Source organism: Nitrosomonas ureae, assembly GCF_001455205.1.
Taxonomy (GTDB): domain Bacteria; phylum Pseudomonadota; class Gammaproteobacteria; order Burkholderiales; family Nitrosomonadaceae; genus Nitrosomonas; species Nitrosomonas ureae.
This window is the reverse complement of record NZ_CP013341.1, coordinates 1,036,392-1,094,062: the sequence shown is the minus strand read 5'-3', so window position 1 is coordinate 1,094,062 and position 57,671 is coordinate 1,036,392. Positions and strand designations below refer to the sequence as shown.

Genomic DNA, 57,671 nt, shown 5'->3' with positions numbered 1-57,671 from the left:
TGACCATGATGTATTTATCTCTGGATAACTGGATCTGTTCATCCAGTTCAGCAATGGTTTTTACCCGCTGAAACGGCAAGGTTGCATAACCCGCGGGTACAGTTTCTCCAAAGCCAGGGTTTGTCGCATCCGCTAGGTTGAGTTTTGAGAGTGGCTGCAAAACATCCCGGCTACCGGACAAAACACCGATCAACAATGCAACACCCACCAGCAAAGCGATAACCCCCACGCCTTTGAGAAATTTCTGTAAACCCGGAGCTCTTTGCGGCAACGGGTCTATCGCTTGCAGATAAATTGCGGAGATGATCAGCAGCACAGCCCATAGCAACATGTACACAACCTCGTTAATCACCGGAGAGATAATCCAGATTGCAACCGCAAGTAGCAGCACACCAAAGAATCGCTTGATCGACTCCATCCATGCACCAGCTTTCGGCAGTAAAGCACCGGCCGAAGTCCCCAACAGCAACAGCGGCACGCCCATGCCCAGAGCCATGACAAATAATGCCGAACCGCCCAGAACCACGTCCCGGGTCTGGCTAATATATAGCAAAGCACCTGCCAACGGCGCAGCAACACAGGGACCAACAATCAAAGCAGACAATGCCCCCATACCGAATACACTGGTTAAATGTCCTCCTTTCAGCTGGCCGGCTTCCTCGGATAACTTGGTTTGTAACGTCCCGGGCAGTTGCAGCTCATAAAAACCAAACATGGAAAAGGACAGTAATACAAATATCACTGCAAATGTGCCAAGTACCCAAGCATTTTGCAAAGCCGCGGACAACATCGCGCCTGATAATCCGGCCGCCACACCGGCAATCGCATACGTAATCGCCATACCCAGTACATAAGCCAGCGCCAGGATAAACCCATGACGCTTTGTTACATTCTTACCGTGATTGGCAATAATCCCTGATAAAATCGGAAACATCGGAAATACGCAAGGTGTGAATGAGAGAAACAAACCAACCACGAAGAATCCTGAGAGAATCAGCCAATAATCGCCCGTTTCAAACATACGCTCAATTTTGTACGATTCGGTTTCAATCGCAGGTGATCCGGATGGCATCTGAAACAATTCAGCAGTGGTGTCGATTCCCGCTGCCGTAGCTTGGCTACTCACTGCTCCGGCAATCGCTCCAATCGCTACTTTTACCGCCGGCAATGTCAAATCGATCACTTTGTGTATCGGTGCGTAGCATACTCCAACCGGTTCATTACAACCCTGATAAGTCGCCTCCAGTGTCAATGGTTGCTCGCTTGCAGGATTCGTACGCGTTAATGAAATAACCGCCTGAATGGGGCTGTAATATACTTCCGTATTGCCAAAAGTCATATCCTCTTTCATTTTTCCCGATGGCAGCATAACTTTTTCAATCACCATACCTTCTTGCTTCGGCTCAAAAACAATTTTATCGCGATACAGGTAATAATCCTTTGCCGGCGTCAAATTCGCAATGAGTGTATTTCCATCCCGGACTTCCACTGAAATCTTGAACGCCTCATCCGGTGGCAAAAGCTCTTGTGGATTGCTTTGACCCAGATTAATACCCAATCCTTGCAATTTTTGGAATAAACTAAAGGATCCACCTTCCTGAGCAAAAGCTTGTGGACAGGACAAACATACTATCAGTAACAAAAATTGGATTAATCGCATTGGTATTCAGTATTATTTAATTAAGGTTGTTTCGTCGGCAATCCACTGCAAATAAGCAGGTAATCCGCTCAATATAGGAACCATAATCACTTCAGGAAGTTCATAAGGATGCATCATCTTGATCAACTGTTCAACCCGTTCATAATGTTGCCGTTGGGTTTTGATCAACACCGGAGTCTCTTCTGCCGAATCCATAGCACCTTGCCAGCGGTAAATTGATGTACACGGACTCAAGGCATTAACGCAAGCAGCCAAATGCTGATCAATCAAAGTTTCTGCCAGCGCAAGCGCACTTTTCTTATCGGGAAAATTAGTAATAATGAGCACTGGTTCCATGTGTATTATTGATTGATGCTAAAAGACTGATTTTACCCTGCTTAGCGTCAATTGACAGATGGGATTTTGAACTTTGGCGCTCTGGGCATACCCTGTCAATAGGCATATACTTAAAAAAAACAATTTATCGAAAGGAATTGAAAAAATGAAAGGATTATTTAATTTAGTGATAGCGCTTTCAATAATTGCTCCTGTTACCATATTTTTTGGCTACATTATCATGGACGAAGGTGATCAATTCACTGCCGAGCACTATATGGTGACTGGACTTAGTGCAATTCCATTTGTTTTCGCGTTACTGATTAAATTTTTAATGATGGGCGCTGAAAAAAATAACGGGTAATGATTTCAAGATGTTATCAAGGTACCTTGTGACTGCTCACACGCACATTGGTAAGCTAATCCGGATACAGCCAAATCTCCAAGCGCCAACCCTCTAAATACAAAAGCAGTTCGCTCATCTACACTTTGACGTCCCGCTGTTTTGCCTGTTACTAAGTCTGTCAAATCCCCATGAACCAAAGCTGGATCAACCAACGGTTCTGGCATACCGGCTTCCTGTTCCAAATCATCGATAATAATCCGTTCCAATCCCGACATACTCTCACTTAACCACGGCGCAGCCAGATCGGTCATGGTGACGAATGCGCCAGGTTTTAGCCAGCGTGTGTCCAGAAATGGCACCAGTTGAGGCGACAAAGTCACGGACGTAACGATCAAATCCGCATCTTGAATAGCTTCTTGTGCTGTTTGTGCTGTAATTACTGACAAATCCATTTTTTCTGCGTTACGGCAAAATGCATTGCGGCTTGCTGCACCTCGTCCAAACACATTAATTCTCTTCAGTTGAAAAATCTCGGTCAATGCCCGCAAATGGCTCAGGGCTTGCACCCCGCACCCGATAAATGCAGCGATAGAAGCATCTGGTCGTGCAAGTCGCTTGGCAGCAACCGCGCTTAATCCGGCAGTACGTACCGCAGTGACCCAATTGCCATCGATGATCGCCAATGGCAGCCCGCTTCGGCTATCGAGCAAGGTCACCAGCGCGTTAATGCTTGCCAATTCGTATTTGGGGTTTTCTGGATTGAGTATTAGCCCTTTGACCGCAAGAAATGGGGGGTCGTCAGCTGCAGCCAGCGTCGCCATCATGTATCTTCCATCCGACGGAGTGATTACTGCTTTGGGCGCATTCCAGGCCTGCTGCTGGGTTTTCGCAAACAGTAAATGCTCAATGCTGGCAATGACATCGTGCGTAGTCAGTTGCAAGTTCTGCAAGGAACTTTGTGATAAATAACGAATCACTGACAATATTCGAACTCCCGTTTTTTGAAAAACTTAGCTAAAGGTTACATTAGCCATATTAACAATCGGCTGCTATAATGTCGCCCCCACCGCAAGGACTAATCGCTTATTTTTGAGGAATTATTTATGTCTCGCCCGATCCGCAATATCGCCATCATCGCTCACGTTGACCATGGTAAAACCACTATGGTCGATAAACTCCTGCACCAAGCGGGCACCTTTGCCGCACATCAGCAAATTTCCGAGCGCGTGATGGACTCCAATGATATTGAGCGCGAGCGCGGTATTACTATTTTAGCCAAGAATTGCGCTATCGACTACGAAGGAATTCATATCAATATCGTCGATACCCCCGGACATGCGGATTTTGGCGGTGAAGTGGAGCGTGTGCTGTCGATGGTCGATGGCGTATTGCTGTTGGTCGATGCCGTGGAAGGTCCAATGCCGCAAACGCGTTTTGTCACCAAAAAAGCGCTCGCGTTAGGACTGCGTCCGATTGTCGTGATCAACAAAATTGACAGGCCCGGTGCTCGTGCCGAATGGGTCGTTGATCAAACGTTTGATTTGTTCGATAAACTGGGCGCCAATGATGAACAACTTGATTTTCCCGTCGTCTATGCTTCCGCACTGAATGGTTTTGCCACATTGGAGCTGGAAAAATCGAGCACGGATATGCGTCCGTTATTTGATACCATCGTCAAACATGTTCCTGCCCCTGAAGGTAATCCAGACGAGCCATTACAATTGCAAATCAGTGCATTGGACTACTCCAGCTTTGTCGGACGTATCGGTATCGGACGTATTCGTCGCGGCAAACTGAAACCAGGTCAGGAAGTCATGATATTACTGGGCGATAAACCGCCTAAAAAAGCAAAAGTCAATCAGGTGCTTGGTTTTCAGGGTCTGGAACGTATTCAAATGAAAGAAGCCTTGGCCGGTGATATCGTGCTGATCAACGGCGTGGAAGAGCTCAGCATTGGCACCACGCTGGCTGATGTCGATAAGCCCGAAGCATTACCCATTCATGCGGTGGATGAACCGACACTGACCATGACTTTTCAGGTCAATACTTCGCCATTTGCCGGTCAGGAAGGCAAATTTGTTACCAGCCGCCAGTTACGCGAACGCCTGGAAAAAGAATTGTTAACCAATGTCGCGATGCGGCTGGAAGAAACTAACGAAACCGATTCATTTCTGATTTCAGGACGCGGCGAATTGCACCTCACCATTCTGCTGGAAAATATGCGCCGTGAAGGCTACGAACTCGCCGTCTCGCGTCCGCATGTGGTAATTCGTGAGATTGACGGCGTTAAATGCGAACCGTTCGAAATGCTGACGGTCGACGTGGATGAAGCCAATCAGGGCGCGGTGATGGAAGCCTTGGGCGCACGCCGCGGTGATTTGCTGGATATGGTATCGGACGCCAAAGGACGTGTGCGCCTGGACTATCGTATCCCTGCGCGTGGCTTGATCGGTTTCCAATCCGAATTCATGACCATGACACGCGGCACCGGTTTAATGAGCCACGTATTTGATGAATTTGCACCGATGCGCCAGGAAATCCCGCCGCGCAGAAACGGCGTGTTGATTTCCGCCGAAAAAGGCGAAGCCGTTGCTTATGCATTATGGAAATTACAGGAACGCGGCCGCATGTTTGTCAGCCCCGGCGACCGCCTGTACGAAGGCATGGTGATTGGCATACACACCCGTGATAATGATCTGGTAGTCAACCCGATCAAAGGCAAGCAATTAACTAATATCCGCGCATCCGGAACCGACGAAGCAGTCACTTTAGTCCCACCAATTCAGCTCACCTTGGAATCCGCGATTGAATTTATCGCGGACGATGAGCTGGTGGAAATTACGCCTAAAACGATCCGTATTCGTAAGCGTTTCTTGCTGGAACACGAGCGTAAACGTGCATCACGGGTAGCGGCTTAATAACTGATTTTCAATATAATTGCGCCGGTATCGAACGAATCATACCGGCGCACTAAAACTTACGGCTGCAACGGCTTGTCAGTTTTGGCTTTGCTGTTGATCAGCAAATTGGGCGGCGGACCGATTGGCTCAAAGTCTTTCAGCAACGGCACATCATCCTTGTTCACCCAGCGCAGATCCATGTCATAAGTGCTATGCGGCCCCCAACTGCCGGTGAATTTCTTGCCATCCGGGGTAAACGTCCAGCACATATCCTCCCCGCCGGTATTGACCGCATCGCCGAGATTCAGCGGCTCCTGCCATTCGCCCTCGGTATTTTGATGCGAAATCCACTCATCATGCCCGCCGCGCGAACCCAAATCAGTCCGCGTGCTGGTGATGATCAAGCTCTTGCCGTCCTTGGACAACCCGGTCCAGTGCATATGGTCGCGCTGCGGTGAATTGATCTTCAGCCCCAGGCTCTCCGGCTTCTGCCACACGCCATCCTTCTTCTCGACCTTCCAGATATCGCTGTCCTGCGTCACGCCCGGCTGGTGATAACTGAAGTAAATCAGGCTGTCGGAAGCAATGATCGGACAATGCTCTTCACCGGTCGAGGTATTGATGTTCGGCCCCACCTTGGGGTAGATGCCCGGCCCCAGATGAATCGGCTCCTGCCATTCACCGTCGGCCTGATGCGACATCCAGATATCGAAACTGTAAGTATCGCCGGGCGACTGGATACTGCCTTCACGGGTCGACACAAAAATCGCCGTCTTGCCGTCAGCGCTGTAAGTAATCTCCATCTCCGATCCGGTCGAATTGATTTTCCCGCCGAGACTGTTCGATACCCGTGGATGTTCCGTAGCCACTCCACTGCTGGAACCGTGCATACCGGGCATAGCATAGGAAACGCCCTGCGCCAGAATGAACGTCAGCGATATGGAACAGAGTTTTGGAATAAAAAGGTTCTTTTTCATTGATTGATCTCCGATTTAGGATAGCTTTGGCTTTTTATAAAGAATAGGCTGGTGTTGTCTGGTATTGCAATACGATTTATTGCCAGAAGTATGGAAGTTCGCCGTTCGGGGACTCGTGCTAAAGTCATCAGACAGCTCTATCGGTATGGCAAGTTTTTATGGCGCGATAAAAATTATTGCGCCATAAAATCAACTTTATTAGCGCGACTTGTCAAAGTTAGCACCAATTAGAGATAGGAATAGACAAGATATCTTCAGCAAGGCGAACTTCAGCACTTTACTTCAAAGCGCAAGAAGTCATTCAGACGTTTTGATTCGGCAATCTCGTCGTGCGGCACAAGCAGATACTTCCATGTCTTGGTGCCAATGGCTGCTGCGTAATCCGATGCGTGCTTGCACCAACGAGCTGCCGAACTCGCTTTGGCCTGCACCTCTTGAGTATTGACGTCCGTGCGCGCCTTGGTTTCAACCATGTAAATGGTTGTATCCGTCTCAACGACAAAGTCAGGGATGTACTCCGGCTGCTCCGTGCCCAGCTTGTAATAGATTTGGAACTGCCCCTTGGCGGGTTTAAACCACTTCAAGGCATCGCGCTCCAGGATGACGGAAAAGCGGCGCTCGGTATCCGAATCGAACTTTTGCAGCGGATACAGGCAACGCGAAAAACCGCCGAATAGCATCTGCTTGATACGCCCGGTCTCGGTCAGCGTTTCACGGAAATGGTGCGCCGTCTGTCCTGCCGTAGCCGTGTAGTTGCAGGGCTTCAGTTCAGTAAAACCACGACTGACCTGCACTTCATACCCGGTTGCTTCTTCCCAAAAGTGCTCCATCATCTCAGCACGAATTAAGCGAGCAAGCTCACTGCCAAAAGTATCGAGGATTTCGTGCAGTTCATTTTCAGAGTAATTCTGCTCCTGATAATGAGCAACGGCTTGGCCCGCCAAGTCGTATAGCAACTCAGCTTGAGTGAAGTAATCTATGTTGTCATAGTCGATAAGCTTTTTAACAATGTAATCCTCGAAGCGCTTTTCGCGAATTCCTCTTTCGCTGCTTAACGTAAACTGCTCATTGGTACGTAGTTCTTGCCCCACAATTTCGCGTTGTCCTGGTTGAAAATTGGGTAATAGACTCAGTTTGAACGGATGAAAGCCCGTGGTGACTTCGCCAGTAGGCACCACGGCGATACGGGGGATGTCGATGGTCTGCTGAGCGACAATCTCCGTCGTTTTTGCCACTACGGCTGACAGATCAAGTTTCGGCTGCCCATCATCGACGCCAGCCAGCAAGTTGCCTTGCATCGGCCGATTTAATAAAGCCAGGCGCTCGGTGACCTCAGTCAAGATTGCTGATTGAACCTCAGGGGTAAGCAGTGCGCTGCTGGTGGGCACCAGATCGCGTCTGACTTCGTACTTTCCAATCACATCCATCACGACGCGAGCCGCCTGTCGCTCTGCTTCAGTGGTGAAGACGGAGGCAGGTGCCGAGGCCGTTGGAGCCGTCCCGGCGTTCGACGGAGCACCGGCTACCACGGGCGCATCCGTCAGGCCCAGACGTGTCATTGCGCCCGAACCAACTTGTACGCTGACTTTTTTATCGTCAGCGCTTGGCGCATCGAGGATGATTTGCTTCAAACGAATTGGCGAGTCGCCGCGGTTCGCCTCGTCGATAATCTCCTGGAATTTATCGTGCGCCACGATGTTCAGGCGATCCACCGCCGCCACACCTGTTCGCTTGCCATAAGGCAGACGCAAACCGCGGCCGATGGATTGTTCAATCAGCGTGCGGGCATTGGCGGCGCGTAGCGGAACGATGGTATAGAGATTGGTCACATCCCAGCCTTCCTTCAGCATGTTGACGTGAATCACGATCTCGGTCGGTTCGTCCACGCTCTCGACCGCGAGCAAACGGGAAATCATTTCCTCCTCTTCGCTGCCTGAGCGGCTGGAGTCAACCTGAATCACCTTGCTCCGATAGCGTGCGTCAAAGAAAGCCTCCGACTGCAGAAGCACCAAAAGTTGCCCGGCGTGCGTGGTATCCCGTGCGATCACGAGTATGAAGGGTTTGACCGGCGCAACACCGTTTTCCCGGGCATAGGTCAGCAGCTCAACTTTTGTAGTTTCGTGCAAGCGCACGCCGTCTTCCAGCTTGATCTTCTCGATTTCCTCGGGCGTGTGTGCTTTCGCATCAAAATTACGCTGCGTGACAACGGCTGGCTCCTTGACGAAACCGTCCTCCATTGCCCGTGCCAGCGGGTAGTCCACAACTACATTCTTGAACGGGATCGGCTTTGGGTTTGCTTCTACGAAAGGTGTGGCTGTCAGCTCCAGTCCGAACAAAGGCTGTAATTCATTGATGGCCCGCATGCCAGCCTGCGCGCGATAGCGGTGCGATTCATCCATCAGCAGCACCAGATCCGGCAAATTAGCCAGATGGTTGAAGTAGCTATCGCCCAGCACTTCTTTCATGCGCTTGATACGTGGTTCTTTCCCGCCACGCACCTCCGAGGCGATCTTAGCGATGTTGAAAATATTGATGCGAACTTCACCCAATAACTCGCCGCCGAAGATGTTTTGCTGATCGTAGTTGTCCCCAGTAATGACGCGAGGCGCATTGAGGGCAAATTCACCGATGCCTTTAAACACATATTTCGGTGTATTTGGCGTGAAATCCGTAATCAGCTTGTTGTAGATCGTGAGATTGGGCGCGAGCACAAAGAAGTTGTTGATACCGTGCGCCAGATGCAGGTAGGCGATAAAAGCTCCCATCAACCGCGTTTTGCCCACACCGGTCGCCAGCGCAAAGCATAGCGAGGGAAATTCGCGCTCGAAGTCTGCCAGCGCCGGGAACTCGGCTTTCAGCGTAGCGAGAATCGCTGCCACATCGCGTTCGTCATGGCTCAACAGTTCCGGCGCGGCATCCAATGCCTGTTTCAGTCTTTCCAACGATTCGGCTTGCGGGGAGCGCAGCGACAAGCGTCCTATAATATGGTTCTGGATGCGGACACTCATGCTTCATTCTCCTTGTTGTCCAGCAGCTTCAGCATGGGTGCGTGCGATTTCCGCCGTGACCTTACCGGCATCCTGTAATACCTCACGATCGGTCATTTCAATGAATCGGTTTAATCGAATTTCCCAATCCTGCATGGTCATGGGCATCTTGTTCTGCGCCATCAGCTCGGCCATATCCAGGTAGGCGTTCACCAGCCGGGAAAGCTGAGCCATTTCGCTTTTGCTCAGGTAATTTTTGGCAATAACCACGTCAAACTTCTGAATTTTTCCACGTGGCGCATCCTGCCAAGTGGTCAACCCCATATTGGGCTTTTCCGCATCCGCACGTGCGACGATGACTTCCGCCGCCGTCTGTCCATGAATGGCCCAATGCAGTTTATTCTGTACGGTGGCGAAAAATCGCTTGGTGGCCTGTGCAGTCACATCGTAATCAATCGACGTGGCATAAAGATCGGTGATTTTTTGATAGAACTTGCGCTCCGAAAGGCGAATCTCACGGACGCGCTGAAGCTGCTCCTCAAAGTATTGATCTGTCAGGACAGAGCCGCCATTTTTCAGTCGCTCATCGTCCATCGTGTAGCCCTTGATGGTGAACTCCTCGACGATGGCCGTAGCCCACTTGCGAAACTGCACTGCCCGCTCGGAATTGACCTTGTAGCCCACGGCAATGATGGCCGCCAAGTTATAATGCTTGGTGTCATAGTTTTTTCCGTCGGCGGCAGTTATTCGAAAACTTCGAATAACTGAATCCTCTTGCAACTCACTGTCGGAAAAAACCTTTTTCAAGTGGTAGTTGATCGTATGGGTTTCCACATTGTAGAGGGTTGCCATCATTTTTTGAGTCAGCCAGACATTCGCATCGGCATACACTGCCTCCACACCGTCTTTGCCACTGGCCGCCACAAAGATGAGATATTCCGCTGCAGAAGAACGGACGATGGAAACTTCGCGCTTCTTGGTATCAGGTTTCTTTGCCATAAGCAGTCTCCTTGGTCTGCTGCCCGATTGCAGCATCACAAAATTGTCCAGCAGCTTGCTGGACAAAATAAGCGCCTTTGTTCCAGTTCATGCCTCGCCTTCCCCATCGCCAAACAGATCGGCGGTGCGCCGGTCCGTCTTGGCTTTCCTCCCTTTGCTTACGGCAGGCTCGATCGGTTCAGGCTGCGCCATCGGCAGATTCGCGACATTCAGGCTGTAATCGTCATGCCCCCACTCGCAACGCGCCAGCACCATCTTGGGGATTTTTTTCAAGGTCAGGTTTGGCCAGCGCTCTGCGGCTTGAGCCGCACTCACGCCACGGAATGCCGAACAGCACACCAGCAGGCTTTGTTCACTGCCGATCTCATCGCACAGCGCCTGCAACTGCGCGGCGGAAAGATTTTGCGTGGTCACATAAATGAAATCGCGCTCGCTGGAATGGCCGTGCTGCCACCAATGAACTTCCGACGGTGCGTAGGTGAAACCTTCCAGTTTCGCCAGTGCTTCGGCCAGCATCGCCGCGTTGTATTCCGGGTTGATCACCGGATTGCCCCAACGGTCGTTGACGATCAGGCTGGGTGCCAGTTTGTAGTAGCGGAACCCGCCGCCACCTTGCCAGTTCACCGCTTTGGATATGCCACCTTGATCGTCGCCATCGATGACTTTTTTCAGGCGCGGAATGATGTGCGTGTGGCAGTGTTCACCCAACTCAACCATGATCCAGCGGCGGCCCATTTTGTGCGCCACCGCGCCGGTGGTGCCGGAACCGGCGAAGGAGTCGAGGACGAGATCGCCGGGACTTGTAGTCAGCGTCAAGATCCGCGACAAAAGGCGTTCCGGTTTTGGTGTAGAAAACAGTTCAGGCTGATCGGAAAGTAGCATCGAGTTTTCCGCCTTTGCCTCTTGGTTATGACCAACTTCTTCGGATAACCAAAGAGTAATCGGAACAACGCCTTCCTTGCTTTGCTCCAAAAAGCGTTTCAGACGCGGTTGATTTTTCCCATCTTTTCCCCACCAAATCAAATCATTTTTCTCAAAGCTGGCTATTGTCTCCGGTGAATATGCCCAGCAACGCCCTTTAGGTGGCAAAATTTCTTCCCCATGAGGACTCACAATGGGGAACAATCCAGAACTCTTTCCTGTTTGTGCATACTGTTTTCCCCGCTGCCCAGAAGTCAAACTAACGTGCAACGGGCTTGATGCCCAAGGACCACGTGGATCATTGTCTGTATTGCTGTAATCGCCAACATTCCGATCACTGCGAGGAAGTCGCCCCATCTTAAAAAACGAAATTTCCTTGGAGTAGGCTAAAAGCATATCTGTGGCGGAAGAGAAATAAACAGCGTTGTTGTGGACGCTGGTTGTCTTCTGCCAAGTAACCGTACCCAAAAAATTAGGGCGGCCATAAATTTCATCACACACCACCTTAAGATAATGCCCCTCTGCATCATCAATTGTAATCCACAACGATCCATCCTCGGATAGCAGCCGCCGGATGATCTCCAGCCGGTCGCGCATCAATCCCAGCCAGATCGAATGTTCCAGTCCGTCGTCGTAATGCGTGAACGCACTGCCGGTGTTGTACGGCGGATCGATGAACACGCACTTCACCTTGCCGGAGAACTCCTGCTCCAGCGCCTTCAACGCCAGCAGGTTGTCGCCGAAGATCAGCCGGTTGTCGAAGCTATCGTTATCCGAAATCCGATGCCTGGCGTGATACGACAGCGACGGATCTTCCAGCAGAATGCGCGGCTCCAGCTTGGGCCGCTTGTCCTTCCCGATCCAGGTGAGTTCGAGTTTTTGTTTGCCGCTCATTCTTGTGCCTCTTGTCGCTGCGCCAGCATTTGCAGGGCGCGTTCGCGCTCGCGTTCCAGTTCGTGTTTGAGCTCTGCTTCGCTCGGCAGATAAGGCAGGTATTTGGCGGCAAACAATTGCTGTTGTTCCGCCAGTACGGAATAGCGCACTACGGCTTCACTTTTTTCGCTGCACAACACCAGGCCGATGGTGGGATTGTCGTCCGCGCCTTTGATTTGCTCGTCGTACAGGCGCACATAGGTGTCCATCTGCCCCATGTCCTGATGGGTGAGCCTGCCCAGTTTCAAGTCCACCAGTAAAAAACATTTGAGCTTGTAGTTGTAGAACACGAGGTCGAGATAAAAATCTTCATCGGCAAAACTCACACGCTGCTGGCGGGCGACAAAGGCAAAGCCTTTGCCCAGCTCCAGGAGAAAGTTTTGCAGGTTGTCCATAATGGCCTGCTCCAGATCGCCTTCCAGAAAGCGGCCGGTGTTGAGGTTGAGAAAATCCAGCACATAGGGATCACGCAGGGAATCCTTGCGGGTCACCGCCGGGGATTCCGTGTACTGCGCAGCTTCGGCCTGTACCAGCGCCTTGTCCCTGCTGCTCAACAGGCGTTCGTAATAGAGCACGCCGATTTGCCTGTCCAGCGCCCGGCTGCTCCAGTTCTGGCTGATGGCTTCGCGCAGGTACCACTCGCGGACAGAGGGATTTTCCACGCGCAGCAGAACGCGATAGTGCGTCCAGCTCAATTCGGTACGCACTGCGTTCCGAATTGGAAAGAACTGAAAAAACAGTCTCATATTCCTCAAATTGCGCTCATCGAAGCCGCGCCCGAACTGAGCCGTCAGTCGTTCGGAAAGCGCTGCCAGTTGCCGTGTGCCATAGGCGGCGCGGGTCTGCCCTTGTTGCTCATGCTCGACGATCAGACGGCCAATTTCCCAGTAGCTGGCTACCATGGCCTGATTGACGCTTTGGCGTACCTGACTGCGCGCTTGCTGAACGATCTCGGCAATCTGACTGGCCAGGGATTCCAAGATGTCGTGTTGCGGAGGTGGGGTGCGCTTCATTTCAACGCCCATTCGACGGTGAATAGCGTCTGTCCTTCACGCAGGATGCGCGATTCCGGATTTTGACGTTTATCCTTGCCGATCCTGGTGAGTTCGAGTTTTTGTTTGATACTCATTTTTTATCGTTTTATTGGTCTGGTTGATGCAGTCGATCACCCAGATAGAACAACCCCCAGAAACTAGTAACCAGCATCTGCCAAAAAACAAACAAAAAAACCAGCATGTATGCCACAGAAACCCATAGATGATATTGCACGCTAATAATTTCTTTAACAGGTAGATAGATTGTTTGCCCAAAGATAGCAAGAACAATAAGAATAAGGCTTTCAGCGGTTAAAAAAGCAAACATTGAGCAAAGAAACCGCCTTCGTGTCAGTTCTATCACAACACTTTGACCAAGCACCATAATATCCAATTTTGGAGCTGGTGCAGGCATTGTTTTGTCTATGTCTGTCTTATTGAAAGTAGCAATTGCTGCCAACGCTGCAATATAAAATCCTGGAAGACCTTGAACGAAACCTAATATTTTGGCAACTAGTGCTCCATCTGCATATAGTGGAATGTTTCCAATCGTTTTTAGACAAAACAAAAAAACCGTTGATAAAACGGCTAGAATCACAGGGTAAACCCAATCCACTACCCATTTTTGCTTATGCTTAATGGATAAATAGGAAAGTGGTCTCAGCAAATGCCTAAACATTACTCTCTCGACCGTAGAAGGTCTTTCATTCTCTCAAGGAGAGCATCACAAAACTTATCATAAGAAGATTTCAAATCAAACTCAAAGTCATCCAATTTTTCTTTCTTTACATATCCTTGTGCTGAAACATCATTTGTGTCCATTACTACTGTTCTATCGACACCTGTCGGTGTCTTGAATTTGATTCGGGCACGGCTGTAGTCATCTTTCTTCTTGATGAAAACGTTCTTTATCTTATTGAATTTGCCTTTAACTCCTTCATCCTTTAGAGTCAAAACCAATGTTTTGCATTTCTCTTGGATGTAACCATCCTCATCAATATTTGTGTATTTCTCTTTCTCTGTAATAAGCTCAATAGACTGAATTTTTCCATTATCAAGATCGTACTTTAGATCATCAGAGATATGCCCTTCAAACTCACATTTAAAGTCCACATTGTATTTTTTGGATTTGCCTTTATCATCGACGGCACCGTCCGGGTGAAACTGCTCATAATCTAGCGGCTTAAGTTGCTTAGCATCATGAAGAATCTGATTTAACAACCTTTGGACTGCATAAACTCCAAGTCCCACACAGTTTTCAATCAACACAAGTGCCGCTTGTTGGTCATCTTGAGGGAGTTGAACTACTATATGCACCGAAAAATCCTGTCCTTCCTCTTCTTGTTTTTCTGCTGTACGACGCTGCTTTTTTTGGGGAATAGTGAATACCGGATCCGATATCCCTTTATCTGATTTGTTTACAAGGATGCTGATGATATCACCCTCCCATTTCCAATCAGATATATAGAATTGCTCTCGTCCTTTGGATGCTTCCTTAAGACGTTTTTCCATTGGCACAAGCTCCATCAGCTGAAATGCCTTTTTCACATAAATTGGTTTTGGAGCCTTAAAAGTTCGGGATTCGGCATGAATAGACAGATCATAGTAGTACACTAGCCGCTCAGTTTTCTTCATTTCATCTATCCGGATAAGAAAAGTTCATTATATTTTAAATATATACAGACAAAGATGCACCACATCTGAGAAAGCCGAACCACATAAGTTTGACCCAAAATTCTTCAAATTTCATATCAACTCCCATTCGACGGTAAACAACGTGCGCTCTTCGACCTGCTGTTGAAGTTGTATTTCCAATTGATCGATGAGCGCGTTATGCTGGGCTTCGATTTCGTCCTGCCGGGCGAACAGCTCACGGCGCAGCGAGCTGCGCTTGCTTTCCAGTTCACGTTGGCGCTTCTGCCATGACAGCTTCTCTTCCAGCACTGGTGAGGAGGCCGCGGTGCGGCGCACTTCCTTGATCTCGCGGTCGATTTCCTTGATTTCCTGTTCCAGCCCCAGTTTCAGATCGTCCGCCCAGGCATCGAGCTTCTGGACTTCCTGCTCGAAGTAGCCGAGGTTTCGTTGATTGATGTCGCGCAGCAGCGCGGTCTGACGGGCTTCCATGTCGGCCTGTAGAGTCATTTCACCATCGTTGAACAAGCCGGCATCCTGTACGGTTGCGGGCAGGCGCAGCAGCTTTTCCGGATCGTCTTCTGCCAGTGCAATACCATCTGCTGTACAGGCCGCAACCACCAAGTGCTGTTCCTGGTTGCCCAGCGCTTCGACGGAAATCAACTTCAGTATCAGCCAGCCCGTTTTGCCACGGTATGGTTCCAGCGTGCTTTGCTTCCTGCCATAGGCTTCGTAGTCGAACACCAGCCGCGCGGCGGGTAGATTACGGGTCTTCGCTTGGCTGATTACCCATTCAGCCAGCGGGTGTCCGATCCGGTACAGATGAGCGTCACCGGAACGGCGGGGCAGCTCGTAGCGCCCAGGCTCGATTCCCGCGAGGCCGCTGTTTTCAATTCCAGCTGGTGGATTACCAAGCACGAACCCGTCATCGTCGAACGCGGCGTAGCCATTCAGTTCCGTCCGGGTCAAGTCCATCAGCATGCGCTCGTATTTGCTACGCGCGGCGCGGCTGTCCTCGGCGCGCACGCGCAGTTTATCCTGAACTTCCTCATCGAAGTTTTCCAGCAAGATTTGGCGGGTCTTGACCATTGCCTCGCTGATCTCACCGGAAAGGTCAAGTTGCAACTGTTCAAAACTGGCCTTGATTTCCCCATGTTCCCGGCAGTTCCGATAAATTTCGGCGATACGCCGCTCGAAATCCACCCCGGAACCAATCGCGCCTAATACTTCGTCGCTGGCGCCGAATACGCCCTCGAAAAGCTGGAATTTCTGCGCCAGCAGTTCGTACACCCGCGCATCCGCTTCATTGCTGCGGTCAACGAAATTCACCACCACCACGTCGAACTTTTGCCCGTAGCGATGACAGCGCCCGATGCGCTGTTCAATACGCTGCGGATTCCACGGCAGGTCGTAGTTGATGACCAGCGAGCAGAACTGGAGGTTAATGCCTTCGGCCCCGGCCTCGGTGGCGATCATCACCGTGCCGCGCTCCTTGAAGTACTCGACCAGACCCGCGCGGGTATCAGCGGTCTTGGAACCGGTAATACGGTCGGTGCCTTCGTGCTGCTTCAGCCATTCCTTGTAGATGGTTTGTGCGCGTGCATCGCTGTTGGTGCCGTTGAACAAGACGATCCCTTCACCGTACGAGGTATTTTCCAAAAGGGACAGCAGATATTCCTGCGTCCGCTTCGATTCGGTAAAAATGATCGCCTTTTTGGCCGCGCCGAGGCGCTCCAGTTCAGCGAAAGCACGATCCAGTGCGGTCAGCAGGGCCATGCCTTTGGCGTTGTCACGGATATTGGCCGCCAGTGTCTTGAAATGCCGCAGATCTGCAATTTCATTGGAAATGGCATCGTGTTCGTTACGTGCAGACGATGATGCATCAAGGGCTTGATCGTTCCATTCGTCGGCGGTTTCATCCAATGATTCATAGTCTTCATCCAGCTCCTCGGCCAGATCGGGAAGATTGGCTGCATCATCCAGCACGCCTTGAAGACGATTTGCCATAGTATCCAGCGCACCGGCTATCGCGTACGTGGACGACGCCAGCAGTTTCCACAACACCAGGGAGATCAGTTGCCGCTGCCCATCGGGCAGCGCCTTAAGGTTTGGACGCCGCAGGTAGTCCGCAACAAGCCCGGATAATTCCCGCTCTTCAAAGGATGGCGTGAATTCCTCGACGATGGCTTTACGGGCGGTGTATGAAACATAGGGCTGCACTTCCTTACGCAAAGTACGCTTGCAAACCGGAGCCAGGCGATCACGCAAATTGGCGAAGTTTTGATTTTTACCTGAGGCAGTAAATTGGGCGCGAAAGCTGTCGAGATCGCCAAAAACACGATCATCAATCATGCTGACGAGGCCATAGAGCTCCAGCAAGGAGTTCTGAAGCGGGGTTGCTGTCAGCAGTGCCTTGGAATGGACGTGCGCCAGCGCTTCCTTCAGCGTTTTGGCAATGACATTGCTGGTTTTGTAGACGTTGCGCATGCGGTGGGCTTCGTCGAGTACAACCAGATTCCATTGAATATTCTTGATATCGTTCGCTTTAGCTTTTGCAAACTGATAGGAGCATATCACCGGGCCGAGTTGACTCTCGAACGGGTTTTGACTCGTCTGCTTGCGGATTGCGTTATAGCTTTTCGTCTCGAGGATCAGACTTTGCAAACTGAATTTATCTTGTAATTCCTGATGCCATTGCTTGCGCAAATTGGCGGAACGATGATTAAAATACGGCGGCGGCGCTCGGCCCAGCGCTGCGAAATGACCAGCCCGGCTTCAATGGTCTTACCCAGACCAACCTCATCCGCCAGGATCACGCCACGTGAAAGGGGATTACGGCATGCGAAGAGTGCTGCATCAACTTGGTGGGGATTGAGATCGACTTGCGAATCGACCAGCGTTGAAGCCAGCGATTCGACTGAGCCGCCTGCTGCGCGACGGGTCAGCAGCCAGGCAAAGTATAGACTTTGATACGGTGTTAATAGCGGTTGCTTAATCAACAGCGGCTCTCTTTGCATTTGGGTTCAAGCGTAAGTCAATCGCTGATTTCGTTAACTTTTGATAAGGGTTTTTGCAAAAGCCTTGTGTAATCAGCAACCAGTTAAATTACCTCCGGCATAGCCGGAGGCTTATCGCTGGAGCCCCTCAAAGGGGCTGTTTGCGAGCCGCTAAAACGGCACCTACATACCCAGTTTCAACTGATCATAACGTTCATCTTCCTTTTCCTGATCTCGGATATATGCTCTGACCATCTCTTCATCCAGACCTACCGTTGATACGAAATACCCACGAGCCCAAAAACTTTCTCCCGTTAAATTCCTTCCTCTGCCCAATTGACGCGCAATTGCTATCGCACTTTTACCTTTGATAAAACCTACTACATGCGACACCGAGTTCTTGGATGGAATACTTATACACATGTGAATGTGATCCAGCATCAAATGGCCTTCCACAATCGCGCTTTCCTTCTGATTTGCCAGATCGCGCAACACTTCCCCTATATGCTTCCTGACCTTGCCAAATAGCAGTTTCTTTCGCCGCTTCGGAATAAATACCACATGATATTTACAATCCCAGCGCGTATCGCTCAAACTTCGGTACTCCTTCATCTTTGACTCATAGTCTCGTGGTTGAGACGAGAACGTTACGACGACTGCCGTAACGGTCAAACCTTGGGGAGTCCCCCGAAAAAGTCGGGGGTTTACCTGGTATTAATTATAACCTCATGGCAAAATCACGGAAAATCGCAAGCTAATGTTCAAAATCACAGCCAAATCATCAATTCTTCTATTATGGTAACGTCACTGAAACAAATACACCGGCATGATCCGATACACTGGTCTGACCGGGATCAACAAGGGTGTTAAATACCACCCGACTCTCACGTAAACTCTTTTCCGGATTCATAAAAATGTAATCAATGCGCCTGGCAGATCCCCCTGCATCCAATGTTGAGACCCCGACGGTACAATGCGCATCAGCTTGCCCAGGGTTGGCGCATAAATTATCCAGCGATCTATTCTGCGCATAAGCATCGATAAAGCCCGCACTGACAATTCTGTCGTAGAAAGGACGCTCCACAAAGGGGTCCTTCCGGAAGCGGTCGATATTGAAATCACCGCCAAGAATTGTAAAATTACCACTCGGAAAGGATGCCTCCAATTCACTAATGAACGGCAACATAACATCTAATTGAGCATCCAATTGATCCGCTGTACATGCGGCACAAAGATGGGTATTGTAAATATTCAACTTACTGGAATGAGGAATATTGATGCGTGTCATCATCACATTTCTTGGCAGTTTGATATCATGTCCGCGAAAATTCAATTCCGTCGCATGTGGCAAACGCTTGGTGGTTCTGAAATCAATTTCGCAACGACTCAATATCGCATTAGCCACGCCTATCACGCCTGGCAATCCGATTTCAAAAGCCGTGTACAAATCATAATCACGCTTGCGGCTATGAAGTTCCTTTTGCAAATCTTCCGCGCTATTTTCAGTATGAACCAATGCGCCTCCAACCACCTCTTGGAGTAGAATAACATCCACCGGTGTTTTCTCCGCAAACTCGGCAACAGCTTTCAGACGCTGCTCGCGCGTTTCAATTTCTTTGAACAGAAGATTGACGGATAGAACGTTAAGGTAACCACGACTGGCCACATCATCACATTGAACCCGTGGTTCTTCACCATTATTACCGCTTTTAGCACAACCGGATAATAGAAAAATACTAAAAATAGCGATAAAAAATAGGCTTCTCATAAATTAACCTCTTGATAAAACTTTTGTAAACAGGATTCCTGCTCACTCATTAATCTAGAGTCCGATCTAAATATCAATATTTGTCGCCCGTAGTGCATTCTTCTCGATGAATGCCCGCCGTGGTTCGACCACATCGCCCATTAGCGTGGTGAAGATTTCGTCGGTCAGAATACTGTCTTCGATCTGCGCGCGTAGCAGGCGGCGGTTTTCCGGATCCATCGTAGTTTCCCACAATTGACTTGGATTCATTTCCCCCAGGCCTTTGTAGCGTTGTACGTTCAGACCTTTTTTCGCTTCTTCCAACAACCATTCGAGCGCATGTTTGAATTCGTTAATAGCCTGCTTGCGTTCACCGCGTCGAATGTAAGCACCTTGACCCAGCAAACCTTCAAATACCTGTGCAGTTTTCTGGATCTGCACATAGTCGCCACTCTCTACAAAATCATTATCCAGGTAGCTGGTCAGCACATTACCATGCGACATGCGCATGATTTTCAATCGATAACGCTCGTGCACGTCATCGTATTCCGCAACGATTTCCACATCCTTGATACGTGCGGCCAGACGGGTCGCGCTATCAATCGCCGCTTGTTCGTTGTGCAAGTCGACGTCCGGCTGGCGCAACAACGCGTACATTACGTTACTATCGATCATCTGACTCATGCGCTCGATAACCGCCTCCGCCAAAATGTATTCGTTGGCAATTTTTTCCAGTGTTTCACCGCTCAAGGAGGGCCTTTCTTCCCCGATATACAGCTCGGCATCGGTTAACGCGAGGCTGAGCAGATGTTGTTTTAATTCATGATCATCCTTGACGTAGCGTTCTTTTTTACCGTGTTTGATTTTATACAAAGGCGGTTGCGCGATATAAATATGACCGCGCTCGATCAGTTCGGGCATTTGCCGGTAAAAGAAGGTTAACAGCAAAGTGCGGATATGCGAACCATCCACGTCTGCGTCAGTCATGATGATAATACGGTGATAACGCAGCTTATCCGGGTTGTATTCATCCTTACCGAAACCGGTTCCCAACGCGGTGATCAAAGAAATGATCTCCTGCGACGAAATCAGCTTGTCAAAACGCGCTTTTTCGACATTCAGGATTTTCCCCTTGAGTGGCATGATCGCCTGGAATTTACGATCGCGCCCCTGTTTGGCGGAACCACCGGCGGAATCACCCTCGACCAAATAGAGTTCGCACAATGCCGGATTTTTTTCCTGGCAATCAGCCAGTTTTCCTGGTAATCCCATACTATCGAGCACACCTTTGCGGCGTGTCAGTTCACGCGCCTTACGGGCAGCTTCGCGGGCTCGGGCGGAATCAATAATTTTATTGCAAATGGTTTTGGCATCCAGTGGATTTTCAAGCAAGTACTCAGACAGCTTTTGCGTTACGACTTCTTCCACTACGGGGCGCACTTCCGAAGATACCAATTTTTCTTTGGTTTGCGACGAAAATTTGGGTTCAAACAGCTTCACCGATAATACGCACGACAAGCCTTCACGCATATCATCACCGGAAGTTTCAACCTTGGCTTTTTTGGCCAGCTCATTTTTTTCAATGTAATTGTTAAGTGTACGTGTCATTGCAGCGCGCAAGCCCGTCAAGTGAGTACCACCGTCTTTTTGCGGAATATTGTTGGTAAAGCACAGTACTTGCTCGGTGTAACTGTCATTCCATTGCATCGATACCTCGACGGCAATATTGTCCTTTACACCCGTTGAGTAGAAAATACTCGGGTGCAGCACCGTCTTACTGCGATTGATGTATTCAACAAAGTTTCTAATACCGCCGGTAAAGGCGAATTTTTCATCCTTACCAGTACGTTGATCGATCAGATGAATTTTTACTCCGTTATTGAGAAACGAAAGTTCACGCAAACGTTTGGCGAAAATATCATAATGATATTCAATGTTGCCGAAAATTTCCTTACTGGCAAGAAAATGTACTTCCGTACCGTGCCTTTCACTTTCTCCTGTAATTTCCAATGGTTTGACTGGGACACCCATACGAAATTCTATCTGGTGCGTCTTGCTATCACGCCTGATCGTGAGTTTCAACCATTCTGATAATGCATTGACTACTGATACGCCAACACCATGTAAACCACCGGAAACTTTGTATGAATTGTCGTCGAACTTTCCCCCGGCGTGTAATTCCGTCATGACGATTTCCGCCGCTGAGCGTTTCATTTCATCGTCCTGTTTGATCCCGGTGGGAATGCCTCGACCGTTGTCCAGCACGCTGACCGAATTATCCGGATGGATAGTAACGGTTATTTCATCGCAATGGCCGGCTAGTGCTTCGTCAATGGCGTTATCGACAACTTCGAATACCATGTGGTGCAAACCTGTACCATCGCTGGTATCGCCAATATACATGCCAGGCCGTTTACGTACGGCATCCAGACCTTTGAGTATTTTGATGCTTTCAGAATCGTAATTGGCTGGATTTTCTTTGGGTACTTGGGGATTTTGATCACTCATTAGTCTAGGTACTTTATGGAGAAAGTTGTGGAAACGATTTAACGGTCGCGGTTAAGGTTGGAGCGGTTATGATTAAATCCTCATAGGCATTACAATGTATTTGAATATTTCATTTCCAGGCACCGTCATCAGAACACTGCTGTTAGCATTTTCAAACGCGCATTGCACGGTTTCACTCGTAACATTGTTTAATAAATCCATTAAATAGGTAATGTTCAGGCTGATATCCACTGGATCATCCTGATAATTGATTTCCAGTTCTTCTTCAGCCTCTTCCTGCTCGTTGTTCTTGCAGATAATGCGCAGATTATCTTTATTGACGATTAGACGTACACCGCGAAATTTATCGCTTTGGTTGGATAGAATGGAAACACGCTGCAAGGCTTGCAGAAAAACAAGCCGATTAATTTCAAACAATTTATTGTTTCTCGTCGGAATAACCCGATTGTAGTCGGGAAACTTCCCGTCGATGATTTTCGATATCAGCGTTATATCCGAGAAAGAAAACCGGACTTTATTTTGGAAATATTCTATTTTTATCGGGTCTTCACTATCATGTAGTAGTTTAGATAGCTCAAACACGGCCTTACGTGGCAGGATCACTTCTTGTTTTTTCTGTGCCTTATCCAAACCGGTTGATACATAAGCAAGACGATGACCATCCGTACCTACGCTGATCAGTTGTTTGCCATCAATCAATAACAAGAGTCCGTTCAAATAATAGCGGATATCCTGCTGAGCTACCGCAAATTGAACAAGATGCAAAAGATCCTTGAATTCTTTTTGCTTAAGTGTAACAGCATTATCAGATTCCGACTCTTCAGTGACTTCAGGAAAATCTTCCGCTGGAAGAATTTGCAGATTAAATGCGCTTTTATGGGATTTGACCAGCAAATGATCGTCTTTCCGCGTTAAAGTTATCTCGATATCGGATGGCAGTGAACGTAAAATATCCTGAAGTTTTTTAGCGGAAACTGTGAAAGCGAAATCTTTTTGAAGTGAAAGGTTTTCAGCAGCTTCCGTTTTAATTTGTATCTCCAGATCAGTGGTTAAAAAAGAGGTCTTTTCTTGATTTTGTCTGATCAGAACATTTGATAGGATGGGTAACGTTTGTCGGCGCTCTACAATTCCGGTTACAGTTTGTAGAGGTTTTAACAGGATATCTCGGTTTGTTTTAATTAAAAGCATTGATTATGAAAATAGTAGTAATTAGATAATGTCTTTAATACTTCTGTATAGTTTATATCTTTATCTTAATTTCAATAAGATACAATAATTTTTTTGTTGGTATGATCCGGGTATAGGCATTGGATAAATTGTGGATAAAAATAACGGATTTTTAAAATCAACAGTTATCCACAATGTGTTAAACAGTTATCAACCTCTTAAAATGAGTATCAAAGCGTTAAAATCCCGGCTTACCAGGGGATCGGAAACACGTAATTCGTTAATCTTGCGGTAGCCATGTAATACGGTAGTATGGTCTCTTCCGCCAAAAGCTTCACCAATGTCCGGTAGGCTAAGGGAAGTCAGCTCTTTGGCAATGGCCATTGCCATTTGCCTGGGCCTTGCAACTATCCGTGAGCGTTTTTTTGAATACATTTCAGAAACTTTGATTTTATAGTAGTCCGCGACGGTTTTCTGAATGTTTTCAATTGAAATTTGACGACTTTGTACCGCAAGCAAATCCTTTAATGCTTCTTTCGCCAAGTCAAGTGTTATGTCTTGGTTGACAAAGCGTGAGAAAGCCAGCACTCGTTTTAACGCGCCTTCCAGCTCGCGTACATTTGAACGGATATGTTTGGCAATAAAAAAAGCGACATTTTCATCCAGCCGGATTTTTTCCATTTCAGCTTTTTTCAAAAGAATCGCGACGCGCATCTCCAGTTCAGGAGGTTCTACCGCTACGGTTAATCCCCAGCCAAAGCGTGAAACCAAGCGTTCTTCCAAGCCGGTAATTTCTTTGGGATAAGTGTCGCAGGTAATGATGACTTGTTTGTGTGTTTCAATGAGTGCGTTAAACGCGTAAAAAAACTCTTCCTGTGTACGGTCTTTTCCGCCAAAAAATTGTACGTCGTCAACCAGTAGCAGATCCAATGAATGGTAGTAAAGCTTGAACTTGTCAAATGCTTTGTGTTGATAAGCGCTGACAACATCGGAGACGTATTTTTCCGCATGGACATAACGAATTTTTGCACTTTTGTTGTTGTCGTGCACATAATTTCCAATCGCTTGAATCAAATGCGTTTTTCCAAGACCAATGCCACCATAGATAAATAGCGGGTTGTAGGCAACCCCCGGTGATTCAGCCACTTGAATGGCGCCAGCTCGGGCTAATTGATTGGCTTTTCCGGTTATAAAGTTATTAAAAGTGAAGTTAGGGTTTAATCCATTGAGATTTTTTTTTGTAGGCTGATAAACAGTTTTAGGCTCCGGCTTCACTTCAAGGGGACTAAGCGCGGATTGTGGCATTTGATTCAATGCATTGTTTTTAGTGTCTGTTTGATCAGCAAGCTTTAAATGAAACTGGATATTTTTGTCAAAGTAGGTTTTTGCCATACTTTCGATATGCATAATGAAGTTGTCTGCTACCCATTGCGATACAAAACGATTAGGTGCGATCAATACAACTTTGTTATCACCATTAAGTGCAAGATCAATCTCCAATGGCTTGATCCAGGTGTTGAATTGTTGTGCATTGAGTTCTTTTTGAAAATGATCCAGACAGGATAACCAAAAAGTACTCAATGATTGCATCATTTTTTGTTCTTTATTTGCTTCGTTTGGAAAAGCAGTCATCATGCCATGTCCGTTACAAAAACCAGATGTTAGATTTCTAGGTTATCGATCAATCGCGTGTTATCCAGCCAGGCTGCGCCTAAAACGACCAAATCTTGATCGGAAGCCTGAGCAAATGAAAGCGTATTGCGACTATGGATGCTGATGTAATCAACCCTCCAGCCGTGTTGTTTCAGGGTGTCGACAGCATTTTGCTGCAATGTCTGAAAATTTTTATTACCGGAACTAATTTCTTTTTTGATCCGCAAAAGCGTTTGGTAAAGTCTGCTAGCTTCAGCACGTTGCACTTCATTCAAATATTGATTGCGTGAACTCAGTGCCAAGCCATCCGCCGCTCGAACAGTTTCACTCGCAATAATTTCAACGGGTAAATTTAATTGTTGTACCATTTTACGCACTATATGCAACTGCTGATAATCCTTTTTGCCGAAAACAGCGAACTCAGGTTGAATAATATTGAATAATTTCAATACGATCGTTGCAACACCACGGAAAAACCCTGGTCGAAACTTTCCTTCCAGGATATCTGCTACAGATGGTAATGCTAACAAGAATTCTTGTGGTGTTGGGAAAAGAATTTTTTCATTGGGCGCAAAAACTATCTTGACATTTTGTAGCGACAGCGCCCTGCAATCTTCTTCGAATGTTCGAGGATATCGATTAAAATCTTCATGGGGAAGAAATTGCAACCGATTGACGAAAATACTGACAACAACACAATCTGCTAATTGATTAGCTTGATCAATCAGAGCAAGATGTCCTGCATGTAAATTTCCCATCGTTGGAACAAAAGCAATACTTTGTTCTCGGCAAAGGTTTTTATGCAATTCGGAGATGTCGGTGATTATTTTCACGCAGTACGTATGAGTTAAAATTGATGTTCGGAACTGGGAAACCGCCCAGCTTTGACAGCAAGGACATAATTTTCCACCGCTGCCGGGATACTTTTGGCTTCCACCATAAAATCTTTGATGAAACGTGGCTTTTTCCCTTGGGATAGCCCTAACATATCGTGCATTACCAGGACTTGTCCGGAACAACTATTGCCGGCGCCAATACCAATGGTAGGAATGGAAAGTGTTTGCGTGATTTTTTCAGCCAGTTTGGCGGGTATGAGTTCCATGACCAGCATGCCTGCGCCCGATCTTTCGAGAATTTTTGCCTCATCCAATAATAGCTTGGCGGATTTCTCCGAATTACCCTGTAATTTATACCCACCCAGATGATGGATGTATTGCGGAGTTAAGCCAATATGCGCGCAGACGGGTATACCGCGTCGGGTTAGGAACTGAACGGTATCAGCCATGATGTGACCACCCTCAATTTTTACCATCTGCGCTCCTGCGGCGATAATTTTGCAGGCATTCTTAAAAGCGAGCTCGGGCGAAGCTTGATAGCTGCCGAAAGGCATGTCGGTGATAATGAGCACCTTGTCGGTGCCTCGTGCGACGCTACGTGTGTGATAAATCATGTCATCGAGCGTGACGGATAACGTCGTGTTTTCGCCTTGCAAAACATTTCCCAATGAATCACCCACTAGTAATGCATCTATGCCTGAGTTTTCCAGAATGCGTGCGAAAGTTGCATCGTAGCAAGTGAGAATGGCGATCTTCTCATTGCTCTCAACCATTTTTTGCAGGGTAGTGAGTGAGGTTCTCATACTTTTATGTAGTGGTATTTCATGGAAAAATCTATTTCAGATCATGATGTTTTATTAGTTGATTTTTAATAGTTCCTGATCCTTACATGCGGCGAGTAAGGGTGCAATGGGGCCGTATCCGGGGATCTGACAATCCGGGGCGATTTCTATCAGAGGTTGTAATACAAATGCGCGGTGGATCATACGCGGATGCGGTATGATCAATCCGGCATCATTGCATTGCAATGCATCATACAGCAGTATATCGAGATCCAGGGTGCGTGGTGCATTCAACAATTCACGCACGCGCCCTTGTTTGTGTTCGATAGCGAGCAACGCAGACAGTAAATCCAACGGTGCAAGGTCGGTCTTGATCTGTGCTACAGCATTGATGAAATCGGGTTGGTCCAGCCGTCCGACCGGCGCACTTCGGTACAACGACGAGTGTTTTATGAGTTGTGTGCCAGGAAGTTGTCCCAATTCATTAAAAGCACGTTGTATTTGAGAAATCGGAGTTTCCAGATTACTTCCCAGAGCAATAAAAACCAGTCCTTTTTTCATTGATATAATATTTATAGTTTAAGTATCTGAGTTGTCTATGGTGTTTTCGGGGGTATGAGCAGAGCTGGAGGATGATTTTTTGCGGCTGCGTTTTTTTCTCCCCTTTTTGAGGGTTGTTTGTTTGGGCAACATTTTTTCACGTTCGGCATTGTCTGCGGATAAAAATGCTTTCCACCACTCGCCGAATTCGGTACTGAGTTCACCGCTTTCGCAACGTAGCAGCATAAAATCGTAAGCAGCGCGGAACCGTGGATGGGTAAGCAAACGGAAAGGCTTACGTCCGACACGTGCCTCGAATCGCGGTTGCATTGCCCATATTTCCTGTATTACTGCATCAAAGCGGCGTGGAATCGCCAATTTTTTATGTTGTAGCGAAAGAATATGGTTCATTGCTTCAAACAAAGCGGGTAGTGGCTTTTCTCCGGATGCTTGGAGCGAATTCCAGTATGATAGTACTTCATGCCATAACAATATGGCGAAAAGGAATCCGGGCGAGACGGGTTTATTTTGCCTGATCCGTTCATCAGTATTTTTCAGTGCGATAGTGATAAAACGCTCGCCCAAGGGTTGTTCCAGGATTACATCAAGCATGGGTAATAGCCCGTGATGTAAGCCGCGCATGCGCAATTCAACGACACAAGCTAAAGCGTGTCCGGACAATAGCAATTTCAGCATTTCATCAAATAAGCGGGACGGCGGGACATTTTGCAGTAAAGGCGCCAGATCGCCGATCGGCTTGGCGGTTTCCGCATCAATTTGCATATCCAGTTTTATAGCTAAACGCACCGCCCGTAACAGGCGTATCGGGTCCTCGCGGAAGCGTTGTACCGGATCCCCGATAATGCGCATTCTTTTGGCCTTGATATCTTCGTAGCCATTCAGGTAATCCAGAATTTCTTCTTTGACGGGATCATAAAACAACGCGTTGACCGTAAAATCACGGCGCATTGCGTCTTCTTCCTGGCTACCAAAAACATTGTCATGTAACAAGCGACCATGCTGGTCGATCGATTTCTTAGACGCAGGATTTTCATCCTCATCCGGTGAGGGTCCTCGAAAAGTCGATACCTCCACAGTTTCCGCGCCACACATTACATGTACCAAGCGAAAGCGTCGCCCGATAATGCGCGAGCGGCGAAAAATTTTGTGAACTTCTTCGGGCGTTGCATTGGTTGCAACATCGAAATCTTTCGGCACCAATCCCAATAACAAATCGCGGACTGCGCCTCCGACCAGATAAGCGGAAAATCCGGCTTGCTGTAAATTGAGGGCAATTTTTAATGCGCAAGAGGTAATTTGATTAGACCGGATTCCATGGTGTTTGCTAGTAATAATACTCAGCTTTGTCAGCGATTCGGGGGTAGACGTTTTGCGATTAAATACCTTGCGGAGAAGTTTGCGGATCATTGCGATAATTGAAAGTATTCGAGGCTTATTTGTTGATTTAACGAACAACCGCTTTGCATGATATGCGTGATCATAACGAGTTTGTAAAAATTGATGAAGCTGGCCGATAAGCCGGGTTCTGTCGTGGACAGTCATTCCTCTAGTTGCACAGTTACCTGCGCACTCAAGCAACCTACCCGCAGGCTCCGCGAGCCGCATCATTGCCTGCCTATTTGGTCTTGCTCCGGATGGAGGTTACCGCGTTTCACCGTAACTGAATACGCTCGTCTCTGTGGCCCTGTTCCTCACCTCACGGTGGACGGTTGTTAGCCGTCATCCTGCTCTGTGGAGCCCGGACTTTCCTCCCCCTGTGTGTTCAAGAAGAACACCAGGCGGCGACTGTCTGACCAGCTTCGTCGGCTATTCTATCATTTGCAAAAATGATCGGTTGGAGAAATAATTGGTCTCATGACTTTTACGCTTGCCTTTGAACTGACTGAATTATAAATTTTTCATTCGAATTAGAAATGAGGTATTTTAAAAGTAAACCTGTTGCAATCGTTTTTGGTTGATTTGATATTTACTGTAAAGCATGTTTCCATGTTCAGTCGGATTAGTTCCTTTTTCCGAAGATCACGCATCTTTTATCATTACTAATTATATCTATGCTATTGAAATTCCTGTCCCGTTTAACATGGTTTCTTTTTCTTCTCCTGTGTAGCACGCCAGCACTACTATTTTTATTTTCTAGCAGCGCTTACGCAAAAACACAGTCATCGGCTATTAAAGCCATCGATACTGCACGTATAGCCGTCGATCGCAGCAAGATGGAAGAAACGCAACGGCAAGCCGCCATTAATCATCTTGATACAGCCAAAGCGGACGAGCAGGAAGCTGAGATATTGAAAGAACGCCTGGCTACATTACAGGCTGAGACGGCAGATCAGCCTGTACGGATGGAGCGTCTGAACAAAGCATTGGCAACAAATCATGAGCAGGAGCTGCTCGAATGGTCCAAACGTATTCCGGCTGATGCGGATGGAGAAACTCTGGAACAGATTCTGGAGCAGGAACGCACTATCATTACCGATTTGCATGCGCAGATCAATGCAGCGGGTACTGATCTGGCCTTGATATTATCACGCCCGGCTCAAGCGGCCGATGAAATCGCCACATTGCGCCGTCGCATCGAAGAATTATCCGTTTCTATCGTTGCTCAAAAAGATGAGCCCGCAGCGTTGTTTGAAGCCCGGCGCCTGCATCGTCTTAGTGAACAGCGGCGGTTACAAGGCACGCTGGAATTGCGCCTTGCCGAGCAGGATACCGCCACGCAGCGTCAGCGTTTGCATGAGCTGTCACTACGCGAACTGCGTTATCGGCTGGATTTGCATGAAGAGCGGATAAAGCATCTGCAGCAACGTATTACCAGTCGTGGCCGATATGAACTGGAATCACTGATTGGACAATTGATCAAACGTGAAGAGGAGCTGGAAGGTGGCAACACTGTAGCGGTGGAAGCGGCTACAGTGAATCGTAAAATGGGTGAGGAACTTCTCCAGCAAAACGAGCAATTGGCTCGGGATCGCGCTGCTTTGGCCCGGATCGAGCAAGCGCGTGAACGCATTACAGTAACTTTAAGCGATACGCGTATCCGGCTTGATGTCGGTGGCACCAGCGAACGTGTTGGACGCTGGTTATGGGGTGAACGACGGCAGCTGGAATCTTTGACTCGGCTTAAAATGCACTTGGAAAGAATCCGTAATGATCTGGCCGATCTGCGGCTGGAGCGAGTAATGCTAAGTGAGCAGCAGCGCAGCCTGTTGGATATCGATAATGCTGCAGGCGCGTTGATAGAGACACCCGCGGGAGCGGATGATGATGTCCGCGTTGATGAAGTCGCACAGAATTTATTGTTTCCTTTGTTGCGTAAACGTACCGAACTGTTGGCATTGTTGGAACCTTTGCTGCAGCGGCGTATTTCGGCTTTGGAAAAAAGTGAGCAAGCGCTGCAGGAGCAAATTCACAATGTTCAGGAGTTGCAGCAGATGCTGGAGCGCTATTTACTGTGGATTCCCAGTCATGGCGTTATCGATAGCGATTGGCTGCAACGCTTACCCGAAGGATTGTATGACCTGATTAAACCGTCGCGTTTCATCACCACGATGGAGCTAAGCCTGCGCAGCTTTTATCAACAGCCGCTTCCGTGGATTGGTAGCTTACTGCTGGTATTGATTTTGCTGCTCCTCCGGCGCCGCGCACCAGAGCGTATCGAAGCTTTGGCAGCGGATACCAGTCGGATTCGCCAGGACAGCTATTCTGCTACGCTTAAAACGTTGGGGTGGACCTTGCTGGCCGTTTTACCTGGTCCGGTGATGCTGATTTTGTTAGGACAATTGCTACAAGGCATTGGTAATCCTGGGCGTTTTAGCCATTCCATGGGGCAGGCTTGCATGTTGATGGCGCTGCCGTTGCTGATTGTACAACTACTTTATTGGATCAGCAGGGAACAAGGTCTTGGTCATGCGCATTTCCGCTGGACCAAGCAACGCCGCGAGGCATTGCGTCAGTCGCTTCCGGGAATGGCTATTGTGGTGCTACCGTTATACTTCATCGGTTCGTTGGCATTTATTCGTAAGCTTGACCTGGCGATCGATGTGCAAGCGCGCCTGGCCATTTTGCTGAGCTGCGTGGTGCTTGCTTGGGTACTTTGGCGCTTATTGGATGTAGGGCGGCTTTGGGTCATTCGCGGAGTAACCAGCGAACCATCAACTTTGCGCAAGCTATTGCGGGTGCTGCTTCCTATATCATTGCTGACGGTTGCAATTTTAGCGTTGACCGGTTACGTTTATACTGCAGGTATGATATTGCAGTCACTGATAGCAAGCTTTAGTGTGATTGTGATGGTTGCCATTGGAGTGGGACTTCTGGCGCGCTGGTTTTTGCTCGGGGAGCGGCGTCTGGCCTTGCATCGATTTGATGAGCGCCGCTTGGCAGCCGCCCAAGTTGCTGAAGAGTCCGGAGAGACCATACCGGAACCGGAAGAAAATATTACTTTGGAACAGGTCAATACCCAGACGCGCCGCCTGCTGCGCGCCATTCGCTTAACGCTGCTCATACTGGGCTTGATCTGGGTATGGGCTGGCATCCTGCCCGCGATAACCCGTCTGGATGAGATTGCGCTTTGGCATGTCAGCGAGGTGGGTGCTGACGGTGCTACGATCCAGCAATCAATCACATTGATTGCGGTAGTGCTAGGTATTTTTGTTCTGGTTATGACGATTATTGGAGCCAGAAATCTGCCGGGGTTGATCGAAATTAGCCTGTTGTCGCATATTCGTATTGATGCCGCTTCACGTTATGCCATTACCAGCGTGTTGCGCTACACTATTGTGATAGGCGGCACCATAATAGGACTAGGTTTCCTGGGGATGCGCTGGTCGCAATTGCAGTGGATGGCTGCGGCCTTGACGGTTGGACTCGGCTTTGGTTTGCAGGAAATTTTTGCCAATTTTGTGTCCGGTATCATTTTGTTGTTCGAGAGACCTTTTCGGGTTGGCGATGTGATCACGGTCGATGGTTTTACCGGCAGAGTTACCCGTATTCGCACCCGGGCGACCACAGTTCTTGATGCGGATAATAAGGAAATCGTAATTCCCAATAAGACTTTTATCACCGGTCAACTGATCAATTGGACATTGACCGATTCGATCACGCGTGTGGTCATTAAGGTGGGTGTTGCTTACGGGAGTGATACTAATAAAGTTCGTGAATTGCTAATGCAAGCTGCCAGAGAAGATGAACGGGTGCTGACAGAGCCAGAACCGACATGCTGTTTTCTTGCTTTTGGTGCAAGTTCTCTTGATTTTGAGCTGCGTATTTTTGTTAACCTTTTAAGTCACAGGCAGGAAGTTCAGGATACACTCAACGCGCGAATTATTACATTATTTGCTGAACACAATATTGATATTGCCTTTCCTCAGCTCGACCTGCATGTGCGGGATCTACCCTCTGAATTGATCCGGAGCCCAGCGCCTGCTATTAAGAGTGAAGAAGCGAAGACAGATCGATCTTTGTGAAGGTTTGCTTAGGAAAAACCACTGATCACTATTTTTTGAAAGGTGGCCAATTACTTGGTGAGCATTGCGTTAATTCGTATGAGCGTATCCTCATCCAGTTCACCGGCCTCTGCGCTCAGGCGTAGTCTTGACATCAGATAACCGTGATAGGCTTTGGCCAGGTCGCGCTTGGCAGAATAAAGTTGTTGCTGTGCGTTAAGTACATCGACCTCGGTTCTGACGCCGACTTCTTGCCCAAGCATGGTGGAATCCAATTGACTTTGGCTGGAGATCAATGCTTGCTTGAGCGCTTTAACCTGCGCAATGCCATTGGTTACATTTAAAAATTGCTGACGGGTTTGTAAAGTGATATTGCGCCGGATGGTTTCCAGATCATGCAATGCCCGATTTTGGTTCGCAAGTGCTTCCCGCACACGGGATTGCACAGAAAACCCCTGAAATAAAGGAACATTAAGCTGAACGCCGATGGATTTAGAGATTAGATCGATGCCACGACCGGTAATCGCGCCACCGACACCCGTTTGATCACTGTATTGCGCAACCAGATCCACGGTCGGGTAATGTTGCGACCAGATTCTCTTCACTTCCTGGCTGGCAATTTCATACGCCGCTTGCTGAATTTTTAATGCAAAGTTTTTTTCTTCGGCGGCATGAACCCATTCATCCATAACGGCGTACGTTAATTTGTCCAGGTCCGACGCAATCTCTTTCGCACTCATAAGATTGTCAGGGAAACGGTCAATGATCCCTTGTAACGTGCGTTTGCGAATTTCCAGTGCATTACGTGCAGCAATTTCCTGTGATGCAGTGAGATCATGACGTGCCTGTGCCTCGTTGGTATCCACGATAGTGGATACGCCGACTTCAAAATTGCGCTTGGCTTGTTCGAGTTGTTTTAGGATCGCTGTTTTTTGCGCTTCGGCGACCTCGACATCGATTTGCGCATCCAACACATCAAAATACGCTTGGGCGACACGCAAAATCAAATCTTGCCCGGCCACGATAAATTGCGCATCGGCTCTGCTGATTTCGGTTTTTGACTGCTGATAGATCATTATATTTTCCATCCGGAACAGCGGCTGCGTTGCGGTTATCGTTACGCCACGGGATTGAATCGTGACTGGCGCGGGATCGATGTTGCTGTTCGTTGCGGAACTAATTAAGCTGCCTGCGTTCACCTCTTGAACGGTGCGTGACCCTGTTAGCGTGATGGTGGGTAAAAATCCGGCTCTGCCTTGTACCAATTTTTCCTGCGTCGCCTGATAGGCTGCCCGCGCTGACCGGTATTGCGAGTCTTGCGCCAAAGCCTCTTGATAAATACTCATCAGATCGGCAGCCTGCAGCGTGGAAATAGAGAGCGATAAGGCGCCTATCAAGGTAGCAAAAATCAATTGCAGGAATTTCATGGATGGTTCCGATATAAGTCCGGAGTTGATGAAGATTCGGCAATGAGCGGATCGCTTTGTTTGATGACAAACGTAATTGCTTCGATACTCAAAAGGTAAACCTTGATGGTTGCTGCGCATTGATAAACGGAACCGTACTGGTTTCAAACAGCGTAGTAGTGGTAAATTCGCCGGGTACCACGCAAGTGATCAATAAAGCCTCCATAACCGGGTCTTCGCCGACAATCGCAAATAACCGCCCACCCGGATTCAAACTGTTTTTAAATGCATCGGGTAAAACCGGCGTGGATGCAGTCAGTACGATGACATCGTAGGGTTCATGCTGGGGCCAGCCGCGTGCCGCATTGCCCTGTTCCAGGGTGACGTTGGTAATCCCGTGCGCTTTGAGGTTTTTTTCCGCCATTGCTTTTAGTTCCGGGATGATTTCGACACTGTAGACATGCGCGCCTTTGTCAGCCAGAAGTGCTGTCATATAACCGCTGCCGCTGCCGACTTCGAGGATTTTGTCAGTTTTCCGGATGTGCAGTTCCTGCAATATGCGCGCTTCCATTTTTGGCGTCAGCATAACTTGTCCAAAACCCAGGGGAATTTCCATATCGACAAAAGCCATCGCAAGATTTTCCGCAGGCACGAATTCTTCACGTTTTATTTTGTACAACAAATCAAGCACAGTATCATCCAGGACATACCACGTGCGAATTTGCTGTACCACCATATTAAATCGCGTTTGCTCAAGATCCATTTCTATTCCATATTGTTAAATTAACTTTAGACTTGCAATTATTTCACATTTCCATTAGCTTCACAGCATCAGCTAGGGGTCCGTTTTCAGAATTGTCTGATAATCTGGTGAGAAAGTCCCTTAATACCTGACGCGGATAATGCCGCCGTAGGGAAGCTGGGATTGATTCCCTCGCTCTTTATGGCATTTCTAAGGAGCATTTATATTATGAGCATTACAGTTTTAAACCCAAAAAATTTTTTGAGTGCAACAGCTCAAGTCGATGAAGCTGCCGTAAAGCCGCTGCCGAATTCACGCAAAATCTATGTACAAGGTTCTCGTCCGGATATTCAAGTGCCGATGCGGGAAATTCGTCAGAGCGATACGACGACCAGCATGGGCGGAGAAAAAAATCCACCGATCTGGGTTTACGATACTTCTGGTCCCTATACCGATCCTGCGGTAAGAGTCGATATCCGCTCCGGTTTGCCTGCGTTGCGTGAAAAATGGATTGCCGAACGCAATGATACCGAAATTCTGGCCAGTCATAATTCTGCCTATAGCCAAGCGCGATTGCAGGATCCCAAACTGGCGGATATGCGTTTTAACCTGCAGCGACAACCCCGCCGGGCCATGACAGGCTTGAATGTCACGCAAATGCATTACGCGCGCCGCGGTATCATTACGCCGGAAATGGAGTATATTGCCCTGCGCGAGAATCAGCGCGTAGAAGCGCTCAATGCGCAGAGTCATGAATTGTTGACGCATCAGCATCCAGGACAGGATTTTGGCGCATCATTACCGAAAATGATCACAGCGGAGTTTATCCGTGCCGAAGTAGCGCGCGGGCGTGCCATTATTCCGGCAAATATCAATCACCCCGAATCCGAACCGATGATCATCGGACGAAATTTTCTGGTGAAAATTAACGCCAATATTGGTAATTCCGCATTGGGTTCGAGTATTCAGGAAGAAGTGGAAAAAATGACCTGGGCGATCCGATGGGGCGGCGATACGGTGATGGATCTTTCCACCGGCAAGAATATTCACGAAACACGCGAGTGGATCATCCGCAACAGCCCGGTGCCGATCGGTACCGTGCCGATTTATCAGGCATTGGAAAAAGTCGACGGTAAAGCCGAAGAGCTGACCTGGGAGATTTTCCGCGATACGTTGATCGAACAGGCCGAGCAAGGTGTCGATTACTTTACCATCCATGCCGGTGTGCGTTTGGCGTATGTGCCGATGACTGCAAAACGCATGACCGGTATTGTATCGCGCGGCGGCTCGATCATGGCGAAATGGTGTTTGGCGCATCATCAGGAAAGCTTCCTGTACACGCATTTTGAAGACATCTGCGAGATCATGAAAGCCTATGATGTCAGTTTCTCACTGGGTGATGGGCTGCGTCCCGGTTCGATTTACGATGCCAACGACGAAGCGCAGTTTGCCGAACTGAAAACGCTGGGTGAGTTGACGCAAATTGCGTGGAAGCACGATGTGCAGACCATGATCGAAGGCCCAGGTCATGTGCCAATGCATTTGATCAAGGAAAACATGGAGTTGCAGTTGAAATATTGCGATGAAGCGCCTTTTTATACATTGGGTCCGCTGACGACCGATATTGCACCCGGCTATGATCATATTACATCCGCCATCGGCGCGGCCATGATCGGCTGGTACGGTACCGCGATGTTGTGCTATGTGACGCCGAAGGAGCATCTGGGTTTGCCGGACAAGGACGACGTCAAGGATGGTATCATCACCTACAAAATCGCCGCGCATGCGGCCGATCTGGCGAAAGGGCATCCCGGTGCGCAAATCCGCGATAATGCGTTGTCCAAAGCGCGTTTTGAATTCCGTTGGGAAGATCAGTTCAATCTCAGCCTCGATCCCGACAAGGCGCAGCAATTCCATGATGAAACCTTGCCGCAGGATGGTGCCAAAGTGGCGCATTTCTGCTCGATGTGTGGTCCGCATTTTTGTTCCATGAAGATTACCCAGGATGTTCGGGAATATGCCGCCAATCAGGGCGTGGCGGAAGAAGAAGCGTTAAAGCTGGGTATGGAACAAAAATCAGCTGAATTCAAGGAAAAAGGTGCTGAGATTTACAGTAAATTGTAATCACAATGTCCCCGATAAAATGGATATAACCCAATAAACACGCCGATGGATTTCATATTATTGCTTAAAGCGCTGATCCTTGGCGTGGTTGAAGGATTGACTGAGTTTTTGCCGATTTCTTCCACCGGTCATTTGATTTTGTTTGGTGATTTACTTGATTTTAATGATGAAAAAAGCAAAGTGTTTACTATTGCGATACAACTGGGCGCTATTTTGGCCGTGTGCTGGGAATACCGTAAAAAAATAACGGGTATCGTGATGGGAATCGGCTCAGACGCTTCTGCCAATCGATTTGTGCTGAATCTGTTCATTGCCTTCATGCCTGCAGCTGTCATGGGCTTGCTGTTTATTGACGTGATCAAGCAATATTTGTTTAATCCCTTATCGGTGGCTACGGCGCTCGTCATCGGCGGTGTGGTGATTTTATGGGCGGAGCGTAGGGATCATGTGATTGATGTGGAACAGGTCGATGATATGGACTGGAAGCACGCGTTGAAAGTGGGCATGGCGCAATGTCTGGCCCTGATTCCAGGGACATCGCGCTCGGGAGCGACAATCATTGGCGGCCTGCTTTTCGGCCTGTCACGTAAAGCTGCCGCTGAATTTTCTTTTTTCCTGGCAATCCCCATCATGTTCGCCGCTACTTTTTATGATGTCTATAAAAACCGCGCAATCCTGGAATTGAGTGACGTAAGCATGTTTGCTGTCGGCTTCATGGGTGCATTTTTCAGCGCACTCGTGGCGATCCGCGCGCTCATACGCTTCATCAGCAATCATGATTTCACCATTTTTGCGTGGTATCGCATCGTATTTGGCATTGTCATTCTGGTTACGGCATATACCGGTGTTATTGGCTGGTCGGAAATGTAGGCCAGTAACTATGCGCAATAAAACTCCTGGGTAGTTGATCTGAGAAATGCTAAGTCACTTTCTAGCTTTGTACCCACGGTAAGCCCGCCACCTTCCAACCGGATACCTTGCCGCGTTGACCGCTGTCATCCATATCGCCTTCAAATCCTTCCAGGATATTATAACAATCGGTAAAGCCGCTTTGTGTGGCCATAATAGCGGCCTGATTCGAGCGCGAACCACTGCGGCAGATGAACAGCACCGGCTGCGATTTATTGGTAAGACTTGCGAGCCGGCCAAGAAAATCTGCGTTAGGTTGCATGCCGGGGTAAGCGCGCAATTCAATTTCTGTTGCGCCGGGAATGCGTCCGACCCAATCCAGTTCAGCGCGGGTGCGCACATCCACCAATTGTGCGCGAGTCGATTCTTGTAAAATCCGATAAGCTTCCATCGGGAGTAATGCACCTTTGTAAGGAAGCTCCATTTCTTCGGCGCGTTGATGGGCTTTTTCCAGTATGGTTGCGGTAGTTTCCATAAAATGCTCCTGATAATGTTAATAAAGCACCCCGCCGCAAGCAGCGAGGTATTAAAAGCGCTCTTCAGACTGCTGGTTTTCAACCAGCCTTCGCCCCGAGGGGCGAGGAATTAAACCCGGAAGAGATTAAAAACGATCGTTTGATTACCTTTATAATAAGGGCAATGCAAATTTTCCATTCATTCTTTTTACTGCCAACATTATAACGCTTCATGGAGAAAATCCGCTTATCAAAACTGATGTCCGAACAAGGCCTATGCTCGCGCCGTGAAGCGGATCGCTATATTGAGTTGGGATGGGTGTTTGTCGATGGGGAACAGATTTCCGAGCTGGGAACTAAGATTTATCCCACACAAAAAATAAAATTGAACAAAGCGGCGCAAGCGCAGCAAACTAATCTAGTTACTATCTTGCTCAACAAACCGGTTGGCTATGTGTCCGGGCAGCCGGAACCGGGTTACCGGCCGGCTATTGTGCTGATCAAACCGGAAAATCAGTTTATACCCAAGCAACCGACGCAACCAGTCAAGCGATTTCAGGCGTCGCATTTAAAAAACCTGGCGCCCGCCGGGCGTCTGGATATCGATTCGCAAGGCTTGCTGGTGCTGACACAGGATGGACGCATTGCCAAGCAACTGATCGGTGAGGATTCCAATATCGAAAAAGAATATCTGGTGCGGGTCGAAGGAGTTTTACCGCGGGAAAAACTGGCGCTGCTGAATCACGGGCTTAGCCTGGACGGCCAACCATTGAAACCAGCAAGCGTGACATGGCTGAATCAGGATCAATTGCGCTTTATCCTGCAGGAAGGAAAAAAACGCCAAATCCGCCGCATGTGCGAGCTGGTTAATCTGAAAGTGACCGGCTTGAAGCGTGTGCGCATCGGCAAAGTCAAGCTGGGTAATCTACCCGAAGGGCAATGGCGCTATCTGGAGGATGGCGAGAAGTTTTGACGATGATTCCTTGAAATCAGTGAGGGGGCCGATGTATCAACGCTTGCACGTTGTACTCAAAATTCCTGCGTATCAGCTTTTATACTACTATGAGGGGGAAGTGGATACGGTGGCGGCGACGACCACGGATGGCCGCATCATTCATTTTCCGGCCAATGTGTTGCGTTCCGTGGTGCAGAACCAAGGTGTTTATGGCACGTTTGAATTGGTTTTTGATGAAAACCATAAATTCGTGTCGATCCGCCGCGTCAGCGATTAACGATAATCCTGCGTCCCTGCTTTCAATGCTCAGGCGCGTGCGTTACACTCTTTCATTATTGTTTCAAGTATTCATAACCTTTTTTTCATCAAATACGATTATTTAATCCCATGGCCCAATATGTAATGTCGATGCTCCGCGTGAGCAAAATGGTTCCACCCAAACGTCAGATCATCAAAGATATCTCGCTTAGTTTTTTCCCCGGCGCCAAGATCGGCTTGCTTGGATTGAACGGTTCCGGCAAATCGACTGTGCTGCGCATCATGGCCGGCGCGGATAAGGAGTTTGACGGCGAGGTGCAACGCCTGCCCAATATCCGCATCGGTTATCTGCCGCAGGAGCCCCAGCTGAACCCTGAGCATACCGTGCGCGAGGAAGTGGAAGAAGGCATGGGCGAGGTGATGCAGGCGCAAAAGAAACTGGACGCGGTTTACGCTGCGTATGCCGAAGAAGGTGCGGATTTCGATGCTCTGGCGGAAGAACAAGCGCGTCTGGAAGCCATTATTGCTACAGCCGGCAGCGATACAGAGAATCAGATGGAGATTGCCGCTGATGCGCTGCGTTTGCCGCTGTGGGATGCGCTGGTTAAAAATTTATCCGGTGGAGAAAAGCGCCGCGTTGCGCTATGCAAATTATTGCTGGAGAAACCGGATATGCTGTTGCTGGACGAGCCGACCAACCATCTGGATGCGGAATCGGTCGAGTGGCTGGAGCAATTTTTGGTGCGTTTTCCCGGCACTGTGGTAGCGGTGACGCATGATCGTTACTTCCTTGATAACGCTGCCGAATGGATATTGGAGCTCGACCGCGGCCACGGCATTCCGTGGAAAGGCAATTATTCCAGTTGGCTGGAGCAAAAAGAAGCGCGCCTGGAACAGGAAAACAAGCAAATCGATGCGCATATGAAGGCGATGAAACAGGAGCTGGAATGGGTGCGGCAAAATCCGAAAGGCCGTCAGGCCAAATCCAAAGCGCGTATTGCCCGCTTTGAAGAACTCAATTCGCAAGATTATCAAAAACGCAACGAAACCCAGGAAATTTTCATTCCCGTCGGCGAACGCCTGGGTAATGAAGTCATCGAGTTTGACGGCGTATCCAAATTCTACGGTGACCGCTTACTGATCGACAATCTGAGCTTCAAGGTGCCGCCCGGCGCGATTGTCGGCATTATCGGCCCGAACGGCGCGGGTAAATCGACTTTGTTCAAGCTGATTACTGGCAAGGAACAACCGGATTCCGGCACAGTGAAAATCGGCCACACGGTGCAGATTGCGCATGTCGACCAAGCGCGTGATTCACTGGAAAATGACAAAACCGTATTCGAAGCCATTTCTGGCGGCAATGATTTGCTGGTGGTGGGCAAGTACACGACGCCAGCGCGCGCTTACCTGGGGCGTTTCAACTTCAAGGGCGGCGATCAGCAAAAAGTGATCGGCCAACTCTCCGGCGGTGAACGTGGCCGCCTGCATCTGGCGCAAACCTTGATCGCGGGCGGTAACGTGCTGCTGCTCGATGAGCCCTCCAACGATCTCGATGTGGAAACGCTCCGCGCGTTGGAAGACGCGCTGCTGGAATTCGCCGGTTGCGTGCTGGTCATCTCGCACGACCGCTGGTTCCTCGACCGCATCGCCACGCATATCCTCGCTGCCGAAGGTGAATCGCAATGGACCTTCTTCAACGGCAATTATCAGGAATACGAAGCGGATAAGAGAAACCGTCTGGGTGAAGAAGGCGCGAAACCGAAACGGATACGGTATAAGCCGATTAGTAGATAATATTCGGGCCTGCCTTCTACCCTCATAGAGAACGATAAAAAACGGAAAGCAATATGCCAACAATCAGCCAATTTTTTGGGATAGTGATCCAAATGTTTTGGCGGGAACATGGGCCACCGCATTTTCATGCATTGTATGCGGAATATGAAGCATTGATTGATATTCGAACACTGGAAATCATTAAAGGTAGCCTACCGAAACGTGCGCTTGCTCTGGTGCTGGAGTGGGCAGCACAATATCAAGCTGAATTAATGGAGGATTGGAACCTATGTCAACAGAAACAATTACCCAAGAAAATTGCGCCGCTGGAATAACATCGTCGGCACCATGGCGTGTACGCACCGTTACTGTGCTGCCTAATTATTGTCTCTCTGTTACCTGTAACGATGGTACGACCGGTATTGTCGATATGTCGCGACTAATTTCCAGCGAACTGGCGGGTATATTTGCTGGGCTGCAAGATAAAAAATTATTCAATCAGGTTCGCATAGAACTCGGCGCACTCACTTGGCCGAATGGTGCAGACCTTGATCCGGTGTGGGTGCATGAAGAGATGGGGAAGAATAAAGTGTGGTGTGTTTCGGGGTAAGTCTTGACAACTAGCAATCTATTTTATTTCTGTATCTCCATTCGAGCATTTACAGAAAATTTTAATTCAATCTGATAAGACAAAAATGATTTTACTCAAATCAAATCTTACTCTTATAGAGATTGAAGATTTGTACTTAAAGCTACAAAGTGAAAAGCCCATTGATATTCGTTTACCAGAACACCTGAAACAAGGGGGAAGTTTTGGAATTACTTCTGCAATAATTCAATTTATTGCTACTTGGTCGCGCAGCAATAGAGAAAATAAATTATTGCCATATAATCAGATTATTGGAGCTTTATCATATGCAAAACTATTACATCAACCGCATGGATTAACTGCATGTTATCTGGCCCCGAATTTAGTTGACTCTAAGGGTAACAATTTAAGAAAATCTGAAGTTCTAGCTCAAGCAACTCCATATATCGAGGCTATGCAAACAAGCAAATTGCGAGAAACGATGAATGGACGAGGTGCAATTCTTGCTTGTTTTGCAGGCGCAAGAAATGAATTTCTATTACCACTGTACGAACGACCCACTTCGGAAGGATTGCGTGGAATTAAGGATTTCGAACTGCTGACACAACAACTTATAAATTGTTGTGATCCATCTGCTCTTCGACGCTTGCCAGAAGCACATATCCAAACAATTAGCTTGCTCATTCGTGAGCTATTTGAAAATACCAATGATCATGCAACTTCAGATGAATGCGGTAAAGAATATTATTGGGAATATCCAAATGTAAGAAGCATTATTGCAAAATATATTACATTTAACCCGAATGATACAGATTCAATAAAAACACTAAGTGACGTGCCTCATCGTTTGTTTTATCAAAAGGCGCTACTAGATTATACAGCTACCAAAATAATTGATTTTCTTGAGGTGACCGTTATTGATAACGGCCCAGGTATAGCTAAGAGATGGTTATCACATGTCAGTCCAAAGGATAAAATTGAGAATATTTCAATTGATTCAGAAGAAAAGTTAGTTAGGGAAGCCTTTGAGCTTGGGAAAACTACTAAAAATATTAGTGGCACAGGAATTGGACTTAATACTGTAATAAAAAGCTTGGTTAAGCTAAAGGCTTTACTTCGATTAAGAACTGGCCGACTTTGTTTATATCAAAGCTTTTCAGGTAATTCAAAACAAGTATTTGCACCAAGTCATTGGCTTAACAACAGGAAGGAGTTACCAAGAACGGTTGGTACATCGTTTTCCATCCTCATTCCATTATCCAGTAAGAAGTAATCATGCGAGGATATTTTCCAATAGATATTCGAGATGAGGAGAATAACGATCCTGTCTTGGACTATCGATTCTTATTTAAGTCTCCGGGTATCGTTAGCCCAGCAGATTTGGCTGATTGTTTAACACAAGCGTTGCGGCGAGCTCTTTTTCCTGACGCTATCGTCTTTGTTTGCATTCCCAGTGAATTCGAACAGTTATCTGAAGTATTTAAAACGGATGAAGGTGTAAAACAGGCGCTTGAACGTGCCAGCTCAAAAGTATGTGTAGCAATTTGTAAGATAGACCAGTTAGGAAACTTGGGAAAGCCAAAATATGTAAAGAATCAGCGTAATTCTTTACCTTTGATTGAAACAAAGTATCAAGAAAAGATTTTTCGTGAAGGACTACAGACATTATTTAATACACCAAATGTTTTAGTACCTGCCCCAGCTGGTTTTATCTTTGTTAAGCCATCAAAAAATCGTTCAAAGTATTTTTTACGTGCTGAAGAAGCTCTTTATGAAACTGAACGTGTTCAATTTCTTGCTTTTGCGATTCTAGGCAGAATTGCCAAGCGCGAAAAAGAAACTCAGGAATCAATAAGGGTTATCTTCATTGATACCATGGGAATTGCTAGCTTAGCCTATGTCTTACGCGAACTTTATCACGAACTTTATGAGAAACCTCGACCTAGGGTTGAAAGTTTTCATTCTTATGGCGGGATTAGAAATATACCAATTCCTCTACAAGGTACTTCTCTTTGCATTATTTCTGCATCATCTTCTATGACGATGCAAAGAGATTGGCAAAAAAGCACACGCTGTTACTCCTCGGAAGTGATAACACTGATCACTTTTAAAAATGCTGTAGATAGTGAACAAGCTATATATGCATTCAATGAAGTGGATTCGATAAACAGCAATGAGGATCAATTAGGGTTACGTGATTTGCGTATTGTTGGGGAAGGTTTTACTCGCGAGGATGTGCCGCTTAAGCAGGTATTGTTAAAGGTATCGGCTCATAGACAAAAAAGATGGTTTGAGATTGGATCAAAATATTCTGAGTTGAAATTGTTTTCACTCATGAAGGTAGGAGATGTAGGAAGTAAAATACGTCCCATTTTTGTTGATGGTGAGCAATTACTTAAAAGTGATGATTTTGATCTCTTTTTTGAAAAAGAGATCATGCAGTGTGTTCCTCTTTCTGTCCAAGCTATCGTGCATCAAGATGATAAGACTTCTAAAAAATTGGCTGAGAAATGTGCGATTCGTGTTAAGGAGATAAGAAAGGAAAAAGAAGCTTTAAAGGTTATTAGTGCCCGTGAGTTGGAAAATTCACCTTTAGATAAGGTAAAGGCTCTGCTCATTGTAGCTGCAGTAATTGGCCGTGGAACGAGATTACTATCAATAAGTAGAGATCTGCGTGATCTTCATGATGGTGCTCGTCATTACATGATTGGCTTTCAATTGACAGAGTCAATTAATGATTGTGAACAGCTCAAGAAAAACCTCAGATTTTCAGCAAATAAATCAGTGATCAATGTTTCCATTATGGAAAGCCTTGCAATAGGTCGTACTGTCGAAGATACATATAAGGCTGAAATAGATTTATTTGGCAGATGGAGAGGTTTTCCTTATCTTGGAGAACGGGTTGATGAATTGCGGCAAAAACAAGGTTTAAGTCAGAATGCTTTCTTGCCTGCCACTTTGCAAAATGAGGGAAATTTAAAGTTGCGCAAAGATTTCGCATTTTGGAAAGCTGAGTATGACTTGGGGACAGATCATTCTGTAGCTGTATTACTAACTGCAGCTTTGACACTTCAGCATGCTAGAGAATTCAATAAATTCAAAGATGACGATGATCGATTGGCATCTGATACTTTCCAGCAAGTTATACTCGATCCGGAGAATTTTGCCCGTTACAACGATGGTGTAATACAAGCTGCACTATTACGTGCAGCACACCCAATTGAGCTTGATTATTCATCTCATGAAGGAGTTAGTCGACGTATGACTGACATACTTTCTGGGATATTTAGAATGAATTCTCGCCAGCAAGGGGAGGCAGCATTGGAGTTTGCCTTTGCTTTAAAGAGTGACCGGATGAAGCTTTATGATTCGGATATGAGACGTCTAAAAGTCGAAGTCAGAAATTTGTGTGAGGATAGCGGAAAATACATTAAGTTATTGAAAAATATTTTGGATATAGACTTTTCTGAAGCATGGATTGATGAGACTAGTATTTAAGTTGACGCATTGAATTTTGCAGGTTGGACTTGGACTATCTATATTTTTAAATGAGATTTCTATGAATGCAATCAGTTATACAACAGCCCGTGCTAATTTAGCTAAAATAATGGAGCAAGTTTGCAATGACCATGCACCGGTGATTATTACACGCAAAATAGAAGCGTCCGTAGTAATGATTTCCTTGGAAGATTATCAGGCAATGGAAGAGACAATTTATTTACTGCGTTCTCCAGCTAATGCACGGTATTTACTGGAATCCATTGTTGAGCTTGAAGCAGGGAAAGGTATCAAGCAAGAATTGATGGAATGAATCTGATTTTTTTCTCCAAAGCCTGGAAGGATAATCTGTACTGATCAGTCTTGCTCAGTAATTGCGCATCCGTTTTTAGTCAGTATTCAACCAAAGCCCGTTTTATCTATCCTATTGGCATTTTCCGATGCTATGTAATAGGACATTTCTCTTATCTAATCAGTGACAATCTTCTTTATCTTCCTCAACACAACCTGTGTACTATATGCGGCATTAACGGTTCACGGGTGGTATGTTGATCGAATCAACAAGTGAAACGAACTGTGCGTTGGTTGAATAATGAGGAATTGGATAGTGAGGATATTGAATGATCGCAGTTAGGTTTTTTCCTTTTGCGCAGCGAGAAAGGTATCTAAAAGCGCTGTTTTTTTTCAGCTTGATGTGGCTGCTGCCGGGATTCGGTGGAGTGTCATCTGCCGTGGCGTCAGAGTCAACGGCGCATAGTGAGGGTGAGTTTGGTCCATTACATGACTGGCCGATTATTCCTACCGCTATGATGCTTATGCCGGATGGAAGGGTGTTTGCTTACGGTTCCAACACCAATGGTACGCAAGGCGGTAAAATGCATTATGTGATTTGGGATCCATCCATGGGAACCGGGATGGATGCATTCGAAGTATTACCCAATACGACTGATACTGATATTTTTTGCGCGGGGCAAGCGCATATTCCCGGGAGCGGTCAGGCGCTCATCCTCGGAGGTGATGCGCGGGTAAATAATATTCGAAACTATGCCAATAGCGATGTAAATATCTTTGATCCCGCTACGGATACGCTGATGCGCCAGACCCAAAGCATGGCGTTTAAACGCTGGTATGCGACGGCGGTTACGCTCCCCAATGGTGAACATGCTGTGCTGGGTGGGCGCAATGACAGATTCTATAAAGGAACAAAAAAGATTCCCGCAACCGTGGCTACATTTTCACCCATACCGGAAGTGCGCGCGGTTGATGGGAGTTGGCGCACGCTTAATTCGGCATCCAGCGATTATGCGTATGGCGCATTGGGGGCAGCCTCTTGGTTTTACCCAAGAGCTTGGGTCAATCCTCAGGGAAATCTGTTTATTCTTGCTCCCAATGGAAAGATGTATAGCCTGGATACCTCCGGTGATGGTGTGCTGACGAAATACAGCACTAAGATTGAGCCGAGCCAAGCCAGCTTATCGAGTGTGATGTATGCGCCTGGAAAGATCCTTACCATCCGCAAGTATCGAAAAGCTGTGAGTGTTGATCTCAACGATCCTGTTAAGCCTGCGGTTTCTGCCGCAGGTTACTTGGCAAAAGACCGTCAATTTGGCACGGCAACCGTGCTGGCGAATGGTCAGGTTTGGGTCAATGGCGGTTCATCGACAGGTAACGATCTGGTCGGTGCCGCCCTGGATACGGAATTATGGGATCCGGATACGAATACATGGGAAACCGTTGCAAGCGCGGCCACGGCCCGTTTGTATCACTCCGCGTCTCTTCTGCTTCTGGATGGAACGGTAATTACCGGCGGCGGCGGTGCGCAAGGCCCGTTGACACAGCTCAATGGTGAAATTTATTACCCGCCTTACTTATTCAAGACAGATGGCAGCGGCGAATTTGCGCTACGCCCGGATATTATTGATGCGCCGACAACACTGGTAAACTGGGATCAGCAATTTTCAGTCGAAGCGAGCGAAAGTATCGCCAGGGTAACATTGGTGCGCGCTGGTGCAGTCACGCATGCATTCAACCAGGAAACCCGATTTTTTGACCTGCCGGTTTCAGAGATGGCAAACATCGTGACGGTGCAGTCACCCGCATCACCCAATCTGGCGCCGCCGGGTTATTATTTGCTATTTGTCTGGAATGCCTCGGGCGTTCCTTCCGTAGCCAGAATTATCCAACTCGGTTAAGTTACCCAAGGAGTATCGATGCCGCGAGTTATTACCATTGATAGGATCTCGTGTGAGCGACATTAAAGAAATCACCCAGGCGCTCCTTAAATTCCGTGATGAACGGGATTGGGCGCAATTTCATAATGCCAAGGATCTTGCATTAGCGTTGAATATTGAGGCTGCAGAATTGCTCGAGGCTTTTCTGTGGAAAGCTTCCGAGCAGGCGGATATTGATAAGGTAAGTGAGGAGCTGGCTGACGTTATCGCATTTGCTTTGCTGTTGGCGGAAAAATACGATTTGGATGTGAAGCAAATCGTACTGCAGAAAATTGAGCAGAATGCACAGAAGTATCCGGTTGAAAAATCACGAGGCAGTGCGAAAAAATATACGGAATTGTAAACGTGTGCCCAATTATTGGGTGGTAAGCCGCCACAGTGATGTAAGTTCCGCGTTACGAGCAGTATACAGTGGGTCACGAGTATCCGAAACACGCGGATGATGCGGTTTCACATCCGATTTACCCAGAACTTTCAAATGGGCCGCATCAATTGCGGCCAGCAATTCCTCGCGCGTGCGTAAGCCAAGATGCTCGGCAAAATCAGACAGAATCAACCAGCCCTCACCGCCGGGTAGCAAATGCGCGTTGAGCCCCTGTAGAAATCCACGCAGCATGCGGCTATCCGGATCGAAGATGGCATGTTCCAACGGTGAGCTGGGACGCGCGGGAATCCAGGGTGGATTACATACGATCAGCGCCGCTTGCCCTTGCGGAAAAAGATCGGTTTGCACTAATTCAACCTGATTGAGCACATTCAAGCGCGTCAGGTTGTCACGCGCGCAGTTCAATGCGCGTGCATCCTGATCGGTTGCGATGATGTGCCGAACCCCTCGTAACGCTAGCGCTGCGGCCAATACACCGGTCCCGGTGCCAATATCAAATACCGTGGATTCTGTTGCCAGCAGTTCGGGAATCGGCGCGTGAGCGATCAGTTGGACATACTCGTTGCGAATCGGCGCAAAAACCCCGTAATGCGGATGAATCACGGCACCCAAAGCCGGAATCAGAATGCCTTTTTTGCGCCATTCGTGTGCGCCGATTAATCCTAGCAATTCACGCAGTGATGCGACGTAAGGTTCCGTGTTTGAATCATTAACTTCGAGACATGCAGCATGCACATCCGGTGCGCGGCGCAACGGAATGCTGTGATCGGCGTTAAAAGGAATCAACAGCTTTTCCAATACGCGGGCGCGTTGTGATTGCGCCAGACGATGCCGGTGAAACGCCTCGGCGGGTGACGCGGCTAATTGTTTTGGTTTTCCCGGGTTTATTTTATCGGCGCGCCGTGCCATGGCGTGCAGCAGTTGACGCGCATTCTGGAAATCTCCGCGCCAAAGCAACGCGGTTCCTTCGCATGCCAGCCGGTAAGCGCTATTTGCTGGCATGCGATCATCAATAACCTGTACCCGTTTGGGTGCTGGCAACCCTTTTTCCGAACGCCAGCGCGCGGACTTCTCCTCGTCCGTTTCCTGCCAGCGAATAATGGAATCATCATTCATCGCGGTAGTGGCGGCGCGATAAGCCTAGCAGAATAAAAATATAACACCATGGAAGAATTAGAAACTTATTGATAATTGTTAAGATTTTGAGACCATTTCATATTATACTCGCAACTAGAATTGGATTTATGGCAGTATCCTTCATCCCTTTGCCTTGATAGTCATGCCCGACACGGGATGACAAACCGTTAACCCTCCTTGGAGTTTTATGTCTTTCGCTACTTTCGGCTTGTCCGATGAAATTATCCGTGCCGTCACTGAACGCGGCTATACCGTACCTACACCGATTCAAACACAAGCTATACCAGCCGTCCTGACGGGCGGTGATCTGTTGGCCGGAGCGCAAACCGGTACCGGCAAAACGGCAGGCTTTACCTTGCCGATCCTGCATCGTCTTTCTGATAAAAGCGTTAAAGGGCCATCCACTGGACGGCCTCCGATAAGGGCGTTGATCCTGGTACCGACACGGGAACTTGCGGCGCAAGTGGAAGAGAGCGTGCGTGATTATGGCAAATATTTAAAGTTAAGTTCAATGATGATGATTGGCGGTGTGAATATCAATCCGCAAATCACCCGCCTGAAAAGCCGCGTGGACATTCTGGTGGCAACTCCGGGACGCTTGTTGGATCATGTACAGCAAAAAACATTGAATCTGTCACAAATTGAAATCCTCGTCTTGGATGAAGCCGATCGCATGCTTGACATGGGGTTTATCCGGGATATCAAGAAAATACTCGCATTGTTGCCCAAGCAGCGGCAGAATTTATTATTTTCAGCGACTTTCTCGGATGAAATCCGGACGCTGGCGGATAACCTGCTCAACCAGCCAGCTTTGATTGAAGCGGCACGCCGTAATGCGATTGCCGATAAGGTCACGCATGTGGTGCATCCGGTGGATCGCGAGCGCAAGCGAAATCTCCTGGCGCATTTGATCAAGCAGCATGGCTGGTCACAGGTGCTGGTATTCACCCGTACCAAACACGGTGCCAACAAACTGGCGGAATTTCTGACCACAGATGGTATTCCGGCCCTTGCAATCCATGGCAATAAAAGCCAGGCAGCACGTACCAACGCATTGGCCAAATTCAAGACAGGCAGTCTGCAAGTTTTGGTGGCTACCGATATTGCCGCCCGCGGCATTGATATCAATGAATTGCCGCACGTGGTTAATTTCGAGTTGCCCCAGGTGCCCGAGGACTATGTTCACCGCATTGGCCGGACGGGCCGTGCCGGAGCGGAAGGGGATGCCGTATCTCTGGTGTGTGTTGATGAGATCAAGCTGCTCACGGCAATCGAAAAACTGGTCAAGCATGAATTGCGCAGTCAGGTGATTGCCGGTTTTGAACCGGATCCCCGTATCAAGGCGGAGCCCATTAAAAATGGTCGTAGCGGCGAACCACGTGGTGCAATGCCTTCACGTCATCCGCCAAAAAATTCAGCAAACAAGAAAGCGACGGCTAAAAAGCCTGCGGGTGCTGGTTTTGCACCACCGCCCCGCCAACGTTTTGCTGAGCCTCGTCGGGCGTCTGGGGGGCGAGGGCGTTAGTTCGTTACTCAAGGGGTCTGGAATCGATGATCGCAGACTTTACGGAACTATTGCCGGATTGAGTGGAATTCCAAGCAGTTTGAAGCCGGGTTTTAAGCTGCGTGCTTTGAACCAGCCCTGGTTCATTTCCAGCGCGTAGCGCACCGGTTTGGTGGAACAGTGCGAGCGCTCGCTCCGGGGTTGCATGTCGTGCAGATTTACGATGGCGCCATCATCCCCGATAAAAGCGATGGTCAGCGGTATGTGCGTGTTACGCATCCAATAGCAGCGTATTTCCGGTGCCTCGTACACGAACAACATCCCTTCGTTGATCCCCATCTTCCGGCGATACATCAAACCGGTGCTTTGCTGCTCGTAAGTGCGTGCAACCTCGGCTTGTATCACATGCATGCCGGCTGTCAGCTCAACCGTTGGCAGGCGTGGTTGCGCGGCGTTTTGCGCGCTGGCAGGGTTGGCAATCAAGAATCCCCATGCGAATGCAATGCAATGCCACAGTAGTTTTTTAATCACGGTTTACTTTCATCGATGTTGGTTTGACCATCTTGCTGCGGCGCTATAGTCGGTACTTTCTGCGGCTCGATCGGACAAACCGGTGGTTTGCTACGTCGCGTAAGCTTGCCGATCACGACAAAAAACAGCGGAACAAAAAAGATCGCCAGGAATGTGGCCGCCAACATGCCGCCGAATACGCCGGTGCCGATTGAATGACGACTGGCTGCGCCTGCGCCGGATGCGATCACCAGTGGCAGTACGCCCAGAATGAATGCCATCGATGTCATGATGATGGGTCGGAAACGAAGTCGCGCCGCATCAAGCGCCGCTTCGGTCAATGACATTCCAGCCGCGTAGCGCTGATTGGCGAACTCCACAATCAGAATGGCATTCTTGGCCGCTAATCCTATCAATGTCACTAATCCGATTTGAAAATAAATATCATTGGTCAAATCCCGTGTCCAGATTGCCAGTAAAGCACCCAGAATTCCAAAAGGGATTGCCAAAATAACCGCAAATGGAATAGACCAGCTTTCGTACAAGGCGGCCAATACCAGAAATACCATCAACAAGGCAAAAGCGAACACATAAGTCGATTGCCCGCTTGCCTTACGTTCCTGCAAGGAGATTCCGCTCCAATCGATCGAATATCCTTTCGGGGTCAAAATCTCATCGGCGACTTGCTGCAATGCTTCAAGCGCTTGCCCCGAACTGTAGCCCGGCGCTGCGCCGCCCAATATGAGCGCTGAATTAAATCCGTTGAAATGCGTCACGGGATCAGGGCCGCTATTGAATTCGGTGGTGACCACGGAATCCAGCGGGATCATGGTGTGTGTGGTACCCGACCGGGCGCGCACATAAAGCTTGCTGATATCATCCGGGTTGGAGCGGTATTCAGGTAATGCTTCCGTCTGTACCCGGTAAATGCGGCCAAATTTCACAAAATCATTGATATATAGATTACCGAAATAGGCCTGCATGGTATCGAATACTTCCGAAATCGGAACACCCAGTGCCTTAGCGCGTTCGCGATCTACCGTGGCGAACAGTCGAGGTGCGCTGATGCGAAAATTGGTATTGGCCACTGCAATCGCCGGGTGTTCCATGGCTTTGGCGACAAACTCCTGGGCGACAGCAGCAAATTCAGCGAAATCACCACCGCCGGGATCTTGCAATTGTGCTGAAAAACCGCCGGTAGAGCCCAAACCAGGTATCGAGGGGGCATTAAAAGCCAGGATCAAAGCTTCCGGAATTTTGGCGAATTCCTGATAAGCTGCGGCAATCAAGCCGGGTACCTGTTCTTCGGTGTTCATGCGCTCGTCCCAGTGATGCAGCGGGATAAACATCGTGGCTTGATTGGTTCCGCGAGTGCCGAAGACAAAATTCTGACCGGCCAGCGTGTCGGTTGAATGGACCGCCGGAATAGCTTGAAAGTATCCTTCAATTTTTTCCAGAACCTCAATGGTACGCGTCATTGAAGCGCCTTCCGGCAACTGCACTACCGTAATAAAATACCCTTGATCCTCTTCCGGCAGGAAGCTTCCTGGAATGGTTTTGAACAGACCCACAATAACCAGTATGAGCATCGTGAAAATGGCAAGCGAAATCGCCGATCGTTTAATGACGGCCCCGACCGTTCCGACATACCTTGTCTGAGCCCAATCAAAAAAAACCGTTGAATGTTTGCCAGAATCGTCCGGGAGTGCCATGGCTTGGCTTGAGCACCAAGGCGCACAACGCCGGGCTGAGCGTCAACGCGACAAATCCGGAAATAGCGACAGATAGCGCAATGGTGATGGCAAATTGCTTGTACAATTCCCCGGTGATTCCACCTAAGAATGCCACGGGCACAAATACGGCGGCTAGCACCAGAACAATTGCGATCACCGGCCCGGTCACCTCGGTCATGGCTTTTATTGCGGCATCCCGGGGCGAGAGCCCGCCTTGAGTCATATGCCGTTCGACATTTTCCACGACTACAATCGCATCATCCACTACGATACCGACGGCCAGAACCATACCGAAAAGTGTCAGTGTATTGATCGAAAATCCCAGCATATCCATGCCGGCCAACGTTCCAATCAGCGAAATAGGCACGGCGAGCGCCGGAATCAGCGTGGTGCGCCAACTTTGCAAAAACAGATAGACCACCAGGATCACCAATATCAGTGCTTCGCCAAGCGTCTTGACCACTTCTCTGATGGAAACATCAATGAATGTCGTCGTATCGTAAGGGATATCATAAGACACACCGGCCGGAAAGCTATTGGCAACTTTGTCCATCTCGTCACGGACCCGCCGCACGGTGTCGAGCGCATTTGCGCCTGGTGACAGAAAGGTCAATAAAAAAGTATTGGGTTTTCCATTCCACCGCCCCTGCAGATCATAGGATTGGGCGCCCAATTCCACGCGCGCAACATCCCGCATCCGCACCATGGCGCCATCCGGGTAAGCACGGATGATCATGTCTTCAAATTCCCTGACTTCGCTCATGCGGCCGCGAGTAATCACCGGGATGGTCAATTCCGTGCCCTTGGGTGTGGGTTCGCGGCCTATTCTACCCGCTGGAAAGTCCCGATTCTGCTCTCTGACCACGGATGCAATTTCAGTGGGGGTGATATTAAGTTGTGCCATACGGATGGGATCGAGGATCAACCGCATGGAGTAATTCTGCCCGCCGAAAATAACCGCATCCCCGACACCGGGAAGCCGTTTGACGTTATCGAGAATGCGCAGCAGAGTATAGTTTGAGAGAAAAACGGTGTCATGCTTTGGATCAGTGGAACTCAACGCGATGACCGCCAGTAAATCGGGCGATGTTTTTTTGACGGTAATGCCTTGCCGCACAACTTCATCGGGCAGCTGCGGTTCAGCCAGACGTTGCCGGTTCTGCGTTTGTACCTGAGCAATATCCACGTCGGTTCCAATCTCGAACGTGAGTTTCATGGTCATATGTCCATCGTTCGTGCTGGTCGATTCATAATACAAAAGATTATCAATACCAGGCAATTGCACTTCAATGGGCCGTGCCACTGCTTCCGCCACGACTTCCGCGCTGGCGCCGGGATAATCCGCATCGATTTGTACCATCGGGGGCGTAATTTGTGGAAACTGCGCGACGGGTAGCTTCTGTAGCGAAACTAAGCCGATGACTACAATAATAATGGACAGGACCGAAGCAAAAATGGGTCGGTCAATGAAGAAATGAGAATTCATGGCATACTTTGCAGATTAGGTTCCTCGGAGCTATGAATTGAGGAGGTTGTTTCTTTCTGATGGGGCACAGGGTCAACTTTCGCGCCGGGGAGAATCCGGAAAAAGCCTTCCACCACCACCCGTTCCCCAGTACGCAGACCCTCTTCGATCAGCCATTCCTTTCCCCGCCACATGCTGGCCCGGATAGCTCTGAGTTCCGCCTTATCTTCCTTGTCAATGACATAGACAAACGAACCGCTGGGTCCTTGCTGTACTGCGCGTTGCGGAATCAGGATGGCCTCGGTGCGCGTATAACCTTTAATGCGGATCTTGACGAACTGGCCGGGGTAAAAATAGGATTGCCCCGGAGCAAAACCACCTTCAGGATTGGGAAATACAAATCGTCCCTGCAGGGTGCCAGTTTCGGGCCGCAAGGCAACATCTGCAAAATCGAGCACGCCTTCCTGCGGATATACGCTGCCATCCGAGAAAGTCATGACGCCGCGTAGCTGAAAAATATCCGGCCGTTGCACCTTATGTTCAGCGATTTCACGTCGGCGGCGCAGAAGATAGCTCTCAGGAACGCTGACATTGACGTACATCGGATCAAGCTGGTCGATGGTCGCGAGAAGCGTTTCCTGCGCGGAGATCAATCTTCCTTCATAGAAATGGCTGCGGCCAATGCGGCCGTTTACCGGCGCGGAAATCGCTGTATTATCCAGGTCAAATTTGGCTTTGATCAGATCATTTTGCGCTGCTTCCAGGGATGCTTTGGCACCTCGAACCTCTGCTTGCGCGTCATCAACATTTTTTTTACTGACCGCTTGTTGCTCCAGCAGTGGAAGCACGCGCGCCAAATCCTGCTTGGCCAGATCGAGCCGCGCTTCAGCCTGGGCTACTTTGGCTTTGGCGCTGAGATAGATGGCTCTGAACGGAACTGGATCGATCAGGTATAACTGATCGCCTTTTTTGATATTGCGGCCTTCGGTAAAAAAAAACCTTTTTGATGATTCCGCTGACTTGCGAACGGATCTCGACCGGACGAAAAGCTTCCGTTTGCCCGATGAATTCCGGCTCATCCTGAATCGCTTGCGTGGTCACCGTGATGACTTCGACCTGCGGCGCAGGGGCAGAAGAATCCATTGGCGGTTTTTCAGCGCAGCCCGCCAGAAGAATCAGGAAAATTCCTATGTATAGGTAAATGTTATCCCTGTTGCGCCACATTGCTAACTCCATGGTTCTATATTCTTTATTAAGCATTATGTTCAATCGGTTGAATGATCCTATATCAGAATTATAAAATCACGCGCCGGAGACATGTTTCTCTACCCAGGTAATATATCGATCCATCCAGTTTTGCAGGAATTTCCTGCTGTCTGTGCCGATATCCCCGTTTGCATCGAATAGCCCCTCTTTCATTTGGATAAACGCTTCGGGTTGGCCCAGGGTGGGTATATCCAGATACGCCAGAATATTGCGCAAGTGCTGTTGTGCCATTGCTGTGCCAATAGCGCCCACCGAAACGCCAAGAACGCCGGCGGGCTTGCCTGACCAGGCGCTTTGACCGTATGGACGGGAAGCGTGATCAATGGCATTTTTAAGTACGCCGGGAATCGAACGGTTGTATTCCGGCGTGACAAATAACAGTCCATGTGCTGCGCCGATCTCTGCTTTTAACCGTTTTACCGGTTCCGTCGGATTGCTATCATCATCTTGATTATAAAGCGGCAAATCATCGATCTGGATTTGTTTGAAGGAAAACCCCGGAGGCAATAACTTGACCATGGCGTGTGCCAGCTTACGGTTAAATGAATCCTGGCGCAGGCTGCCCACAATGACAGCGATTTGATATTCATTCATGATGATTTCCTCCGTATTGATGCGTGTGAGTTCAGTATAGTTTTACCGGGTGTCATGATCGCGGTTGTATTCCGGCACCCATCCACCGCCCAAAGCATTGTATAGCTGGACAACGGAGATGAGATGAAAACGATGTGACGCGCTCAGCGAAAATTCTGCGTCAAACAGGTTGCGTTTGGCGAGTAACACATCGACATAACTGGTAATGCCTCCCTGATAGCGCAAGTCTGCAACATGCAAAGCCGAGTGCAGTGCATCAACTTGCTGTCGCTGCGCTTTAAGTTGGTCGTTAATGGTGCGAATAGCCACTAATGCGTCTTCAACTTCCTTGAATGCAATCAGGATCGTTTGCTCATATTGCGCTAACGCCTGTTTTGCCTGCGCTTCTGCGGCACGCTGTTCAAAACCCAGGCTCTGCGCATTGAGCAATGGGCCCGCTAAACCAAGCCCACCGACGCCAAACTCGCTGCCGGAAAGGAGCAGATTGGATAAAGCCGGACTGGCTACACCAAGAAAACCGGTAATCGACAATTTGGGAAACCGCGCTGCTTTAGCCGCGCCGATTCTGGCGGTGGCGGCTGCTAAAGTTTGTTCGGCCTGAAGAATATCGGGTCGCCGCTGCAGTAATTCGGACGGCAAGCCGGCAGGTACTTCGGGCGGAATCACCTGTTCTGTCAGTAAATGTCTGCGTGCTATCGCTACCGGATTTCTGCCCAGCAACACGCTCAGTTCATTCTCTTTTTGTACCACCCGACGCTCAAGTTCGGCCACCCGCGAAGCTGCATTCGCCCGCTCCGCCTCGAACTGATCCAGATCAAGGCGCGAAATGATGCCGCCTTGCAACTGCGCGCGCGAAATAGCGACGGATTCTTCCCATGAAGATAATGCGCGGTGCGCAATATCCAGCTGGATGTCAAATTGCAAAAGATCGAAATAGGATTGCGCGACCGCGCTGATTAGTGCCAGGATGATGGCGCGGCGGTTTTCCTCCCGTGCCATCAATTCGGCGCGGGCGGCTTCGTTGGAACGGCGAATCCTGCCCCAGATATCGATTTCCCAGTTTAGCGTGGTTCGCCCGAAATAGTTGAAAGGCGTTGGGAAGCCGGGAATCCCGAATCCGCCCAGTGTGCCAAATACCGGCGCGCTCGCATCGTAATCGACATTAGGCACAAAGTCCATAAACGCAATGCGCGATCGCGCCTGAAATTCTTCAACGCTGGCGATAGCCCTTTTGAGATCTTTGTTTTCCTGCAAAGCTTGCCGGATCAGATGCTGCAGCGTTTCATCCTGCAACAATTCCCACCAGCGCATATTGGCAATCGATTCCCCTTCCATTTCCGACAATCGGAATTTTTCGGCGGTATCCACTTGCGGGCGAATAAAGTCCGGCCCCATTGCGCAAGCAGTGAGCAGCAGGATGGGTAAGATTGATAGGTTGCGAACCCAGTGTTGCATTGGTTTCATTTGAACGTTGAAGATAGAAGCTTTGAACAGTATATATAATGATGATCAGAATCACATAAACTTTGTGGTGATGTCAAACCCACGGATTAAAAGCTTTAGAATTAATTTATAAAACACTTATAACATGTATTTTAGGAATTTTGTATGGATCTGATTAGCCATCTCCACCGCGTTGAGCAGTCTGAAAACGGCTGTTGAAATTACAAGGCCCATGAAGAATAGTGAACCCTCAAGCGAACAATTTTGACCACATTTTCAGGCACCATCAAAGCTGTTTC

45 protein-coding genes, 1 other RNA gene, 1 pseudogene and 1 riboswitch (1 of these 48 only partly in view) are annotated in these 57,671 nt (G+C 48.4%); of the genes and pseudogenes, 16 read left to right on the top strand and 31 right to left on the bottom strand.

Translation table 11 applies throughout. The features are described from left to right. Positions 1 to 1,660, bottom strand: the 5' portion of a protein-coding gene (gene dsbD, locus ATY38_RS05090) for a protein-disulfide reductase DsbD (RefSeq protein ID WP_062558352.1). It extends 278 nt beyond the left edge of the window; only the first 1,660 of its 1,938 coding nucleotides appear in the window; it begins with the start codon at positions 1,658 to 1,660; the stop codon falls past the left edge of the window. A gap of 12 nt (positions 1,661 to 1,672) precedes the next feature. Continuing rightward, entirely contained in the window at positions 1,673 to 1,996 is a 324-nt protein-coding gene (gene cutA / locus ATY38_RS05085) for a divalent-cation tolerance protein CutA (RefSeq protein ID WP_062558351.1), read from the bottom strand. Between the two features lie 145 nt (positions 1,997 to 2,141). Here cutA and ATY38_RS05080 point away from each other — a divergent pair, with 145 nt between their 5' ends. After that, positions 2,142 to 2,339, top strand: a complete 198-nt coding sequence (locus tag ATY38_RS05080) for a hypothetical protein (protein WP_062558350.1) — start codon at positions 2,142 to 2,144, stop codon at positions 2,337 to 2,339. A 5-nt stretch (positions 2,340 to 2,344) separates the two neighbouring features. Here ATY38_RS05080 and ATY38_RS05075 read toward each other — a convergent pair whose 3' ends face one another. After that, a complete protein-coding gene (locus ATY38_RS05075; protein WP_235590431.1) occupies positions 2,345 to 3,298 on the bottom strand; it encodes an ornithine cyclodeaminase family protein in 954 nt (317 codons plus the stop codon). A gap of 126 nt (positions 3,299 to 3,424) precedes the next feature. Between ATY38_RS05075 and typA the strand changes: the two genes are divergently transcribed. Further along, positions 3,425 to 5,239 (top strand): translational GTPase TypA, encoded by a 1,815-nt coding sequence (gene typA, locus ATY38_RS05070; RefSeq protein WP_062558348.1) that lies wholly within the window; start codon positions 3,425 to 3,427, stop codon positions 5,237 to 5,239. 59 nt (positions 5,240 to 5,298) lie between these two features. Here typA and ATY38_RS05065 read toward each other — a convergent pair whose 3' ends face one another. From ATY38_RS05065 to rnpB, 19 genes are all read right to left on the bottom strand, one after another. After that, on the bottom strand, positions 5,299 to 6,198 hold the full coding sequence (locus ATY38_RS05065; protein ID WP_062558347.1) for a PD40 domain-containing protein: 900 nt from the start codon (positions 6,196 to 6,198) through the stop codon (positions 5,299 to 5,301). 269 nt (positions 6,199 to 6,467) lie between these two features. Further along, a complete protein-coding gene (locus ATY38_RS05060; RefSeq protein WP_062558346.1) occupies positions 6,468 to 9,206 on the bottom strand; it encodes a DEAD/DEAH box helicase family protein in 2,739 nt (912 codons plus the stop codon). Between the two features lie 3 nt (positions 9,207 to 9,209). Then, complete coding sequence (locus ATY38_RS05055) at positions 9,210 to 10,184, bottom strand: virulence RhuM family protein (RefSeq protein ID WP_235590394.1); 975 nt, start codon at positions 10,182 to 10,184, stop codon at positions 9,210 to 9,212. A gap of 87 nt (positions 10,185 to 10,271) precedes the next feature. Further along, positions 10,272 to 11,999, bottom strand: a complete 1,728-nt coding sequence (locus ATY38_RS05050; protein ID WP_062558345.1) for a site-specific DNA-methyltransferase — start codon at positions 11,997 to 11,999, stop codon at positions 10,272 to 10,274. Further along, positions 11,996 to 13,051: a PDDEXK nuclease domain-containing protein gene (locus ATY38_RS05045; protein ID WP_062558344.1), complete on the bottom strand. Its 1,056-nt coding sequence runs from the start codon at positions 13,049 to 13,051 to the stop codon at positions 11,996 to 11,998. Before ATY38_RS05045 ends, ATY38_RS05050 begins: the two co-directional genes overlap by 4 nt. A gap of 127 nt (positions 13,052 to 13,178) precedes the next feature. Beyond that, on the bottom strand, positions 13,179 to 13,688 hold the full coding sequence (locus tag ATY38_RS05040) for a hypothetical protein (RefSeq protein ID WP_143023429.1): 510 nt from the start codon (positions 13,686 to 13,688) through the stop codon (positions 13,179 to 13,181). A 62-nt stretch (positions 13,689 to 13,750) separates the two neighbouring features. Next, complete coding sequence (locus tag ATY38_RS05035) at positions 13,751 to 14,707, bottom strand: hypothetical protein (protein ID WP_062558342.1); 957 nt, start codon at positions 14,705 to 14,707, stop codon at positions 13,751 to 13,753. A gap of 111 nt (positions 14,708 to 14,818) precedes the next feature. Next, a complete protein-coding gene (locus ATY38_RS16920; RefSeq protein WP_418006993.1) occupies positions 14,819 to 17,368 on the bottom strand; it encodes a helicase-related protein in 2,550 nt (849 codons plus the stop codon). Further along, positions 17,356 to 17,721 carry a DEAD/DEAH box helicase family protein gene (locus tag ATY38_RS17030; RefSeq protein ID WP_418006992.1) on the bottom strand — a complete coding sequence of 122 codons (366 nt, stop codon included), beginning with the start codon at positions 17,719 to 17,721 and terminating at the stop codon, positions 17,356 to 17,358. Before ATY38_RS17030 ends, ATY38_RS16920 begins: the two co-directional genes overlap by 13 nt. A 162-nt stretch (positions 17,722 to 17,883) precedes the next feature. Next, on the bottom strand, positions 17,884 to 18,312 hold the full coding sequence (gene tnpA / locus ATY38_RS05025) for an IS200/IS605 family transposase (RefSeq protein ID WP_062558341.1): 429 nt from the start codon (positions 18,310 to 18,312) through the stop codon (positions 17,884 to 17,886). A gap of 181 nt (positions 18,313 to 18,493) precedes the next feature. Beyond that, the gene (locus ATY38_RS05020) at positions 18,494 to 19,468 is read right to left on the bottom strand and encodes an endonuclease/exonuclease/phosphatase family protein (protein ID WP_062558340.1); all 975 of its coding nucleotides are present in this window, start codon (positions 19,466 to 19,468) and stop codon (positions 18,494 to 18,496) included. Between the two features lie 66 nt (positions 19,469 to 19,534). Beyond that, on the bottom strand, positions 19,535 to 21,955 hold the full coding sequence (gene gyrB, locus ATY38_RS05015) for a DNA topoisomerase (ATP-hydrolyzing) subunit B (RefSeq protein WP_062558339.1): 2,421 nt from the start codon (positions 21,953 to 21,955) through the stop codon (positions 19,535 to 19,537). A 72-nt stretch (positions 21,956 to 22,027) separates the two neighbouring features. Next, positions 22,028 to 23,143: a DNA polymerase III subunit beta gene (dnaN, locus tag ATY38_RS05010; protein WP_062558338.1), complete on the bottom strand. Its 1,116-nt coding sequence runs from the start codon at positions 23,141 to 23,143 to the stop codon at positions 22,028 to 22,030. A 189-nt stretch (positions 23,144 to 23,332) separates the two neighbouring features. After that, positions 23,333 to 24,757, bottom strand: coding sequence for a chromosomal replication initiator protein DnaA (dnaA, locus tag ATY38_RS05005; protein WP_082633000.1), 1,425 nt, complete (start codon positions 24,755 to 24,757; stop codon positions 23,333 to 23,335). Positions 24,758 to 24,783: 26 nt separating this feature from the next. Further along, positions 24,784 to 25,608 (bottom strand): pantoate--beta-alanine ligase, encoded by an 825-nt coding sequence (panC, locus tag ATY38_RS05000; RefSeq protein WP_062558337.1) that lies wholly within the window; start codon positions 25,606 to 25,608, stop codon positions 24,784 to 24,786. Between the two features lie 14 nt (positions 25,609 to 25,622). Next, on the bottom strand, positions 25,623 to 26,414 hold the full coding sequence (panB, locus tag ATY38_RS04995) for a 3-methyl-2-oxobutanoate hydroxymethyltransferase (RefSeq protein WP_062558336.1): 792 nt from the start codon (positions 26,412 to 26,414) through the stop codon (positions 25,623 to 25,625). 54 nt (positions 26,415 to 26,468) lie between these two features. After that, a complete protein-coding gene (gene folK / locus ATY38_RS04990; protein WP_062558335.1) occupies positions 26,469 to 26,954 on the bottom strand; it encodes a 2-amino-4-hydroxy-6-hydroxymethyldihydropteridine diphosphokinase in 486 nt (161 codons plus the stop codon). A gap of 18 nt (positions 26,955 to 26,972) precedes the next feature. Continuing rightward, a complete protein-coding gene (gene pcnB, locus ATY38_RS04985) occupies positions 26,973 to 28,361 on the bottom strand; it encodes a polynucleotide adenylyltransferase PcnB (protein ID WP_062558334.1) in 1,389 nt (462 codons plus the stop codon). 91 nt (positions 28,362 to 28,452) lie between these two features. Further along, an RNA gene (gene rnpB, locus ATY38_RS04980) (RNase P RNA component class A) lies at positions 28,453 to 28,755 on the bottom strand. A gap of 250 nt (positions 28,756 to 29,005) precedes the next feature. Here rnpB and ATY38_RS04975 point away from each other — a divergent pair. Then, on the top strand, positions 29,006 to 32,416 hold the full coding sequence (locus ATY38_RS04975; protein ID WP_062558333.1) for a mechanosensitive ion channel domain-containing protein: 3,411 nt from the start codon (positions 29,006 to 29,008) through the stop codon (positions 32,414 to 32,416). Between the two features lie 50 nt (positions 32,417 to 32,466). Here the strand turns inward: ATY38_RS04975 and ATY38_RS04970 are convergent, their stop codons facing one another. Both ATY38_RS04970 and ATY38_RS04965 read right to left on the bottom strand, forming a co-directional pair. Next, a complete protein-coding gene (locus ATY38_RS04970; RefSeq protein WP_062558332.1) occupies positions 32,467 to 33,822 on the bottom strand; it encodes a TolC family outer membrane protein in 1,356 nt (451 codons plus the stop codon). 88 nt (positions 33,823 to 33,910) lie between these two features. Beyond that, the gene (locus tag ATY38_RS04965) at positions 33,911 to 34,564 is read right to left on the bottom strand and encodes a protein-L-isoaspartate O-methyltransferase family protein (protein WP_062558331.1); all 654 of its coding nucleotides are present in this window, start codon (positions 34,562 to 34,564) and stop codon (positions 33,911 to 33,913) included. Between the two features lie 64 nt (positions 34,565 to 34,628). Further along, a riboswitch (TPP riboswitch) is annotated at positions 34,629 to 34,735 on the top strand. 36 nt (positions 34,736 to 34,771) lie between these two features. Here ATY38_RS04965 and thiC point away from each other — a divergent pair. Further along, positions 34,772 to 36,667: a phosphomethylpyrimidine synthase ThiC gene (gene thiC / locus ATY38_RS04960; RefSeq protein WP_062558330.1), complete on the top strand. Its 1,896-nt coding sequence runs from the start codon at positions 34,772 to 34,774 to the stop codon at positions 36,665 to 36,667. 45 nt (positions 36,668 to 36,712) lie between these two features. After that, the gene (locus ATY38_RS04955) at positions 36,713 to 37,537 is read left to right on the top strand and encodes an undecaprenyl-diphosphate phosphatase (protein ID WP_062558329.1); all 825 of its coding nucleotides are present in this window, start codon (positions 36,713 to 36,715) and stop codon (positions 37,535 to 37,537) included. 61 nt (positions 37,538 to 37,598) lie between these two features. On the opposite strand, the gene ATY38_RS04950 is transcribed toward ATY38_RS04955, so the two are convergent. After that, complete coding sequence (locus tag ATY38_RS04950) at positions 37,599 to 38,051, bottom strand: rhodanese-like domain-containing protein (protein ID WP_062558328.1); 453 nt, start codon at positions 38,049 to 38,051, stop codon at positions 37,599 to 37,601. Positions 38,052 to 38,263: 212 nt separating this feature from the next. On the opposite strand from ATY38_RS04950, the gene ATY38_RS04945 reads away from it, so the two are divergent. From ATY38_RS04945 to ATY38_RS04900, 10 genes are all read left to right on the top strand, one after another. After that, positions 38,264 to 39,004, top strand: a complete 741-nt coding sequence (locus tag ATY38_RS04945) for a pseudouridine synthase (protein ID WP_062558327.1) — start codon at positions 38,264 to 38,266, stop codon at positions 39,002 to 39,004. 19 nt (positions 39,005 to 39,023) lie between these two features. Further along, the gene (locus ATY38_RS04940; RefSeq protein WP_235590429.1) at positions 39,024 to 39,263 is read left to right on the top strand and encodes a DUF2835 domain-containing protein; all 240 of its coding nucleotides are present in this window, start codon (positions 39,024 to 39,026) and stop codon (positions 39,261 to 39,263) included. A gap of 110 nt (positions 39,264 to 39,373) precedes the next feature. Then, positions 39,374 to 41,038 carry an energy-dependent translational throttle protein EttA gene (gene ettA / locus ATY38_RS04935; RefSeq protein WP_062558325.1) on the top strand — a complete coding sequence of 555 codons (1,665 nt, stop codon included), beginning with the start codon at positions 39,374 to 39,376 and terminating at the stop codon, positions 41,036 to 41,038. Positions 41,039 to 41,091: 53 nt separating this feature from the next. Continuing rightward, positions 41,092 to 41,352 carry a DUF4160 domain-containing protein gene (locus tag ATY38_RS04930; RefSeq protein WP_062558324.1) on the top strand — a complete coding sequence of 87 codons (261 nt, stop codon included), beginning with the start codon at positions 41,092 to 41,094 and terminating at the stop codon, positions 41,350 to 41,352. Then, positions 41,307 to 41,627, top strand: coding sequence for a DUF2442 domain-containing protein (locus tag ATY38_RS04925; protein ID WP_062558323.1), 321 nt, complete (start codon positions 41,307 to 41,309; stop codon positions 41,625 to 41,627). Before ATY38_RS04930 ends, ATY38_RS04925 begins: the two co-directional genes overlap by 46 nt. Before the next feature lie 85 nt (positions 41,628 to 41,712). Further along, positions 41,713 to 42,879: a histidine kinase gene (locus ATY38_RS04920; RefSeq protein WP_062558322.1), complete on the top strand. Its 1,167-nt coding sequence runs from the start codon at positions 41,713 to 41,715 to the stop codon at positions 42,877 to 42,879. Positions 42,880 to 42,881: 2 nt separating this feature from the next. Then, positions 42,882 to 45,104: a hypothetical protein gene (locus tag ATY38_RS04915; protein ID WP_062558321.1), complete on the top strand. Its 2,223-nt coding sequence runs from the start codon at positions 42,882 to 42,884 to the stop codon at positions 45,102 to 45,104. A 61-nt stretch (positions 45,105 to 45,165) separates the two neighbouring features. Beyond that, positions 45,166 to 45,417: a type II toxin-antitoxin system Phd/YefM family antitoxin gene (locus tag ATY38_RS04910; protein WP_062558320.1), complete on the top strand. Its 252-nt coding sequence runs from the start codon at positions 45,166 to 45,168 to the stop codon at positions 45,415 to 45,417. 307 nt (positions 45,418 to 45,724) lie between these two features. Further along, positions 45,725 to 47,296, top strand: coding sequence for a galactose oxidase-like domain-containing protein (locus ATY38_RS04905; RefSeq protein ID WP_062558319.1), 1,572 nt, complete (start codon positions 45,725 to 45,727; stop codon positions 47,294 to 47,296). 52 nt (positions 47,297 to 47,348) lie between these two features. Further along, positions 47,349 to 47,678 carry a nucleotide pyrophosphohydrolase gene (locus tag ATY38_RS04900; protein WP_062558318.1) on the top strand — a complete coding sequence of 110 codons (330 nt, stop codon included), beginning with the start codon at positions 47,349 to 47,351 and terminating at the stop codon, positions 47,676 to 47,678. A 12-nt stretch (positions 47,679 to 47,690) separates the two neighbouring features. Here ATY38_RS04900 and ATY38_RS04895 read toward each other — a convergent pair whose 3' ends face one another. Next, entirely contained in the window at positions 47,691 to 48,836 is a 1,146-nt protein-coding gene (locus ATY38_RS04895) for a 50S ribosomal protein L11 methyltransferase (RefSeq protein ID WP_062558317.1), read from the bottom strand. A 208-nt stretch (positions 48,837 to 49,044) separates the two neighbouring features. Here ATY38_RS04895 and ATY38_RS04890 point away from each other — a divergent pair, with 208 nt between their 5' ends. Continuing rightward, a complete protein-coding gene (locus ATY38_RS04890; protein ID WP_062558316.1) occupies positions 49,045 to 50,382 on the top strand; it encodes a DEAD/DEAH box helicase in 1,338 nt (445 codons plus the stop codon). 39 nt (positions 50,383 to 50,421) lie between these two features. Here ATY38_RS04890 and ATY38_RS04885 read toward each other — a convergent pair whose 3' ends face one another. The 5 genes and pseudogenes from ATY38_RS04885 to ATY38_RS04865 all read right to left on the bottom strand — a co-directional run bounded on the left by ATY38_RS04885 (position 50,422) and on the right by ATY38_RS04865 (position 57,384). Next, positions 50,422 to 50,892 (bottom strand): DUF192 domain-containing protein, encoded by a 471-nt coding sequence (locus ATY38_RS04885; RefSeq protein WP_062558315.1) that lies wholly within the window; start codon positions 50,890 to 50,892, stop codon positions 50,422 to 50,424. Continuing rightward, positions 50,889 to 54,090, bottom strand: a pseudogene (locus ATY38_RS04880) (efflux RND transporter permease subunit). The gene ATY38_RS04885 and the pseudogene ATY38_RS04880 overlap by 4 nt, the downstream one beginning before the upstream one ends. Next, on the bottom strand, positions 54,087 to 55,148 hold the full coding sequence (locus ATY38_RS04875) for an efflux RND transporter periplasmic adaptor subunit (protein WP_235590393.1): 1,062 nt from the start codon (positions 55,146 to 55,148) through the stop codon (positions 54,087 to 54,089). The pseudogene ATY38_RS04880 and the gene ATY38_RS04875 overlap by 4 nt, the downstream one beginning before the upstream one ends. A gap of 223 nt (positions 55,149 to 55,371) precedes the next feature. Next, positions 55,372 to 55,929 (bottom strand): NADPH-dependent FMN reductase, encoded by a 558-nt coding sequence (locus tag ATY38_RS04870; RefSeq protein ID WP_062558314.1) that lies wholly within the window; start codon positions 55,927 to 55,929, stop codon positions 55,372 to 55,374. Between the two features lie 42 nt (positions 55,930 to 55,971). Then, positions 55,972 to 57,384, bottom strand: a complete 1,413-nt coding sequence (locus ATY38_RS04865) for an efflux transporter outer membrane subunit (protein WP_097104833.1) — start codon at positions 57,382 to 57,384, stop codon at positions 55,972 to 55,974. Positions 57,385 to 57,671: the final 287 nt, after the last annotated feature.

Excerpts from the sequence above, each read along its gene's own strand:
- ATY38_RS04910 (WP_062558320.1), top strand. The coding sequence starts at position 45,166 with ATGAATGCAATCAGTTATACAACAGCCCGTGCTAATTTAGCTAAAATA.
- ATY38_RS05080 (WP_062558350.1), top strand. The coding sequence starts at position 2,142 with ATGAAAGGATTATTTAATTTAGTGATAGCGCTTTCAATAATTGCTCCT.
- ettA (WP_062558325.1), top strand. The coding sequence starts at position 39,374 with ATGGCCCAATATGTAATGTCGATGCTCCGCGTGAGCAAAATGGTTCCA.
- pcnB (WP_062558334.1), bottom strand. The coding sequence starts at position 28,361 with ATGATCCGCAAACTTCTCCGCAAGGTATTTAATCGCAAAACGTCTACC.
- ATY38_RS17030 (WP_418006992.1), bottom strand. The coding sequence starts at position 17,721 with ATGCAAAGAGAGCCGCTGTTGATTAAGCAACCGCTATTAACACCGTAT.
- ATY38_RS04925 (WP_062558323.1), top strand. The coding sequence starts at position 41,307 with ATGTCAACAGAAACAATTACCCAAGAAAATTGCGCCGCTGGAATAACA.
- ATY38_RS04955 (WP_062558329.1), top strand. The coding sequence starts at position 36,713 with ATGGATTTCATATTATTGCTTAAAGCGCTGATCCTTGGCGTGGTTGAA.
- ATY38_RS04975 (WP_062558333.1), top strand. The coding sequence starts at position 29,006 with ATGCTATTGAAATTCCTGTCCCGTTTAACATGGTTTCTTTTTCTTCTC.
- ATY38_RS05050 (WP_062558345.1), bottom strand. The coding sequence starts at position 11,999 with ATGAGCGGCAAACAAAAACTCGAACTCACCTGGATCGGGAAGGACAAG.
- thiC (WP_062558330.1), top strand. The coding sequence starts at position 34,772 with ATGAGCATTACAGTTTTAAACCCAAAAAATTTTTTGAGTGCAACAGCT.
- ATY38_RS04930 (WP_062558324.1), top strand. The coding sequence starts at position 41,092 with ATGCCAACAATCAGCCAATTTTTTGGGATAGTGATCCAAATGTTTTGG.
- ATY38_RS05045 (WP_062558344.1), bottom strand. The coding sequence starts at position 13,051 with ATGAAGCGCACCCCACCTCCGCAACACGACATCTTGGAATCCCTGGCC.
- panB (WP_062558336.1), bottom strand. The coding sequence starts at position 26,414 with ATGAGAACCTCACTCACTACCCTGCAAAAAATGGTTGAGAGCAATGAG.
- dnaN (WP_062558338.1), bottom strand. The coding sequence starts at position 23,143 with ATGCTTTTAATTAAAACAAACCGAGATATCCTGTTAAAACCTCTACAA.
- ATY38_RS04970 (WP_062558332.1), bottom strand. The coding sequence starts at position 33,822 with ATGAAATTCCTGCAATTGATTTTTGCTACCTTGATAGGCGCCTTATCG.
- ATY38_RS04890 (WP_062558316.1), top strand. The coding sequence starts at position 49,045 with ATGTCTTTCGCTACTTTCGGCTTGTCCGATGAAATTATCCGTGCCGTC.
- ATY38_RS05060 (WP_062558346.1), bottom strand. The coding sequence starts at position 9,206 with ATGAGTGTCCGCATCCAGAACCATATTATAGGACGCTTGTCGCTGCGC.
- folK (WP_062558335.1), bottom strand. The coding sequence starts at position 26,954 with ATGAAAAAAGGACTGGTTTTTATTGCTCTGGGAAGTAATCTGGAAACT.
- ATY38_RS05035 (WP_062558342.1), bottom strand. The coding sequence starts at position 14,707 with ATGAAGAAAACTGAGCGGCTAGTGTACTACTATGATCTGTCTATTCAT.
- typA (WP_062558348.1), top strand. The coding sequence starts at position 3,425 with ATGTCTCGCCCGATCCGCAATATCGCCATCATCGCTCACGTTGACCAT.
- tnpA (WP_062558341.1), bottom strand. The coding sequence starts at position 18,312 with ATGAAGGAGTACCGAAGTTTGAGCGATACGCGCTGGGATTGTAAATAT.
- cutA (WP_062558351.1), bottom strand. The coding sequence starts at position 1,996 with ATGGAACCAGTGCTCATTATTACTAATTTTCCCGATAAGAAAAGTGCG.
- dnaA (WP_082633000.1), bottom strand. The coding sequence starts at position 24,757 with ATGATGACTGCTTTTCCAAACGAAGCAAATAAAGAACAAAAAATGATG.
- ATY38_RS04865 (WP_097104833.1), bottom strand. The coding sequence starts at position 57,384 with ATGCAACACTGGGTTCGCAACCTATCAATCTTACCCATCCTGCTGCTC.
- ATY38_RS04915 (WP_062558321.1), top strand. The coding sequence starts at position 42,882 with ATGCGAGGATATTTTCCAATAGATATTCGAGATGAGGAGAATAACGAT.
- ATY38_RS04905 (WP_062558319.1), top strand. The coding sequence starts at position 45,725 with ATGATCGCAGTTAGGTTTTTTCCTTTTGCGCAGCGAGAAAGGTATCTA.
- ATY38_RS05065 (WP_062558347.1), bottom strand. The coding sequence starts at position 6,198 with ATGAAAAAGAACCTTTTTATTCCAAAACTCTGTTCCATATCGCTGACG.
- ATY38_RS04870 (WP_062558314.1), bottom strand. The coding sequence starts at position 55,929 with ATGAATGAATATCAAATCGCTGTCATTGTGGGCAGCCTGCGCCAGGAT.
- ATY38_RS05055 (WP_235590394.1), bottom strand. The coding sequence starts at position 10,184 with ATGGCAAAGAAACCTGATACCAAGAAGCGCGAAGTTTCCATCGTCCGT.
- ATY38_RS04895 (WP_062558317.1), bottom strand. The coding sequence starts at position 48,836 with ATGAATGATGATTCCATTATTCGCTGGCAGGAAACGGACGAGGAGAAG.
- ATY38_RS04920 (WP_062558322.1), top strand. The coding sequence starts at position 41,713 with ATGATTTTACTCAAATCAAATCTTACTCTTATAGAGATTGAAGATTTG.
- ATY38_RS04965 (WP_062558331.1), bottom strand. The coding sequence starts at position 34,564 with ATGGATCTTGAGCAAACGCGATTTAATATGGTGGTACAGCAAATTCGC.
- gyrB (WP_062558339.1), bottom strand. The coding sequence starts at position 21,955 with ATGAGTGATCAAAATCCCCAAGTACCCAAAGAAAATCCAGCCAATTAC.
- ATY38_RS05020 (WP_062558340.1), bottom strand. The coding sequence starts at position 19,468 with ATGAGAAGCCTATTTTTTATCGCTATTTTTAGTATTTTTCTATTATCC.
- ATY38_RS04945 (WP_062558327.1), top strand. The coding sequence starts at position 38,264 with ATGGAGAAAATCCGCTTATCAAAACTGATGTCCGAACAAGGCCTATGC.
- ATY38_RS04950 (WP_062558328.1), bottom strand. The coding sequence starts at position 38,051 with ATGGAAACTACCGCAACCATACTGGAAAAAGCCCATCAACGCGCCGAA.
- ATY38_RS04875 (WP_235590393.1), bottom strand. The coding sequence starts at position 55,148 with ATGAGCCGGAATTCATCGGGCAAACGGAAGCTTTTCGTCCGGTCGAGA.